The following is a 54,863-nucleotide window of genomic DNA, read 5'->3' on the forward strand; positions in this document are numbered from 1 at the left end:
TCGCCGAGCTTCTGGTGCTGGTCAACGCCGAGTCCCTCCCCACCGACCCGGCCACCGACACCGCCCCTGACCCGGTCGACGATCCCGTCCCCGACACCGTCCCCGACCAGGGCGACCAGGACGACCAGGACGACGACGCCAACCACCCCGAGGACCCCACCGAAACCGACGCCGACAACGGTGACACCAGCACCACCGACACCGACAGCGGTGACATCGAGGACACCGAGAACCCCGAGCACGACACCCGGCCGGCCACCCAGGAGACCGAAGCCACCGCAGACGCCGACAACGTCCTGGGCGCCGAGGGCGGCCGGAACGCGAGGAAGGCCGGGGAGACCGGCTGCGTCGAAGACACCGGGGATGTCCGAGACGGTCATGGCAGCCGGGATGGCCGCGACAGGCAGGACACCGACGCCCCTGGCGATGTGGACGACGCCGCTGACGCGGACGACGGGAGTGGCGCGGATGACGCATGCGGCGTTGACGTCGTTGACGCTGCCGGCCGGGGCGATGACCTGTGCGATCGCACGGAGACTACCGAGGCTGCAGAGCCCGGGCCCGCCGTTTCTGAGTCGGCCGCTTCCGAGCTCATCAAGCCAGTCGAGTCCGTCGGTCCTGCCGAGGCGGTCGAGCCCGCGCTTGGTGCGCCCGGCGAGGCCGAAGGGACGGATGCGGTCGCCCCCGGCGCCGGTGCTGGCCTCGGTGACGCCGCCGGATGCGGACAGGCGAAGAGCAACAAGCCGGAAAGCAAGCAGCCGGAGGGGACGCGGTCGGAGAAGGCGCGGTCGAGCGAGCCCCAGCAGAGCAAGCCACGACAGAGCGAGCCCCAATACAGCGAGTCGCAGCAGAGCGAGTCACGGTCGGGTAGGTCGCGCTGGGATGAGTGGCAACCGCCGGCTCCTCCTTCCGGGGACAGCTCTGCCTGTCACGCCCACGCCGGGCCTCGGCCCGCGGGGGGATCCCGGCATGGGCTGGGCACGCCTGAGTATCACCGCGACGAGCGAGCTGCAGGCCCGGGACCAGGACTGGATCCAGGGCCGGGAGCAGGCCCGGGGCAAGGGGCGGGGGCAGACCCGGGGTCAGGGCTGGGGGCGTTGCTGGGCAGGGCGCCGGGGCTGCTGCTGGCCACGGGGCAGGTGCTGCCCGTCTCCGGCGTGCACCGCCTGGCCCGCACCTCCGCCCTGGTACGCCTGGTCATGAACGCCGACGGACAGGTGCTCGACATGGGCCGAAAAGTCAGGCTGGCCACCCCGGCCCAACGCCGGGCGGTCTTCGCCCGCTACGCCACCTGCTGGATCGACGGCTGCCCCCTGCCCGCCACCATGTGCCAGATCGACCACGCCGACAACTGGAGCACCGGCGGCCTGACCGACCTGAAGCTCCTCGGCCCGGCCTGCCAGTTCCACAACCGCGACCGCTACCAGCACCCCGAGCGCTACACCCGCCACACAACCGGCAAAGACCGCTGGACCTTCACCTACCACCACCCCACCCGAGCCCGGAAGGTACGGGCATGACGACCAGGGCGACGAGAGGGCTGCTCATGCGCTGCCCACAAGGCTCATCGGGATCGAGGGAGCGGAGCGAAAAGGAGCGAGGACCGGAAGCGTTACGCCCAGCGGAGCGGGCTTCGCGAGGACCGGAGGTTCCTTCCGGCGCAGTCAACGGCCAGGCCAAGGTTCGCGGACACCCCACTAGAGACGGGCGATGAGCGCATAGCGTTCGCACCTGTGATCACCACGTGCTCATGCCACTCCGGCCGGGTTCACCGCACTCGATCGACCGGATCCGCCGACAGGCTCGACCGCGGTGACATGCCGGGCCGGGAGGCATGCCGGACACGGCGGCTGTATACAGTCCACGTGAGGTTGGACGAGCTCGATCGCGCCATCATCCGGGCCCTCGTCGAGGACGCCCGAGCGACGTACGCCGAAATAGGCGCTCAAGTGGGGCTGTCGGCTCCGGCCGTGAAGAGGCGGGTCGACCGGCTCGTCGCCAGCGGCGCGATCACCGGCTTCAGCGCCCGGGTGGAGCCGTCGGCCCTCGGCTGGACCACCGAGGCGTACGTCGAGCTGTACTGCCGGGGCAAGACCTCCCCCGCAGAGATCGGCATGGCCGTGTCCCGGAACCCGGAGGTCGTCTCCGCCTGCACGGTCACCGGCGAGGCCGACGCGCTGCTGCACATCCGCGCGACCGACGTACGGCACGTCGAGCGGGTGATCGAGCGCCTGGCGGCCGAGCCGTTCGTGGTGCGCACCAAGAGTTCGATCGTGCTGTCCAGGCTGATTAACGAATCGCCGTAGAACGGCCGAAGGACGCAACCGATCCTCACATGATCGCAACGCGGGCGCATTGGTTTGTGGCCTTCCGATTCCTACGCTGAAGTCCCGTTCACCCGGTTTCCCGCTTGGAGTCGACGATGACACTCGCGCCAGCCACCGAGACCACGGACAGTGGTCACAGGGGCACGGATCGGCATTTCCTGATGTGCCGGCCCGAGTTCTTCACGGTCTCGTATTCCATCAATCCCTGGATGCACCCCGAGAGGGCGACCGACACCGCGAAGGCGTTGCGGCAGTGGGAGAGCCTGCGGCAGGCGTACGAAGGCCTGGGCCACACCGTGAGCCTGATCGATCCGATCGAGGGCCTGCCGGACATGGTGTTCGCCGCGAACGGCGCCCTCGTCGTCGACGGACGCGTCTACGGGGCTAGGTTCGCCCATCCGGAGCGCGCCGCCGAGGGCCCGGCCTACCTGCGGTGGTTCACGGAGCGGGGATACGAGACACTGGAGGCGTCCTTCACCAACGAGGGCGAGGGCGACTACCTCACGCTCGACGAGATGATCCTGGCCGGGACGGGCTTCCGCACCGACGTGGCGGCGCACATGGAGGCGCAGGAGTTCCTCGGCCGGCCGGTCGTCACGCTGCGCCTGGTCGACCCGAGGTACTACCACCTCGACACCGCCCTGTTTCCGCTGGACGGCCGCAACGTGGCGTACTATCCGGAGGCGTTCAGCGAGGGCAGCAGGAAGGTGCTGCGGCGGCTGTTCCCCGACGCCGTGATCGCCACGTCCGCGGACGCGGAGGTGCTCGGCCTCAACGCGGTGAGCGACGGCCACAACGTCGTCGTCAACGCCGAGGCGACCGGGCTGATCCTGGAACTCAAGCGCCGTGGCTTCGAGGTCGTCCCGGTCGACCTCGGCGAGCTGCGCAAGGCCGGCGGCGGTCCCAAGTGCTGCACCCTCGAGATCCGGCCGAGCAGGGAGATTCGATGAAGACCGCGGAGCACATCAGGCTCGGCGAGAGCCACAGCGCGCACAACTATCACCCACTGCCCGTGGTGATCCACTCCGCCGAGGGCGCCTGGGTCACCGACGTGGAGGGCAAGCGGTATCTCGACTGCCTGGCCGGCTACTCCTCGCTGAACTTCGGCCATGGCAACCCGGCCATCCTCGCGGCGGCCCGCGAGCAGCTCGACCGGCTGACGCTGACCAGCCGGGCGTTCTACAACGACCGGTTCGCCGCGTTCGTGACCGGCCTTTCCGAGCTGTGCGGCAAGGACATGGTCCTGCCGATGAACACCGGCGCGGAGGCCGTCGAGACCGCGATCAAGGTCGCCCGCAAGTGGGGCTACGAGGTCAAGGGCGTCGCCCCGGACGAGGCCAACATCGTCGTGATGGAGGACAACTTCCACGGCCGCACCACCACGATCGTGGGCTTCTCCACCGACCCGGACGCCCGCGGCGGCTTCGGTCCCTTCCCGCCCGGCTTCCGCCTGGTGAAGTACGGCTCCGCCGAGGCGGTCAGGGAGGCGATCGACGAGAACACGGTGGCCGTGCTGCTGGAGCCCATCCAGGGCGAGGCCGGCGTGCTGGTCCCGCCGGACGGCTACCTGGCCGCGGTCCGGGAGATCTGCACCGACAACAACGTGCTGTTCGTCGCCGACGAGATCCAGTCGGGCCTCGGCCGCACCGGGGAGACGTTCGCCTGCGACCACGAGCGCGTCGTCCCCGACCTGTACGTCCTGGGCAAGGCCCTCGGCGGCGGGGTGGTCCCGGTCTCCGCCGTCGTCGCGAACGCCGACGTGATGGGCGTGATCGGGCCCGGCCAGCACGGTTCCACCTTCGGCGGCAACCCGCTGGCATGCGCGGTCGGTGAGGCGGTGATCGGGCTGCTGAAGACCGGCGATTACCAGGCCAGGGCCCGCGAGCTCGGGGCGTTCCTGCACGCGCGCCTCGCCGATCTCGGCCCCGGCGTGGTGGCGGTGCGCGGGCGCGGGCTGTGGGCGGGCGTCGACATCGACCCCTTGCTCGGCACCGGCCGGCAGATCAGCGAGGCGCTCCTGCGCCGCGGCGTGCTCGTCAAGGACACGCACGGCTCGACGATCCGCCTCGCGCCGCCCCTCGTCGTCTCCGCCGACGACCTGGACTGGGCGCTGGAGCAGCTCAGCGCGGTGCTGCGGGAGGCTCGGGCCTGATCCGCACCGCGTCCTGATCGCCGGTGTCGGTGAACCACGTCACCGTGGCCTCCCCGGGCGCCAGGTCGATGGCGGTCATCATGTTGGGGAACCAGGGTCCCTTGCTGATCCGCCACCGCAACGGCGCCCGGGGAAGGCCGCCGGCCCTCGCCAGCACCCCGCCGAGCACGCCCGCCAGCCCGAACGACGCCACGATATTGGCGAAGCGCAGCGTGCGGCTCAGTGGGTTGCGGATCGGCGAGCAGACGATCTGGTGGACGCGCCCGCCGCCCCGGCGCCGTACGGAGGCCATGTAGGAGTAGTGGACGTCGCCCGACAGCAGCAGGACGGTCGCGGGCGGCCTGCCCCGGCGGCCCGAGGCGACCTCCAGCACCACGTGCGCGAGTTCCTCGAACGAGCGGCGGAAGGCCCCCCAGTGCTCCAGGTCGAGAAACTGCCGCACCCGCTCGCCCCACCGCGCCGCCCGGCGGCCCCAGATGCCGTCGCAGACCGCCTCGTTCCAGCTCTCGACGTGGTGGATCCCGGCGGGCAGCAGGATCGGGAGCGAGGACCCGACGAGCAGGTGGTCGAAGTCACCGGTGGCGTGCTTGTCGAACCAGTCCCACTCCCCGGGGTCGAGCATCCGCCGGCGTCCCGGCTCCAGCACCCGGGCGCTGCGGCTGTCCAGCACGATGAGACGGCTGCCGCCCAGGTCCCTGTGGTAGCTCCAGCGCACCGAGTCGGGCTCCCGGTCGGCCCGTCGGGCGAAGGTGTCGAGCGCCTCGTCGCCGCCGCCCGCCCGCAGCGCGGCGAGCACGGGATCGGCCGCCCGCTCGGCCGGGGGCAGATTGCCCAGGTGCTGGTAGATGTAGTAAGAGCCGAGCGCGGAGACGATGCGCCGCTCCCACCAGGGCACCTGGGCCATCTGCTCGCGCCAGACGTTCGAGGTGTTCCAGTCGTCCCTGACGTCGTGGTCGTCGAAGATCATCGCGGTGGGGACCGTGGCCATCAGCCAGCGGACCGGAGGATCGGACCACGCCTGGCGGTACAGCTCGGCGTACTCCTCGAAGTCGACGACCTCCTGCGGGCCGTCGTCCCTGCGCCCGGCGATGAACTCCTTCATGTCCGGGGTGAGCTCGTCGGCGTACACCTGGTCGCCCAGCAGCAGGATCAGGTCGGGCCGCTCGTCCGGCGACTCCATCAGGCGCAGGCCGTACGCCCGCAGGACGTCAGGGCCGTGCGTGCGCACGTACGGTTCCTCGTGGGGCACGCTGGTGCGGCAGGAGCCGAAGACCAGCCGGTCGAGGCGGGTGAGCGGCCGGATCACGCTCGGCGGCAGGCCCTCGTCCGGCCACACCCGCCGGTCGTCGAGCTCGACCTCGTAGGCCACCGGGCCGTCGATGCCGACGTCCAGCAGGGCGTAGTGGTGACCGTGGACCGTGAAGGTGCGGTCCTCGGAGCAGGCGTCACCGGCCCGCACGCGGACCGTGCAGGGCTCGGAGGTCTCCACCCAGACGGTCGCGGCGTCCGCGTCCACGTGACGCAGGAGCGGGCCCAGCACAAGTTCCGGCACAACCCCTGTCTACTGCAAAAGCTTGGCAAAGCGCGACTTGTGCCCATCTGTCCACCATCGCTCACGGTCCGTGCGTCATCTGTGCGCCGGAACGGCGAAATCTTCCCCGGCGATCTCCTTATTGGCCTATATCGCGATCACCCGGTGCACGGTTTGATCCACTTGTCGATCCTTCCGGTCCGTCTTCCGCGCTCGTCAACGTCGACGGCGCGCGGGGTCCGGGGGGCGGCCCTCTTCCGACAGGAGCACGACAGCGATGACCATCACGGACTTCCCGACAACGGCGTCGGGGGTTCGGTCTCCGATCCCCGGCCTCCACGCCCCCTCACCGGGTGAGCGCGCCCTCGCCGCCGCCCGTTTCCAGCTCGCCGAGGCCTCCCGCTTCCTCGGCCTCGACGACGGCATGCACCGCATGCTCGCCACGCCCCGCCGCTCGCTCACGGTCTCGGTGCCCGTACGCCGTGAGGACGGCCGCCTGGAGGTGGTGCAGGGCCACCGCGTACAGCACAACCTGTCACGCGGACCGGCCAAGGGCGGCATCCGCTTCCACCCCGCCACCGACCTCGCCGAGGTCACCGCCCTCGCCATGTGGATGACGTGGAAGTGCGCCCTCGTCGGCATCCCGTACGGCGGGGCCAAGGGCGGCGTCGCGGTGGACCCGGCCACGCTGACCGGCCGTGAGCTCGAACGCGTCACCCGGCGCTACGTCAACGAGATCCTGCCGCTCATCGGCCCGGAGAAGGACATCCCCGCGCCCGACGTGGGCACCGACGAGCAGACCATGGCCTGGATCATGGACACCTACAGCGCGAACGCGGGCTATTCCGTCCCCGGCGTGGTGACCGGCAAGCCCACCGCGCTCGGCGGCTCGCTGGGCCGCGCGGGCGCGACCTCGCGCGGGGTGCGGATCGCCGCACTGCAGGCGCTGGCCCGGACACGCGGGGCGCGCTCCCCCGAGGGCGCCACCGTGGCGGTGCAGGGCTTCGGCAAGGTGGGCGCGCTGGCCGCGCAGTATCTCGCCGACGCCGGCTGCCGCGTCGTGGCCGTCTCCGACGCGGGCGGCGCGGTCGTCCGGTCCTCCGGCCTCGACGTCGCCGCGCTGCGCGCCCACGCCGCCGAGACCGGCTCGGTCCACGGCTATCGCGACGCCGACCCGCTCTCCCACGGCGACCTGCTGGAACTCGACGTGGACATGCTGGTGCCCGCCGCGCTCGAAGGCGTGATCACGGCGGACAACGCCCCGCGCGTACGGGCCCGCCTGGTCGTGGAGGGCGCCAACGGGCCCACCACGCCCGAGGCCGACCTGATCCTGGCCGGCAACGGGGTCACGGTGGTCCCCGACATCCTGGCCAACGCCGGCGGGGTCATCGTGTCCTACCTGGAGTGGGTGCAGAACACCCAGGCGTACTCGTGGAGCGCGGGCGAGGTCGACGTGAAGCTCCGCGACCTGATGGAGAACGCCTATCGGGCGGTCGCGGACCTGGCCGCGGAGCGCGACCTCACGCTCCGCCAGGCCGCCCACGCGATCGGCGTGGGGCGGGTGGCCGAGGCCCACCGGCTGCGCGGCCTGTACCCCTGAAAAGACGGCTGAGACGACCGCCTCCCGGGAATATGCGGCTTCCGGGAGGCGGTCAGGCCGTCGCCGCCGCGTTCGTGGCGGCCAGCACGATGTCCTCGCACAGCCCGTGGGTCACCAGGGCGTCGTCGGCCGTGAGGATCCGGCCCTCCCGGACCGCGGCGAGGAACTCCGCGACGATCTGCTCGATGCCGCGCTGCCGGGTCGCCGGGACCCAGTCCCCCCGCCTCGTGACGGTCTCGCCGTCGGCGTGGTCGACGACATCGCCGAGGTTGACCACGCGGCGCTTCCCTCCGCCGCCCATGACCTCGCACGTCTCCTCCGCCGCGCCGCTCGTGCGGCTCATGACGCCGACGGCGGTGAAGCCGTCGCCGCCGAGTGTCAGCATCACGTGTTCGAGCAGGCCGTCCCGCACCCCGGTCCTGATCGCGGTGCCGGTGACCGGCCCGGGAGCGAGGAAGCGGAGCGTGTCCGCCACGTGGACGAAGTCGTCGAAGATCACGGTCCGCGGGTCGCCGGGCAGGTCACGCCGGTTCTTCTGCATCACGACCACGTCGCGGGGCAGGTCGCGCAGGGCGGCGTACGCGGGGGCGTGCCTGCGGTTGAACCCCACCATCAGCGACCTGTCCCTCTCACGTGCCAGCCGTACGAGCCCGGCGGAGGCGGCGGCGTCGTAGGCGAGCGGCTTGTCCACATAGACGTGCACGCCCGCCTCGAGCAGCGCGGTCACGATCGGGACGTGGGCCTCCGTGGCCGCGTGCACGAAGGCCGCGTCGATCCCCGCCTCGACGAGGTCGTCGAGGGAGGTGAAGCGGGCGCCGATGCGGTAGGCGTCCCCGAGCCGGTCGAGAGCCTTCCTGTCGCGGGTGCACAGCAGCGGCTCGATGCCCGGCGTCGCGGCCAGCACCGGCAGGTACGCCTTCCGCGCGATGTCACCCAAACCGATGATTCCGACTCTCATGCCGGGGAGCCTATCGGCGCGTCGCCTCCACGGTCCGGCGGGCGGGCCAGGGAATCCGCGCCAGGTAGCCGGGCGCGCGGGTGACGATCACGTCCGGCGCCCCGGCCCGGGTCAGCGCCTGCCGCAACGTCTTGACGTAGGTCTGTATCGCCGCCTTGGCGGTCTCCGGCGGCTCGTCCGGCCAGAGGATGTCGATGAGACGGTGCATCGGCAGGACGTGCCCCTGCTCCAGGAGCAGCGCGGCGAGCAGCGTCTTCGGTTTGACTCCCCCCAGCGGGACCGGCACTTCGCCGACCGACACCTCGACCGGCCCCAGCAGCCGAAACTCCACCGCCACTCCTGTCACATCGATGCCACGGACGGAGCTCAGGATCTTCAAGCCAGCATGGCCAGTCGGCATCCCCGGCGCAAGGGTTGGATGTCATGATTCATCCTGGTCGTGGACCGCCCCGCACGGGCAGGCCCACTCCCCGGCTCCGGAGCTCCTCAGCGTGCCCGCCACCACGCCACCGTCTCCTTCACCCCGTCTTCGACCGGCGTCGGCGTGAACCCGAGGACCTTCTGCGAGGCGGAGGAGTCGAGCACGTACGGCCGGTCGAACTGGTAACGGGTCTCCCCCAGCTCACGCAGGAACGGCGATGCGAGGCCCCCGGCCTTCAGCATCCAGGCCGGCAGCCGCCGCAGGCGCGGCGCCGGCAGGCCGGCCGCCTCGCACACCCTCTCGGCGAACTCCCGCACCGTGAATGGCGGTGCGGTCGGGATGTGCCAGGCCCGGCCCCAAGCGCGCTCCTCCTCCGCGGCCGCCGCCAGCGCCCGCACCGCATCGGGCAGGTACGTGTAGCTGTGCGGGATGCCGGGGTCACTGATGACGGTGGCGGGCTTGCCCGCGAACAGGGGCTCCAGGAGCCGCGGCCCCAGGTAGGACTGGTCGGACGACCGAGGCCCGTAGTAGTCCGAGCCTCGCACCTCGGTCACCCGCGCCCTTCCCGCCTCGTGGGCGGCCCGCATCTCCTCCCACATCCGCGCCCGGACCCTGCCCTTCGTGCCCGTCGCGGCGAGCGGCAGGTCTTCGGTCATCGGCCCGTCCACCGGCCCGTACCCGTACAGGTTGCCCAGCGTCACCAGGACGGCTCCGGACGACTCCGCGGCGGCCAGCAGCGCGGCCGCGATCGGCGGCCAGTCCAGGGGCCACCGGTGATACCGCGGGTTGGCGCAGTTGTAGAGCGCGTCGGCCCCCTCGGTGAGCCGCCGCATGGCGTCGGCGTCGGCCGCGTCCGCCGCGACCGGCGATATTCCCCGGCGCTTCGGCCCCGAGCCCGAGCGGGTGACGAGGGTCACCTCGTGCCCCCGCTCCGCCAGCGTCTCGGCGAGCCCGCCGCCGACCTGTCCCGCTCCGACGATCACATGCCTGCTCATCACTTCTCCTTCACACTTGATCCGTCAGCAGCCGCAGCACGCCGTCAACGACGTACACGGCCGCGAACACGACACCGGCGGTGACGAGCCCGGAGGCCGCCAGCGCGGCCGCCCCCGCCCCGAACCACACGACCTCGAAGGCCGCCCGTGCGAGCCCGTGCAGCTGGTGCGGCGCCTTGCCGCCCGCCATGAACAACCCCCAGAGCGTCGCGAACACTGCGGGAGTGCCGAGCCCCAAGAGGATCTTGACGATGATGTTCGCCTCGCGGGTGAACCCCCAATAGGCCAGCGAGATCAGCACCCCCAGCTCCAGGAAGAACATCAGTGCGGAGATCAGTCCCTTGGCCGCGGTGAGCATCGGCACTCCTTGCGTTCGCCGTTCCGTTACGAGAGCAATGCTCTCTCAACGGAGAGGCGTTCGTCAAGAGCGGTGCTCTCTAATAACACCGGTGCTCTGATAGCCTGGCCGCATGAACGCGAGCCGTACCGCGCGTGAGCGGGTGAGAGCGGAACTGATCAAGGAGATCACGGACATCGCCCGGCGCCATCTGGCGACCGCGGGGGCCCCGGGTCTGTCCCTGCGGGCGGTGGCCCGCGAGATGGGGATGGTCTCCTCGGCGATCTATCGCTACTTCCCCAGCCGCGACGACCTGCTGACCGCGCTGATCATCGACGGGTACAACGCGATCGGGGAGGCCGTCGAGCGCGCCGACGCCGCCCGCCCGCAGGACGACTTCACCGGGCGCTGGCTCGCCGTCTGCCGCGCCGTACGCGAGTGGGCCCTGGCCCATCCTCACGAGTACGCCCTGCTGTACGGCTCACCCGTGCCGGGCTACGCCGCTCCGCAGGACACCGTCGCGCCGGCGGTGCGGGACACGGCCGTGTACGGGCGGATCGTCGCCGACGCCCACCGGGCGGGCAGGCTCACCCCTCCCCCGATCTGCCCGCCGCCGCCCGCGGTCCTGGCCGAGGACGCCGAGGTCGTACGGTCGCTGATGCCGGACGTGCCCGACGACGTGGTCATGCGGGCGCTCGTCGCGTGGACGGGCCTGTACGGAATGGTCAGCTTCGAGCTCTTCGGCCAGTTCAACAACACCATCACCCACCGCGCCGAGCTGTTCGACCACAACGTGACCTGCCTCGGCCGGTTGCTCGGCCTGCCCGAGTAGGCGTCCCCGGGCGAGGGCCGCCGGAGGTCGTGAATCCCAACTCGGTCAGAGGCATGTCCAGCGTGAAGCTGTCAGGGGCGAGTTCTCCATATATCGCGGCCCGCTCGCTGAGCCACAGCGCTGCGCCGTACGGCGCCGATCGGCGCGTCAAAGCTGGCGGGCGCGGAGGCGTCCTTCCAGCAGGAGGAGCAGCTCGCCGAGCAGGTCTCCCAGCTCCCGCTGCCGATCGGCGCCTATCGCCGCCAGGAGATCCCTCTCGTAACGCAACTGCCGCGGCAGGAGCCGGTCGGTGAGCGTGCGGCCCTGCTCGGTCAGTGCGAGGTGGAAGACCCGCCGATCACGGTCGTCGGGGCGGCGGCTCACCAGCCCGCGTTCCTCCAGAACCCGCAGCCGCTTGGTGACGGCCGCCCCCGAGGCGAAGGTCTCTCTGGCGATCCGGCCCGGGGTGAGCTCCCGGTCCAACCGGCGCAGCGCGGCGAGGAGATCGAACTCCGGCCGGGTGAGCCCGTACTCCCGCAGAGGCGCGTCGCCCGCCTGCTGGAGCAGCAGGACGCACCGGGTGAGGCGGCCGATCACGGCGATCGGCGCGGTGTCCAGGTCCGGGTGAACATGCCGCCACTGCCGTATCACCTGCGCGACGGCGTCCTCTGCGACGCCCTCCGGCGCCTCCTCGGCGATGTGCTCCACGCCCCGATTCCTCAGCCCTGGGTCTGTTCGCAGCCGACCTTATCGTCCCGGACCGGCGCGGCCAGCCTCGCCAGCAGGCGGTGGCCCTCCTGCTCGGCCCGGGCGACCTGCTCCTCCGGCAGCGCCCGCTGCCACCACTCGCCGGCCGCGACGTCGGCGGCCCGGCGCAGCTCCACCAGGGCGTCGACGAGCATGCCGCGCACCCGCGCGATCTCCCCCGGCTCACGCGTGCCGAGCGCCAGCAGACGCCGGGCCGCCGCCTGAGCGTCGGCCACGGGTCGCAGCGCCGCGTCGATCCGCCCGGCGCTTCGGCGGTTTGGTCACCAGCAGGCAGCCGAGCAGGCCCGCCGCGACGCTCACGGCCGTGTCCAGCCAGCGGTCGCTGATCAGCCCCCACGCGGGCTGATAACCGGGCAGCTCGGTGAGCAGGAGGGCCATCGGCGTCACGCACACCGCGCCCAGCCAGTAGTTGCGGGTCATCAGCGCCTCGGTGCAGAACTGGAGGGCCAGCGTGAGCAGGACCAGGGCGAGCGCGCCCGTACGGCCGACCGGCAGCAGCACCGTGAAGACGAGCAGGCCGGCCACGCTGCCGAGGGCGCGCTGCAGGGCCCGTTGCCACGACAGCGTGGCGTCGGCCGCGGGACACGGCGGGGAGGGACGCCTCCACCCGGGCCAGGAGGCGTTCGAGCGCGGGAGCCATGCACACCAGCCAGGCGAGCGCCACAGTGGTCGCGACCGGCAACGCCCGCAGCCGGGCTACCAGCGCCTTTGCCCTGGAAACCGCCTGCGGTCCGGCCACCCGCACCGCCCGGACCGGACCGGGGCCGGGTGAGCCCGCCCCGCCATCCATGGCCTCCGCCCGTCATCGCGCGCCGAAGAATTCATGCAGCACCTCGGCCACGACGAGCGGGGCCCCGTCGTTCTCCGGCCCCGAATGCCCGACCCCCGGCAGGTCGATGCTTCGCGCGTGCGGGAGCACCTCGGAGAGTCTCCGGAGTGCGAGGCGCAAATATGCCGCGCTCTTCGTGCCGCCGAGGAGCAGCACCCGCGCATCGAGCGCCGCGTAGTCCATGATCGTGTCGGCCATCTCCCTGATCACCTGCATGTCGAATCGCAGCGTCGGGATGAGCGCCTCGACCGGCACCTCATCGGGGGATCCGTCGCCCTGCAGGCGCGCGCCTATCGCCAGGAGCGGCACAAGGGCGAAGCGGGGGATCCTGGTGAACAACGACGACTCGGTGTCGAGGCCCTTCATCCCCGTGACCAGCGCGGACACCGTTCTTCCCGCAGCGATCTCGCGGTCGAAGCGCGTCAGCCAGTCCGTCGGCACCGAGCCGTCGATCGACAATGGAGGCTCGTACAGGGCGATCCGGTCAAGAGCGGGCGTGACCAGAGCCGTACGCAGGATGACGAGCGCGCCCGAGCTCAGGCCGAAGATCTGCGACGCGCCGGTCGCCGCGACGAGCGCCTGCAGGTCTTCGACCTCCCGCATAACGCCGAAGCCGGTGCCGTGAGGGCCGCTCAGCCCACGCCCGCGCCGGTCGGGCACATGGACGGTGAACGAGGTCGACAGAGCGGCGGCGAGCTTCGTGAAGTGCTGCGACGCCAGCATCCCGCCGTGTACGAGGATCAGCCCGGGTCCGCGGCCACTGCGGCGGTAGCCGATCACGGTTCCGTCGGCCGAGCGAACCTTTTCGTGTGCGGCGCGCGCCTTCATCGGGCACCCGCAGGCGGGACGAGCATGTACATCGCCCGCTTGCCCAGGACAGGCGTCATCATGATCCTCCGTTGATAGGTGAACAACGTTCACGTGTACATTGTTCACGTAGGCGGGGAAGGAATGTCAACCCCAGGAGGACGCGATGGGGCAGCGGCGCGCCGAGGTGCTGCAGGCGGCGATCGAGCTGCTCGACGAAGTAGGCCTGGACGCTCTCACCATGCGGCTGCTGGCGAGCCGGCTCGGGGTGCGAGCGAGTGCCCTGTATCGGCACTACCCCAGCAAGCAGGCCCTGCTGGACGCCATGGTCACGCACCTGGTCAGCCCGGCGGACGACGTCGTTCCGCTCTCCGACGCCCCTTGGGACGAGCTGTTGCGCGAGGTGGCGTCAGGCGTGCGCGAGGTCATGCTGGCCCACCGCGACGGCGCCCGCCTCATATCCGGCTTCCACCACCCGGGCGACGAGGCCGTCACCACCTTCAGGCGTCTCATCGCCGCGCTCATCGCCGCGGGAGTCCCCGCCGACACGGCCGCCATCGCCGTGGACACCGTCCTGGCCTACGTCAACGGCTACACCATCGAGGAACAGGCCCGCAAGACCGGAGTCGGCGACTGGCCCAGAGAGCGCCGGGACCGCGCCTTCCACGACGGGCTCGAAATGATCATCACTGGCGCCAGGGAAACTCTGTCGTCCTGACGCGGGCGGACGACGTGTCACTCATGAGACATGCGAAAGGCGGCAGTCGGGGGTCTCCCGGTTGCCGCCTTTCACATGATCACGACCGCCTTATGGGCTGGTCAAAACATACTCTTGCGATTTTATACAAGATCACGGGCAGTGGCGCAGGTCATGCGGCATCACTGCGACGAACTGAAAGATCACGGGGGCGTCGGGTCAGGCGCGGGTGGCGCGGTTGACGGCGGAGATGATGGCCTTGAGCGAGGCGGTCGTCGTGTTCGCGTCGATGCCGACGCCCCACAGGACCTGCGTGCCGTCCGGTCCGCCGACCTCGCACTCCACGTAAGACGCGGCCCTGGCGTCGGCGCCGGCGCTCATCGCGTGCTCGGTGTAGTCGAGGACCCGGACCGGCACCCCGATGTTCTCCAGCGCGTCGCAGAAGGCCGAGATGGGGCCGTTGCCCGCGCCCTCGATCTCCCGGATCTGGCCGTCGACCCGCACGTCGGCGTTGATCGCGTCCTTGTCGTCCACGGTGGAGGTGTGCCGGTGGGCCAGCAGGCCCAGCCGGCCCCACGGGCTGGCGGGGTTCGGCAGGTACTCGTCGGAGAACAGCTCCCACATCTCCGCGGCGGTGACCTCGCCGCCCTCGGCGTCCGTACGGGCCTGGATGACGCGGGAGAACTCGATCTGCAGGCGGCGCGGCAGGTCGAGCTGGTGGTCGGCCTTCATGATGTAGGCGACGCCGCCCTTGCCCGACTGGCTGTTGACGCGGATCACGGCCTCGTACGTGCGGCCGATGTCCTTGGGGTCGATCGGCAGGTACGGCACGGCCCAGGTGAACTCGTCGACCGGCACGCCTGCGGCGGCCGCGTCGCGCTCCAGGTGCTCGAGGCCCTTCTTGATGGCGTCCTGGTGGGAGCCGGAGAAGGCCGTGTAGACCAGCTCGCCGCCCCACGGGTGGCGGGGGTGCACGGGCAGCTGGTTGCAGTGCTCGACCACCCGCCGGATCTCGTCCATGTCCGAGAAGTCGATCTCCGGGTCGACGCCTTGGGAGAACAGGTTCATGCCCAGCGTGACCAGGCAGACGTTGCCGGTGCGCTCGCCGTTGCCGAACAGGCAGCCCTCGATGCGGTCGGCGCCGGCCATGTAGCCCAGCTCGGCGGCGGCGACGGCGGTGCCGCGGTCGTTGTGCGGGTGCAGCGACAGCACGATCGAGTCCCGGTACGCCAGGTTGCGGTGCATCCACTCGATCTGGTCGGCGTACACGTTGGGTGTGGCCATCTCGACCGTCGCCGGCAGGTTGACGATCACCTTGCGGTCGGGCGTGGGCCGCCACACGTCGTTGACGGCGTTGCAGACCTCGACGGCGTACTCCAGCTCCGTGCCGGTGAAGGACTCGGGCGAGTACTGGAAGTAGATTTGTGTGCCCTCCATCTCGGCCGCCAGCTTCTTGCACAGCTTGGCGCCCTCGACGGCGATCGCGGTGATGCCGTCCTTGTCCTGGCCGAAGACGACCCGGCGCTGCAGGGTCGAGGTGGAGTTGTACAGGTGGACGATCGCCTGGCGTGCGCCGCGCAGCGACTCGAAGGTCCGCTCGATCAGCTCGGGCCGGGCCTGCGTCAGCACCTGGACGACCACGTCGGAGGGGATGCGGTCCTCCTCGATGATCTTACGGATGAAGTCGTAGTCGGTCTGCGACGCGGCGGGGAAGCCGACCTCGATCTCCTTGTAGCCCATCCGCACCAGCAGGTCGAACATCTTCAGCTTGCGGTCGGCGTCCATCGGGTCGATCAGCGCCTGGTTGCCGTCACGCAGGTCGACGGCGCACCAGCGGGGCGCCTTGGTGATGACCTCGTCGGGCCAGGTGCGGTCGGTCAGCCGTACAGGCTCGAACGGCGTGTAGCGGTGGAACGGCATGGGGCTGGGCTGCTGCGTGTTCATGATGCTCCTCGTCGGACACGCGGCGACCCCGTCGTCTCAGTGAGAACACGAACGCACGTCACGGTCGTTCGTGAGGAGGGGGCGCCGATGGATGAACCAGGGCGGCCGACGCGCATGACTCTCGCACCGCGGCGAGGGAGCCGGCCTCTTACAGGCCCTCGCCGCGGCGGATAAGAAGGAGTCCGCGCAGCATGCCAAGCAGACTAGCAGACGCCCATTATCGGACGAGACACCCGATCACAATCCGAGACCGCTTGCCGGGTTAGGGTGAGCCGTGACGAAAGGAGGCCAGATGAAGGACGACGAGATCCTCAAGCGGATCAGCGACCTGGTCGACGAGGAGCATTCGCTGCGCGAACGGCTGGTCGCGGGCGAGCTGACCTCGGAGGAGGAGCACGACAGGATCACCTCGCTGGAAGAACAGCTCGACCGCTGCTGGGACCTGCTGCGCCAGCGCCGCGCCCGGCGCGACGCGGGCGAGGACCCCGACCACGCCTCCCCACGCCCCGTCAACGAGGTCGAGAACTACATCCAGTAGAGCCACGCCCGCCGGCGTTCCACGATGTGAAAATCAGTCGCATTCCTGACAGGGCGTGCGGAATTCTTGTCGGCATGCAGATGATGCGCGTCGCCCCCGTCGAGAACGACGCCGAGCAGGAGGAAGACGACCCGTCCGGACCGGCGGCCCGGTCCCCTCTGGCCGGTCTCCATGCCGTCGCACGATTCTGCGACCGTCCGGGTCCCGTGATGTCCTGGCGGCACTTCGCGGCGAGCGTCCGCGGCGGCTCCGAGGGCGAGCGAGCCGAGACGTGGGTGGCGCGCGACGACGGCCGGACCGTCGGCGACCAGACCGCCGGAGGCGACGTCGCCGGTGGTTACATCCTCTACTTCCCGCAGGACGACAACACCCACCTCGCCGTGCTCCGGCTGATGACGCATCCCGGCCGCCGACGTGAGGGGATCGGCGCCGCGCTGCTCGACCACGCGATCGGGCGGGCCCGCGGCGAGGGCAGGCGCGTGCTGATCGCCGAGGCCTCCGCCGACGGGCCGGCCACGGCGTTCGCCAAGGCCCGCGGCGAGGGCAGGCGCGTGCTGATCGCCGAGGCCTCCGCCGACGGGCCGGCCACGGCGTTCGCCAAGGCCCGCGGGTTCTCCCCCGCCTCCACCGAGACCCGGCTGGTGCTCGACCTGCGTACGGCGGACTGGTCCGGCCTCGAACTCCTCCGGGCCCGCGCCGTACGGCACGCCACGGGCTACTCGCTCGAACGGTGGGCCGGGCCGACCCCCGACGACCTGCTCGGCGACATGGCCCGCCTGTCGGAGGGCATGAACGACGAGCCGCTGGGCGACCTCGCGATGGAGGACCGGCGGTGGACCGCCGACCGGGTGCGCGCCCGGGAGGAGATGCTCGCACGGGCGGGCCAGCGGACGTACACGATGATCGCCCGGCACTCGGGCAGCGGACAGCCGGCGGGCTTCACCCAGCTCGTGGTGGACGCCGAGCGGCCGGAGGGATGGGCGCGCCAGAGCGCCACCACGGTCCTCGCCCCGCACCGCGGGCGGCGGCTCGGCCTGGTGCTGAAGCTCGCTAACATCACCTGGTTCCGCGCCTGCGAGCCGTCCGTGGAGCGTGTGATCACGTGGAACTCCGTGGCGAACCCCCACATGCTGGCGATCAACGAGGCGATGGGCTTCGAGGTGTTCGACACCTGGTATCAGTGGCAGCTCGACATCTGACCATGGGCGCGGGCCGGCGGTGACCGTCGCAGGGGCGAACCACTGCGGGCCTACGTGGTCTTCCGGGTGTAGACGACGCGGTCGACCAGCCGCTCGGGCCGGCCGGGCGGGGTGAAGTACAGGTCGAAGGTGTGCCGGTCGTCCGACCTGATGGTGATCACTGTGCGCATCGGTATGGTCTTCCCGGCGTACTCCGGGCCGAGCACGCCGGGGTCGGTGAACGTGCCGGGCAGCGACAGCACGTTGCCGGCCTTGGCGAGGGCGGGGCCGCGGTAGGTCATCGCGGTGGGGGTGACGCTGTCGAAGGTGGTCCACTCGTAGCGCCGGTCGATGGTGGAGAAGCCGAGGATCCCCAGCCGGTAGTAGGGGTGGCCGCCCAGGACGCCTTCGGCCTCCTCCTCCAGGAACCGGCCGCCCGTCTTGGCGATCCATCGCGTCTTGACCGTGATGTCGCGGGAGACGACCGGCTTGCCGTCGCCGCCGAGAAGATAGTTGTACTTGGTGGCCTTCCAGGTGCCGACCAGCGGGTCGAGCCGGCGGTGGAAAGGCCCCGGCTCGAGCGGGTCGGCGGATGCGCTCCGGGTCCGCGCGGCCGTCGCGGTGGCCGGCGTGCCGGTCAGGGCCAGTACGGCCACGGCCGAGACGACGGACAGGGACAGTTTCTTCAGCATGGGTGTCTCTCCGTGGGCTTGCGAGGGGCCGGCGGGCGAGATGGTGTGGCCGCGCCGACGTGAGCGATCTCGGACCGCGACCGGCCGAGCTCTCGTACACCGGGCCGGCCGCGGGACGTACGGGATCATGACATCCGGGGAAAATGGGCTGATAGTGTCCCCGTCATCGGCTAGATCTGCATTTCGCACGGTTCACGGGAGGGTCCCGGCGAGTGGGGCGAACCGCGGACGACCTTCCGCTCCGGCTGGCCAGGGCCATGTTGTGGGCCTCGTTCGGCATCCTCGTCTACATCCGTGCGTTCAGCGCGCTGGACGGCGGCGCCGATCTGCTCGGGGTGCTGCTCCCGATGGCGTCCTATCCGCCGCTCGTCGCGCTGTCGATGTGGTGCTGGAGCCCAGCCGCCCGATACCGGCTGTTCGCCGCCGTGGTGCTGCTCTACTTCCTGCCGTACCCGTTCGTCGGGCAGTCCTGGGACTGGATGCCGTGGACCGTGGCCGCCGCCGCGCTGTGCGCGCTCCCCACACGGATCGCCTGGCCGCTGTTCGTCCTCGGCGTGGCCGCGTCCGGCGCGTTGGTCCTCCTCCCCGGCTTCGACGCCTATCCCGGGTTGGAGTTTCAGACGGGCGTCGGCTACATGATCGTCACGGCGGACGACGGTCTCATCGTCTTCGGCCTGTCCAGGCTCGTCATGGCCGTCACGAGACTTCACCAGACCCGCGAGGAACTGGCCCGGACGGCCCTGTCGAGGGAACGGCTGCGGCTGGACGGAGAGCTGCGGCGCCTGCTCGGCGGGAAACTCCGGGCGATCGGGTTCCGGATGCGGACAGCGGCCCGGCAGGAGCCGGGCGAGGCGCGGCACTCCCTCCGGGAAGGGATCGAACTCGCGCGGCGCACCATGGCGGAGGTGCGTGCCACGGCCGGCGCCTACCGCGTCGACGCCCTCGAGAAGATCTCGGCGCCGATCGAGTCGCCGCGGCCGGCGCGACGGGTGCTGCTCGCGGTCCTGGTCATCCAATGCCTGCTCGTCCTGAAGAACCTGCTTTACGTTCGCCCCGGCGACTGGCCGGCCCTCGCCATCGCCGCCGTCCTGCTCGTCGTCATCGTGATCCTCCAGGTGCTTCCGGAGTCGCGGGCTGTGCTGGTCGCGCAGAGCCTGCTGATCCTGCTACCCCTGGCCGTCTTCCCCGATGCCTGGGACCGCCTGCTGAGCATCTTCACCGGCAAACTGCTGCTCAACGTACGGCCGCCGCGCTCCTGGGTGATCGTCGGGGTCGTCCTGGGCGGCCACCTCGCCTGGTTCCTGCACCGCATCGACCGCAATTACCTGTTCATCGACGACATCCCCGCCGCACTGGCCAACTTCGGCGGCCACATCATGATCATGTGGCTGGTCTACTGCCTCGGGCGGCTGAGCGGACTACTCACCGTGCTGGAGCGGACCCGGCACGAGCTCGCCGAGGCGGCGGTGCGCCGCGAACGGCTGCGGATCGCCGGTGACCTGCACGACATCCTGGGGTACAGCCTGTCGGCGGTCGCCCTCAAGGGCGAGGTCGCCGAACGTCTGCTCGGCACCGACCCCGCGAGGGCCAGAACCCAGATCACCGCACTGGGGTCACTGGTCGAACAGGCCCTCGAGGAGCTCGACTCCATCACCGGCGACCGGGTCGAGCTGCGGTTGAGCAGTGAGATCGACGCCGCCCGCGAGGTGCTGGCGAGCGCCGGGATCGACGCGGTGGTGCGCGTCGAGACGGGCCCGCTTCCCCCGGCGCTCGACACCTCGCTGGCCACCGTGCTGCGAGAAGGCGTCACCAACGTCCTGCGCCACAGTCGGGCCGGCACCTGCGAGATCACCGTGTCGGGCACGGCGGGCGGCGTACGGTTACGGCTGGTCAACGACGGCGCAACCCTACAGGAGGAAGCGGAGCCGACGGAACGGCGCGGCACCGGGCTCGACAGCATCGCGGCGCGGACCGGCGGGCGGGTGACGGCGGGACACCGCACCGGTGAGATCTTCGAGGTGCTCGCCGAGTTCCCCGCACCGGCCGAACCCGGTGGCGGGCCGTGCGGTTTCCCTCCGGTCTCGGGCACGCAGGCTCTCTCGGACGTGAGACCGCTGCCATGATCCTGTCCGTCCGATGCCGGTCGAGGCCATTCGTTCGAGAGCCGGGAGGGTGATGCGCGTGATTCGCGTCCTCATCGCGGAGGACATGCACATCCTCCGCGAAGCGCTGATCGAGCTGCTGTCGTTGCACGACGACATCGAGGTGGTGGCGGGGGTGGCCTCCGGCCTGGAGATCGTGCCCGCGGCGCTGGAGCACCGGCCCGAGGTGGCCGTGATCGACATCGACCTGCCGGGGCTGGACGGCGTGGCCGCGGCGGCCGAGTTGCGAAGGGCGCTGCCCGGATGCGCCGTCCTGATCCTGACGGCGCTGACCAAACCGGGCGTCCTGCGCAGGGCGCTGGGCGTCCAGGTCGCGGGCTTCGTTCCGAAGGACATCCGGCCGGCCGAACTCGCCGCGGCGATCAGGACCGTCGCGGCGGGGGGACGAGCGGTGGACCCGTCGCTGGCGCTGGTCGCGCTGGAAGCGCCGGAAAGCCCGCTCAGCCAGCGCGAGACGGAGGTGCTGCGCATGTCGGCCACGGGCGCGCAGCCCGCCGAGATCGCCGAGCGGCTCTTCCTGACCTACGGCACGGTGCGCAACTACCTCACCTCGGCGGTCGCCAAGCTGGGGGCCCGCAACCGGGTCGACGCCATCCGGATCGCCACCGAATCCGGCTGGATCTAGCCGGGGAGCTCCGCGACGACCAGGCACCGCGCCGCCGCGGAGCACGGGCAGCTGTGCAAAATGCACATCGGCCGGGTTACTGCGGCACTAACGGCTCCACCCGCCCTCCTGCCACGATCTCGGTGAACCAAGATCCACCGAACGGCGTCCGCCGCGTGCCGCGGCTGCGCCGTCTTGTGAGCAGGAGATGTCATGGGAAGAACGGGCAACCCAACGCCGCAACGGGCGGCGGCCCTCGCAGGCGCCGGGGCACGCTGATGGAACCCACCGAAGTCCTGCCGATCGTCGCGATCCTGTCGATCGTCACCGTCGAGTTCGGCGGGCACGCGCTGCTGCGTTTCGTCACCACCGACCGCGACAGGCTCGGAGCCCTCCGCGAGCGCTTCTTCCGCGCCGGCCACGCGCACGCGGGTGTGCTCCTGGTGCTCTCACTCGTCTATCTGTTGTACCTGCCCCGCGCGGGCTTCCCCGACGGCCTGGAATGGCTGTGCGGCGCCGCCCTGCTCGCCGGAGTGCTTGCCCAGTCGGGCGGGTTCTTCCTGCACCTCGGCATCGGCGAGGAGGGCCGGGGCTCGTACGGCACCGCGCTCACGCGGACCGGCGCCCTCCTCCTCGCGGCCGCGCTCATCGCTCTGGCGGCGGGACTCATCCGGGCCGTGTAGACCCCTCTGCGAGCGAACGGAGATGTGAATGATCCTGGTGACCGGCGCGACCGGGAACGTCGGCTCGGAACTGGTCGAGGCGCTGCTCGGGACGGGCCAACGGGTGCGGGCGCTCGTACGGAACCCGGGGGACGCCGCCCTGCCCCCTGGCGCGGAGCCCGCCGGCGGCGACCTCGACCGGCCGGAGAGCCTGACCGAGGCGTTCGACGGTGTCCGCCGTGTGTTCCTCCTGCCGGGCTACGAAGACATGCCCGGCCTGCTGGCCCGCGCCCGCCGGGCCGGGGTGGAGCGGATCGTGCTGCTGACGGGCGGCTCGGCCGCGCTGGAGGACATGACCAACGCCGTCTCCCGCTACATGACCCTCTCCGAGCGGGCCGTGCGGGCATCCGGGCTGCCCTGGACCGTCCTGAGGCCGAGGTCGTTCATGTCCAACGCCCTGCGCTGGCTCCCTCAGCTCGAGGCCGGCGACGTGGTGCGCGTGCCGTTCGCCGGCGTGCGCACCGCCGCCGTCGATCCCTTCGACATCGCCGCCGTCGCGGCCCGGGCGCTGCTGGACGACGGGCACGACGGCCTGATCCACGACGTGACCGGTCCGCAGGCGCTGCTGCCCGCCGACCAGGTCGCCGTCCTCGCCGGGGTGCTAGGCAGGGATCTGCGCTGCGAAGGCCTGACCGACGCCGAGGCCCGGGCCGAGATGGAGGCGCGGATGCCCGCGCGGTATGTCGACGCGTTCTTCCGGTTCTTCGCCGACGGCACGCTGGACGAGTCGCGAGTCCACCCCACTGTGCGCGAGGTGACCGGACGCCCACCCCGCACCTTCGAGCAATGGGCGAACGCCCACGCCGACGCCTTCCGCATCGCTCAGGACGCATCCACCTTGTGCGGTCGTCATTGATTCGGCGGCCGGGCTCGCTGTACGAATAGCGGAGTCAAGGTGATCCAAGACGCGACCGCCGCTCCGTCCCTCCTTCGGGGTTCATTCGGAGAACCGGCGCAAGTGGAGTGTGATGAACCGCTCGATCCGCGGCAGGGGGATCATCGTCAAGGCGCTGGCCGGGCTCGTTTCGGGCGCGATCGCCGGGGCCTCCATGAGCGCGGTCTACCAGACCTACGGAGCCCGGCGTGATCGCCGCCGGTTTCCTCCCCCTGGACGGATGGTCGACGTCGGCGGCCGCCGGATCCATCTGTGGACCGCGGGCACGGGCTCGCCGGCCGTCGTCATCGTGCCCGGACTGGGCGAGCCGGGTGTGAACTGGGCCGCGCTGTCACCCGAACTGGCGGTGGAGTCGTCGGTTGTGCTCTACGACCGGGCCGGACTCGGGTGGAGTGATCCGTCTCCGTGGGCGGGAACGGCGTTGGGAGCCGCCCGCGACCTGCGGCGCGCGCTGGACGAGGCGGGAATCGCTCCGCCGTACGTTCTGGTGGGGCATTCGGCCGGAGGGAACATCGTCCGGCTGTTCGCAGCCGAAAGGCCCGACGCCGTGGCGGCGGTCGTCCTCGTCGATTCCAGCCATCCCGAGCAGATCCGCTTGCTGCACCGGACGAGAGTCGCCATCACGCGAGAAATGCTGCGCTCGCGCCTTACGCCGCTGGGACTTCGGCGCCTGGCCTTCGACGCCGGGTGGAGCGACCGCGTCCGCCGCGAAGCCGAGGCCCGGCGCCTGCCGCCGAAGCTCCTCCCCGTCAGGATCGCCTTCGACCTCAGCGACCGGCAACGCCGCGCGGAGCTGCGGGAGGCGGCGGCCGCGATCACCGTCAACCCCGTGCAGGTCCGCCGCCGAGCACCGAGCCTGGGCGCGACCCCACTCACGGTCGTCTCTTCCACCCCGGACGAACCGCCGGGCACCGACGTGGAGACGCTCGCGGAACAGCGCCGCTTCTACTCCGTCTGGTCTCCGCTCCAGGCCGACCTGGTGCGGCTGTCCTCGAACGCCCAGCACGTCGTCGCGGAGCATGCGGGGCATCACATCCACCGGGACCGGCCCGAGCTGGTCGTCAAGGTGATACTCGACCACGTGCGGCGAGCCCGGATCGAGACCGGGCGCGACGGCTGAACGCCGGAGACGACGGAGGAAGCGGTCGGGCCGTGCGCAGTGCCGGGTCCGGACGGCCCCCACCGCTCCGGCGGCGCGGAGCCTCCGGCGCGGCCGAAGGCGTTCACACGTGCGATCGCTTCCTCCCCTCCAGGGTAAGCGCGGTGCCGCGGCCGGCGACAGGGCTCAGACGGACAACAGCCGGTGGACCTCCTCGTCCTGGAGCTCCCGCGCCGGGCCGGACCGGACCACCCGCCCGGCGTCGAGGATCACGAACCCCTCGGCCATCCGCAGCGCGAGGTCGAGGTACTGCTCCACCAGCAGGATCGCGAGACCGGTCGCGTGCAGGCGCTCGACGGCCTCCTCGATCTCCAGGATGATCGACGGCTGGATGCCCTCGGTCGGCTCGTCCAGGATCAGCAGTTTCGGCCGGGTCACCAGGGCCCTGGCCATCGCGAGCTGCTGCTGCTGGCCGCCGGACAGGAAACCCGCCGGCCGTTTGAGCAGCGGCTTGAGCCGGGGGAAGACCTCCAGCGCCTCCTCCAGCGCCGCCCGGTCGCGGTGCGCGGACGCCTCCAACGTGACCAGGAGGTTGTCCATCACGCTGAGCTGGGGGAAGGTGTCGTGCCCCTGGGACACGTAGCCCATGCCGAGCCGTACGCGCTGGTCGGGGCGCAGCCGGGTGACGTCCCTGCCCTCGAAGGTCACCCTTCCGCCGGTCGCCGGGAGCACGCCCATGACGGTGTCGAGCAGGGTCGTCTTGCCGACCCCGTTGCGGCCCATCACGCAGACGAGGCGGCCCGCGGGCACCTCAAGCGAGACGCCGAAGAGCACCCGGGCCCGGCCGTACCCCGACTCCAGTCCCTCAACGGACAGCATCCTCCGCACCCTCCCTCGCCCGTCCCAGATAGATCTCCTGCACGCGCGGGTCGGCCCGCACCTCCTCCACCGAGCCCTCCGTCAGCACCCTGCCCTCGTGGAGCACGGTGACCTGGGAGGCGTAGCGGCGCAGGAAGTCCATGTCGTGCTCGACCACGACCACGGTGTGCTCGCGGGCGACCTCGGTGAGCAGTTCGCCGGTGCGCTCGCGCTCGTCCTGCGCCATGCCGGCGACCGGTTCGTCGAGCAGCAGCAGCCGGGGCCGCTGGACGATCAGCATGCCGATCTCCAGCCACTGCCGCTGGCCATGGGACAGCACCCCGGCCCTGCTGCCCGCCAGGCCCGCCAGGCCGGTCGTCTCCAGCGCCGCCGCCACCTCCTCCGGCACCCCGCGCCCGCGGCGCAGCAGCGACCAGAGGGGACGGCGGAACGACGCGGCCAGGTCGAGGTTCTCCAGCACGGTGAGCTCCTCGAAGACCACCGAGGTCTGGAACGTCCGGCCCACGCCGAGCCGGACGATCTCGTGCTCCCTGCGGCCCACGAGGCTCTGCCCCTCGAACCGCACGGTGCCTCCGGTGGGCCTGGTCAGGCCCGTGATCACGTCGATGAGGGTCGTCTTCCCCGCGCCGTTGGGCCCGATCAGGAAGCGCAGCTCGCCCCGGCCGACGGTCAGGTCCACACCGTCGAGCGCCCGGAAGCCGCCGAAGGCGACCTCGAGACCCCGAATCTCCAGCAGCACGGTCTCTGACAGCGCCTCGCTCACGCCCGGGACTCCCTTCTCCGTACGAGGTTGGCGGCCAGGCCCGCGATGCCCTTGGGCGCCAGCGCCATGACGAGCACGAACAGGGCGCCCTGCAGGTACAGCCAGGCGTCCGGAAGCTCCTCGCTGAAGTACGTCCGGGCGTATCCCATGACGACCGCGCCGAGCACCGCGCCGGCCAGCGCGAACCGGCCGCCGACCGCCACCGCGACGACGAGTTCGAGCGAGGGGACGACGCCGAGCAGGGCCGGCGAGATGATGCCGACCACGGGCACGAACAGCGCCCCCGCGATCCCGGCCATGCCCGCCGACACGGCGAAGGTCAGTGTCTTCACGGTGGCCGGGTTGTAGCCGAGGAAACGCACCCGGTCCTCGCCGTCCCTGACCGCCAGCAGCAACCTGCCGAACCGGCTGCGGACGAGTTGCCGCGCGCCCAAATAGAGCGCTCCGAGCACGGCCGCCACGAGCAGATAGAGGCCCCGCTGGGTCTCGTCGGCCGCCACGTCGTGGCCGAAGAAGTCGAAGAAGTTGGTCAGGCCGTTCGTGCCGCCGGTCAGCCCCTGCTGCCCGACCAGCAGGATCACCATCGCGGCCGCCAGCGCCTGGGTGAGGATCGCGAAATACGCCCCGCGTACGCGCTGGCGGAACACCAGCGCGCCGAGCAGGAGCGCGACCGCGACCGGCAGCACGACGACCATGGCCAGCGCGAAGACCGGGTTGCCGAACGGCTTCCACAGCGCGGGCAGCTTCTCCACCCCGCTCCAGACCATGAAGTCGGGCAGGTCGCCCGCGGCGTCGTTGAGCTTGAGATACATGCCCATCGCGTAGCCGCCGAGGCCGAAGAACACCCCCTGTCCAAGCGTCAGCATGCCGCCCTGCCCCCAGGCGAGGCCGATGCCCAGCGCCACGATCGCGTAGCAGAGATACTTCGCCAGCAGGCCGAGACGGAACGGCTCCAGCAGCAGCGGCGCCACCACCAGGGCGAGCACGGCCACCGCCGCGAACACCCCCGCGAACACGGCCGTGCCCTGCCACCGGCGCCCGGCCCGTACGTCCGGCGTCGCGGTGGGCGTGCTCCCCGCGGGCGCCTCGACGGCCGTCATGTCAGCGCCCGCGATCGGACGAAGAACAGCCCCTGCGGCCGGATCTGCAGGAAGCCGATGATCGCCACGAAGACCACCACCTTGGCGAGGCTGGCGTCGCTCCAGAACTCGGCGTAGGAGTTCAGCAGGCCGAGCCCGATCGCCGCCAGCACCGCGCCGCGAAGCTGTCCCAGGCCGCCCGCGACGACCACGAGGAACGCGTCCACGATGTAGTACGTCCCGAGCGTGGGGCCGACCGGGCCGATCAGCGTGAGGGCGACCCCAGCGACCCCGGCGAGCCCCGAGCCGATGAAGAACGTCCGCTGGTCGACCCGCCCGGTGTCGATGCCGCTCGTGGCCGCGAGCCTCCTGTTCTGCATGACCGCCCGCATGCGCCGCCCCTGCCCGGTCCGGTTCATGTACGCCCAGATCGCGAGCACCGACAGCACCGCGAGCGCCATGATGAACAACCGGTTGTACGGCAGGATCCCGATGCCGCCGCGCAGCCAGGCGGGCGAGGCGACCTGCACGTTGGGCGCCCCGAACAGGTCCCGGGCCAGTTGCTGGAGCATCAGGCTGACGCCCCAGGTGAGCAGCAGCGTGTCCAGCGGGCGCCCGTAGAAGCGCCGGATCAGCGTGCGCTCCAGCACCAGGCCCATGAGCCCGGCGACCACGAACGCGGCCGGGAGCGCGACCAGGAAGCCCACGCCCTGGAGCAGGTACGCCGTGTAGGCCCCCGCCATGATGAACTCGCCGTGGGCCATGTTGATCACGCCCATCTGCCCGAACGTGAACGTCAGCCCGAGGGCGATGAGCAGCAGGACCGCTCCGATCGACAGCCCGATCGGAAGCTGGTTCAGCACCCCTTCCACGCCACCTCCCGGCGATGTCCCGTGCCGGGACGCGTCGCGCCCCGGTCACGGCCGTACACGTCAGCCGACACGGTCATGGCCCGGTTCACACCAGGCCGCCGGCCCAGGAGTACGTCTTGAGGTAGGGATCCGGCTTGATCGGTTCGCCGGACTTCCACACCTCCTTGATCTGGCCGTCCGGCTGGACGACCCCGATGCGCGCGGTCTTGTACACGTGCTGGTTGTCGCCGTCGATGGTGACCTTGCCCTCGGGCCGGTCCAGGCCGACCCCGCCGGCGGCCTTCTTGACGGCCTCCACGTCGGTGCTCCCGGCCTTCTTCACGGCCTCGGCCCACAGGTAGACGGCGTTGTATCCGGCCTCCATGGGATCGGAGGTCACCTTGTCGGCGCCGTACTTCGCCTTGAACGCGGCGACGAACTTCTCGTTCGCCGGGGTGTCGGTCGTCTGGTAGTAGTTCCAGGCCACGAGCTGCCCGGCGACGTTGTCGACCCCGATCCCCTTGACCTCCTCCTCGGCCACGGACACCGACATGACCGGCATCCGGTCGGCGCCGATCCCGGTGCTCTTGAGCTGCTTGAAGAACGCGACGTTGCTGTCGCCGTTCAGGGTGTTGAAGACCGCGTCCGGCTTCGCCTCGACGATCTTGTTGACCAGCGTGCTGTATTCGGTGTGCCCGAGCGGGGTGTACTCCTCGCCGAGGATCTCCATTCCGTTCGCCGCGGCGTACGCCTTGATGATTTTGTTCGCCGTCCTCGGGAAGACGTAGTCGCTGCCGACGAGGAAAAGCTTCTTCTTGCCCTGCTCCTTCAGATAGTCGAGCCCGGGAACGATCTGCTGGTTGGTCGTCGCGCCGGTGTAGAAGATGTACGGCGAGCTCTCGAGCCCCTCGTACTGCACCGGATACCACAGCAGCGCCTTGCGTTTCTCGAATACGGGGAGCATCGCCTTCCGGCTCGCCGACGTCCAGCCGCCGAAGACGGTGGCGACCTTGTCCTGTGCGATGAGCTTGGTGGCCTTCTCCGCGAACGTGGGCCAGTCGGACGCGCCGTCCTCCACGACGGGCTCGAGTTTTCTGCCCAGCACGCCGCCGGCCGCGTTGATCTCGTCGATCGCGAGCAGCTCCGCGTCCCTGACCGTGACCTCGCTGATGGCCATCGTGCCGCTGAGCGAGTGGAGAATCCCCACTTTTATGGTGTCCGAGCCTCCGGACGAGGCCGCCGTGTCATTTTCGGACGATTGGCCGGCACAGGCCGCGAGCGTCGCGGCCGCCAGCGCGACCGCCGCTCCAGTGCGCCATACTGAGTTCCGCAAATGCCTCTCCCTTGCCGCTACGGCCCCCGCGCCGATCCGTCTGCCGCAAAGGTGGGCGCGCGGTATTTCCCGCCGAAATCCCGGCGGTTAACAAGTCATTAGCGAAGGCTCACCGCCGTCCGGATACGCATACGAAATCAGCGGGTAACGCGGGGGAAACCGCGGGTACTTATCGTCCCGCCATGCGGCTAACTCCACACGAACAGGAACGGCTCCTCATCCACGTCGCCGCGGGCGTGGCCCGCGAGCGCAGGGAGCGCGGCCTTCGCCTCAACCATCCGGAGGCGACGGCCCTCATCGCGTCCTTCCTCCTGGAAGGCGCCCGCGACGGCCGCAGCGTCGCCGACCTGATGGACGCCGGCCGCAAGATCCTGCGGCGCGAGGACGTCATGGAGGGCGTGCCCGAGATGCTGGAGTCCGTGCAGATCGAGGCCACCTTCCCCGACGGCACCAAGCTCGTCACCGTCCACCACCCGATCACATGAGCGCGCCGGGCGAGATCCTGTGCGGCGACGGCGACGTGCCGCTGAACCCCGGCAGGGAGCGGATCACCCTGAGAGTCGTCAACACCGCCGACCGGCCGGTGCAGGTCGGGTCGCACTACCACTTCGCCGCCGCCAACCCCGGCCTCGAGTTCGACCGCGAGGCGGCCTGGGGCACCCGCCTCGACATCCCGGCGGGCACCGCGGTCAGGTTCGAGCCGGGGGTGGAGCGCGACGTCACGCTGGTCCCGATCGCCGGGAACCGCGTCATACCTGGCCTTCGTCCCGAATGGGCCGGACCGCTCGACGGGAGGGCCGATGTCTAGCGTCGAACGCGCCCGCTACGCCGCGCTGTACGGCCCGACCACGGGAGACCGGGTGCGCCTGGCCGACACCGGCCTGTACGTCGAGGTGACCGACGACCTGTCGATGGGCTCCGCCGGGGCGGGCGACGAGGCCGTGTTCGGCGGCGGGAAGGTCATCCGCGAGTCGATGGGGCAGTCCCGCGCCACGCGGGCCGAGGGCGCCGCCGACCTCGTCATCACGGGCGCGGTGATCCTCGACCACTGGGGCGTGGTCAAGGCCGACATCGGCGTGCGCGACGGCCGGATCACCGCCGTCGGCAAGGCCGGCAACCCCGACACCATGGACGGCGTCCACCCGGACCTCGTCATCGGCCCGTCCACCGAGATCCTCGCGGCCAACGGAAAGATCGTCACGGCGGGCGCGGTCGACTCACACGTCCACCTGATCTGCCCGCAGGTCCTCGACGAGGCGCTCGCCTCGGGCGTCACCACGGTCGTCGGCGGCGGCACAGGACCCGCCGAGGGCACGAAGGCCACCACGGTGACCGGCACCTGGTATCTCGGCCGGATGCTGGAGTCCCTCGACGCCTATCCGGTCAACGTGGCCCTGCTCGGCAAGGGCAACACGGTCAGCGAGGAGGGGCTGCTCGAACAGCTCAGGGCCGGGGCGTCGGGCTTCAAGCTGCACGAGGACTGGGGCACGACTCCGGCCGCCATCGACGCGTGCCTGCGGGTGTGCGACGCCACCGGGGTGCAGGTCGCCATCCACACCGACACGCTGAACGAGGCGGGATTCGTGGAGTCGACCCTGCGCGCCGTCGACGGCCGGGCGATCCACGCCTATCACACGGAGGGCGCCGGAGGCGGCCACGCCCCGGACATCATCACGGTGGCCTCCCACGCCAACGTGCTGCCGTCGTCCACCAATCCGACCCGGCCGCACACCGTCAACACCCACCACGAGCATCTGGACATGCTCATGGTGTGCCACCACCTCAACCCCGCCATCCCGGAGGACCTGGCGTTCGCCGAGTCACGCATCAGGCCGACGACGATGGCGGCCGAGGACGTGCTCCACGACATGGGCGCGATCTCGATGATCGGCTCGGACTCCCAGGCGATGGGCCGGGTCGGCGAGACGATCATCCGTACCTGGCAGACGGCGCACGTGATGAAGCGGCGCCGCGGCGCGTTGCCGGGCGACGGCTCGGCCGACAACCTCCGCGCCCGCCGGTACGTCGCCAAGTACACGATCAACCCGGCGATCGCGCACGGCCTGGACGCGGAGATCGGCTCGGTGGAGCCCGGCAAGCTCGCCGACCTCGTCCTGTGGAGCCCGGCCTTCTTCGGGGTGAAGCCCGACCTCGTCGTCAAGGGCGGCGTCATCGCGTACGCGCAGATGGGCGACGCGAACGCGTCGATCCCCACGCCGCAGCCCGTGCTCCCCCGCCCGATGTTCGGCGCGGTCCCGGCCACCGCGGCCGCGACCTCACTGCACTTCGTCGCGCCGCTCGCGCTGGAGGACGGCCTGGCGGGCCGCCTGGCCGTGGGCAGGCGGCTGGTTCCCGTGGCCGACGTACGCGCCCGGCGCAAGGACGCGATGCCGCTCAACGACGCCCTGCCGGACATCCGGGTGGACCCCGACACCTTCGCCGTACGCGTGGACGGTGAGCTGATCGAGCCCGCCCCGGCCGAGTCGCTGCCGATGGCGCAGCGCTACTTCCTCTTCTGACGGGCGAGGAGACGTGGGCGTGAGAGAAGCCCCCGGTTATGCGGGGTGCGGCGGGCATGAGGGGGGCGCGGGTATGAGAGGGGACGCCGGCATGAAGGGGGACGCGGCGCTGCTGCTGCTGGCCGACTCCCGGCTGCCGGCGGGCGGGCACGCCCATTCCGGCGGCGTGGAGGAGGCCGTGCGGCTGGGCACGGTCACCGGCACCGGCGACCTGGCGCGGTTCCTGCGCGGCAGGCTCGCCACCGCCGGCCTGGTCACCGCCGCCCTCGCCGCCGCCGCGTGCGAACTGGCCACCGCCGAAAACGACGCCGAAGACACCACCGACAACGCCGCCGAAACGGTCGCGGACACCACCCCCGGCAGCGCGCCCGGAACTCCCACCCGCAGCGGCAGTGCCGGGCGAGAACCCGGTGCCACCCGCGCCCCGGAGGCACCGCACACGGACGGCGCCGCGGACGGCGCCGCGCTGTGGCGGCGGCTGGACGCCGAGGCCGACGCCAGGGTCGCCTCGCCCGCCCAGCGGGAGGCCGCCCGCACCCAGGGGCGGCTCCTGCTGCGTACGGCTCGCCCGATGTGGCCCTCGGCCGCCCTGGACACGGTCGCGCGGGCCCTGCCGGAGGGCCCCCACCACCCCGTCGTGCTCGGCGCGGTGGCTGCCTCGGCGGGCTGCACTCCCCGTCAGGCCGCGCTGGCCGCCGCCTACACCTCGGTCACCGCCCCGGCCACGGCGGCCGTGCGGCTCCTCGGCCTCGATCCGGTCGCCGTCCACCGCCTGCTCGCCGGCCTCGCGCCCGCGCTCGAGGACGTGGCCCGCGCCGCCTGCGCGTCGCTGGACGACGCGGTCCCGGCGGACGAGGAATCGGACGAGCGCGAGCCGGGACAGCATGCGGGACGTCACTCGGGACACCATCCCGGGCACGACTCCGGACGGCAGCCCAGGCGGAACGCGGCGTGGCCGACTCGATGGCACGCGCTGCCCGGGCACGGCGCGCCCGCGCTCGACCTCCTCGCGGAGGGACACCTGACCAATCCGATGAAGCTCTTCGTCTCCTGAAATTCCCTCATCGGCCATCGCCGAAGAAAGACGAGGCTCCCACATGGGCGCTCACCACGACGACCTCCACGATCCGGCCGAGCCACACGGCCGGGCTCTGCGCCTCGGCATCGGCGGGCCGGTCGGCAGCGGCAAGACCGCCCTGGTGGCGGCGCTGTGCCGCGGCCTCGGGCCGTCCCTGCGGCTCGGGGTCGTGACCAACGACATCTACACCACCGAGGACGCCGACTTCCTGCGCCGCGCGGGGGTCATCGACCCCGAACGGATCCTCGCGGTGCAGACCGGCTGCTGCCCGCACACCGCCATCCGCGACGACATCGCGGCCAATCTGGACGCCGTCGAGACGCTGGAAGAGCGGTTCGGGCCGCTCGACCTCGTGATCGTCGAGAGCGGCGGCGACAACCTGACCGCGACGTTCAGCCGGGGCCTGGCCGACCGGCAGATCTTCGTGCTCGACGTGTCGGGCGGCGACAAGGTGCCCCGCAAGGGCGGGCCGGGGGTGACCTCGGCCGACCTGCTCGTCGTCAACAAGACCGACCTCGCGCCGATGGTCGGCGCCGACCTGACCGTGATGTCCCGCGACGCGGCGGCCGTGCGGGACGGCAAGCCGGTGCTGTTCACGTCGATCCGGGAGGACAAGGGCGCGCACAGCGTGGCGGAGTGGGTGACGCACATGGTCGACGCCTGGCGGCGCGAGCACAGGCGACCGCACCACCACGCCGCCCCGGCGTCCTGACCGCCATGACGGCCGTCACCGCGCGTGCGCTGATCAGGACGGAGGCCGCGGGCGGAGGCCGGACCCGCCTCGAAACGCTCCGGTCCGACCCGCCGCTGACGCTGCGGCAGACCGGCCCGAGGCGGGTCCACCTCGTCTCGACGGGCGCAGGCCCGCTGCGCGGCGACCAGCTCGAACTCGGCGTGGACGTCGCTCCAGGCACCTCGCTGGAGGTCCGCTCGGTGGCCGCCACGCTGGTGCTGCCCGGTCTCGCGGACGCCCCCTCGGCCATGGTCGTGCGGGCACGGGTCGGCGCGGGCGCCACCCTGTGCTTCTCCCCCGAGCCGACCGTCCTCGCCGCCGGATGCGCCCACCGCCTCGTCGTACGGCTCTCGCTCGCCGAGGACGCCACGGTCTTCTGGAGGGAGGAGCTCGTGTTCGGGCGGCACGGCGAACGGCCGGGGCGCGGCCACGCGCGCTTCGACGCGACCGTGGCCGGACGGCCCCTGCTCCGCCAGGACCTCCTGGTCGGCGAGGAGCCGGTGGACGGCAGCCCGGCCGTCTACGGGGACGCGCGGTGCGTCGGCTCCACCCTCCTCGCGGGACCCGCCTGGGCTCCGCGCACCGTGCCCGACGACAAGCGCGAGCGGCGGGTCGTGCTGGGGGACGGCTGGGCCGCGCTGCCGCTGGCCGGTCCCGGCGTGCAGGTGTGCGCGCTCGGCGCGGACGCGGTCCAGCTCAGGGAGCGGCTGCGGCGCGGCGAGGAGGCCGCGGCCGCCGTCCCGTCACCGGCCCCGACCGGCCTGGACGGGCTCCTGGGCACGCCAGGGGCTGAAACCGGCCGCCCCTGGCCGTAGCCTGGTGATCGTGTCGCACCCCACGCAGCATCCCGGCGGGCCGAGGCGAGGCACCAGCGTGGCCGGCGTCCTGCGGGCCGCCGGCGTGTTCGTCGCGGGGTTCGCGCTGGCGGTGACCGCGCTGCTTCCCTGGGCGGGACTCACCGCCGAGTTCGGCATTCTCGACGCGTCGCTCACGCACGCCGTGCGGGGAGTGGACGCCGGTCCCGGCTGGTTCGTGCTCGGCGCCGGGATCACGGCGATGCTGCTCGGCGTGCTCGGCGCGGCGCGAAGCTGGCTGTTCACCGGGCTGGCGATCCTGCCCGGCGCGGTGGCCGCCTTCGCGCTGGCCATGTTCCTCGCCGACCCCCGCGACCTCGTGGGCCGGCTCGACTTCCAGGTCTCCGGGCTGCTGCGGGTGCACCCGACGATCCAGTACGGCTGGTTCGCCGGCCTGGTGGCCTCGGTCGCGCTGGCCGTCCTGGCCGCCGCCGCGCTGCTGCGCCGCCGCTGAGGCCCGTCAGTCGTAGAAGCCGAGACGCCGCAGCTGCTTGGGGTCGCGCTGCCACTCTTTGGCGATCTTCACCCGGAGGTCGAGGTAGACCCGGGTGCCGAGCAACGCCTCGATCTGCTGCCGTGCGCGGGTGCCCACGTCCTTGAGTCGCGCGCCACCCGGGCCGATCACGATGGCCTTCTGCGAGGGCCGCTCGACGAACATGTGGGCGTACACGTCGAGGAGGTCGTCGCGGCCCTCCCGGGGGTGCATCTCCTCGACGACCACCGCGATCGAATGGGGCAGCTCGTCGCGTACGCCCTCCAGCGCGGCCTCCCGGATCAGCTCGGCGACCAGCACCTGCTCCGGCTCGTCGGTCAGCTCCCCGCCGGCGTACAGCGGAGGCGACTCCGGCAGCCGCTTGACGAGCACGTCGGCGATGACGTCGAGCTGCTCGCCGCCCTGCGCGGACACCGGGACGATCTCGGCGAACTCGGCCAGCGCGGACACCGCGAGAAGCTGGTGCGCGACCTGCTCGCGGGTGGCCAGGTCGCACTTGGTGACGATGGCGACCACCGGGGTCTTCTTGACGGCGGCGAGCTTGTCGACGATGAACCGGTCGCCCTTGCCGATCGGCTCGTTGGCCGGGACGCAGAACCCGATGACGTCGACCTCGGTGAGCGTGGACAGCACCAGGCTGTCCAGCCGCTCCCCGAGCAGCGTACGGGGACGATGGAAGCCGGGGGTGTCGACGATCACCAGCTGGGCGTCCGGCCGGTGGACGATGCCGCGGATGGCCCGCCGCGTGGTCTGCGGCTTGGACGAGGTGATCGCCACCTTGGTGCCGACGAGGGCGTTCATCAGCGTCGACTTGCCGACGTTGGGCCTGCCGACGAAGCAGGCGAAGCCCGCACGGAAACCGCTGGGTTCGGCGTTCAGGTCCACGTCAGATGTACCGGCCCTTCAGCGATCCGTCGGGGGCGGCGAGGAACAGCGTGCCGTTGCCCATGTCCTCGACGACGGCCAGGTCCTGCTCCGCCGCTTCGTCGGAGGCGGTGACGACCGCCGCCGCCTCCAGCGACTTCGCCCCGCTGGACACGGCCATGGCCACGGCCGCCTGAAGGGCCGAGAGCCGGAGCGAGGGCAGGTCCACCGTGGTCGCGGCGTACGTCCGGCCGGTCTCGTCGCGCACCGCCGCGCCCTCGGGGGTGCCGCCACGCGCCCGCGCCGACCTGGCCAGCGTAATGATCTTGTTGTCCTCGGGGTCCAGCGTCTCTGTCACGCGTCAAGCGTACCGACCTCGCGCACGAGCAACCGTGTCAGTTCGGCCGTACGAGCCGGGTCGGGCGGGGTCAGGCCCGCGTGCACGAGCGCGATCAGCGTGTGGCCGGAACGGGCGACGACCAGGTGCATGCGGTAGGGGTAGCCGCCGACCCGGCCGGTCAGCGCGCGGGCGGCCGCGTCCGCGCCCCCGATGCCGGGCAGCGGCGTCCGCGCCGCCGTCAGGCGGTCGTACGGCGTGCCGCCGTCGGCCCTCGCGCAGTGGGAGAGGGCGTCGCGGAGCGCGGCGAGGTGCCCGGCCGCCTCACCGCCGTCGTAGACGGCGACACCGATCCCGGCGAGTTCGCCGGCGTGCGCGGCCTGGTAGGTGGCGGCGGTCGAGCCGCTGAGCCCCTCGCGCGGCGGTCTGCCCGCCGCCGCGTCGAACAGCAGGCGGCACGCGCGGGAGCGAGGACGGAACGGCGGACGCCAGGGCGCCCGCGCGTGGCTGAAGAACCCCTCGGGGAGTCCGTCCATCCTGCCGAGCACCGTCCGCTGCCGGACCGCGTCTCCCCCCTTGCCGGGGGCCCTGACGGCGGCTCTGGCGGCGGCGTACGTGACGCCGCCCGTGCCGCAGGCGCCGGTGGCCAGCACCAGGCAGCCCGCGACGGCCGCGTGGACGATCCGCATACCCGCCTCCCCGCTTTGCCGGGGTTTTCCTTCCCCGGACCGCGAGCGGGTAATCACATTGTGTAATCAATACGGGGCTCTCACCCCCAGTGGGGTGAGAGCCCCGCACCGATCACGGATCCCCCCATGAGAGGCTCCGGTGCGCCGCGAACCCCCTCCCGGCGCGCCGGACTCCCCAACGAGGCGCCCCGAACCCCTTCTGAGCGCCTGGGACAACAGTGGCGGAGCACGCTTGCAGATCGGTTGAAAGCCGCTTGCAGCGCAGCGCGGTGAGCCGTCACTCGTGGTCGGCGCCGGCGGCCACGACCTCGTCGTCGGTGGCCGGCTCCTCGCGGCGCACGACGACCGTGCTGATCCGGTTGCGGCGTCCCGCCAGGTTCTCCGCCGTCAGGCGCAGGCCGCCGACCACCGCTTCCGAGCCCGCGATCGGCACCCGGCCCAGGGCGTGCGCCAGCAGGCCGCCGACCGTGTCGACGTCCTCGGCCTCGATCTCGGTGTCGAACAGTTCGCCGAGTTCGTCGATCGGCAGCCGCGCGGTCACCCGCACCGCCCCGTCGTCCAGCCATTCGACCCGCGGGGCCTCCTGGTCGTACTCGTCGGCGATCTCTCCGACGATCTCCTCGATGACGTCCTCGATGGTGACGAGGCCGGCGGTGCCGCCGTACTCGTCGATGACGATGGCGAGGTGGATCTGCCGCGCCTGCATCTCGCGCAGCAGTTCGTCGATGGGCTTGCTCTCCGGCACGTACGTCGCGGGGCGCATGAGCTCGTCCACCCGCACGCCGCCGTCGCCGGTGTCCTGGATGCGGCGGACGATGTCCTTGAGATACGCGATGCCCACCACGTCGTCCTCGTTCTCCCCCACCACGGGGATGCGGGAGAACCCGCTGCGCAGGGCCAGCGACAGCGCCTGGTTCAGCGTCTTGCCGCGCTCGATGAAGATTATGTCGGTGCGCGGCACCATGACCTCGCGCACGAGCGTGTCACCCAGCTCGAAGACCGAGTGGATCATCTCCCGCTCGTCGGGCTCGATGACCCTGCGCTGCTCGGCCAGGTCGACGAGGTCACGCAGCTCGGCTTCCGAGGTGAACGGGCCCTCGCGGAAGCCCTTGCCGGGGGTGAGCGCGTTGCCCAGCAGGATCAGCAGCTCGGGCAGCGGCCCGAAGATCCGGGTCAGGCCGTACACGATGGGCGCGCTCGCCAGCGAGACCGGCTCGGCGTGCTGGCGGCCGAGCGTACGCGGCATGACCCCGACGATGACGTAGCTCACCAGGATCATCACCACGGCCGCCACGGCGTACGCCTGTCCGCGGTCGCCGAGCCAGTCGATGAACAGCAGCGTCGTGATCACCGTCGCGACGAGCTCGCAGCTCAGGCGCAGCAGGAGCACCAGGTTGAGGTAGCGCGGGGGGTCGGCGACGATCGCCTGCAGCCGCACCGCGCCGCGCCGGCCCTCCTTGACGAACTCCTCCGCGCGCACCCGGGAGATGCGGGTCAGCGCCGTCTCCGCGCTCGCCAGCAGGCCGCCGGCCACGATCAGGAAGACGGCGGAAAGCAGCCAGCCGTTGCTCACGGCTTACGCCGCACCTCCCGCCAGGCGCCGAGCAGTTCGTCCTGCAGTCCGAACATCTCGGCGTGCTCCTCGGGCTCGGCGTGGTCGTAGCCGAGCAGGTGCAGGATGCCGTGCGTGCACAGCAGCTCCAGCTCGTCCTGCGCGCTGTGCCCGGCCTCGGCGGCCTGCTTGGCCGCCACCTGGGGGCACAGCACCACGTCGCCGAGCAGCGCCGGGTCGGGGGACGCGTCCTCGTCCCGGCCGCCGACGTTGGGCCGCAGCTCGTCCATGGGGAAGGCCAGCACGTCGGTCGGGCCCGGCTCGCCCATCCACTGCTCGTGCAGCTCGGCCATCGCCGCCTCGTCGATCACCAGGATCGACAGCTCGGCCAGCGGGTTGATCCCCATCCGGCCGAGGACGTGTCCGGCCAGCTCGACCAGCGCCGACTCGTCGACCTCGACGCCGGACTCGTTGGCCACCTCGATGCTCACGGGGTCTCCTCACCCGTCATGGTCGCGCTCACCGCCGGTTGTTCCGCGGCCGCTTGTTGATCGCGCGGGGCTCCGAGGCCATCGCCGCGTCGTATCGGCCGTAGGCGTCGACGATGTCGCTCACCAGCTTGTGCCGTACGACGTCGGCGCTGGTCAGCCTGCTGAAATGGATGTCCTCGATGCCCTCGAGGATGTGCTGCACGACCTTCAGCCCGCTGTCCTGGCCGCCGGGCAGGTCGATCTGGGTCACGTCACCGGTGACCACGATCTTCGAATTGAACCCGAGCCTGGTCAGGAACATCTTCATCTGCTCGGGCGAGGTGTTCTGCGCCTCGTCCAGGATGATGAAGGCGTCGTTGAGCGTCCGGCCGCGCATGTAGGCGAGCGGCGCGACCTCGATCGTCCCGGCCGACATCAGGCGGGGAATCGAATCGGGGTCGAGCATGTCGTGCAGCGCGTCGTACAGCGGCCGCAGGTACGGGTCGATCTTCTCGTAGAGCGTGCCCGGCAGGAAACCGAGCCGCTCCCCCGCCTCGACGGCGGGACGGGTGAGGATGATCCGGTTGACCCGCTTGTTCTGCAGGGCCTTCACGGCCTTCGCCATCGCCAGGTACGTCTTGCCGGTGCCGGCGGGCCCGATACCGAAGACGATGGTGTGCCTGTCGATCGCGTCGACGTACCGCTTCTGGTTGATCGTCTTCGGGCGGATGGTCCGGCCCCGCGCGGACAGGATGTCCAGGGACAGGACCTCGGCCGGACGTTCGGTGGCCTGCCGCAGCATGTGGATGCTGCGCTCGACCGCGTCGGGGGACAACTCGGCACCCGAGCCGACCAGCTCCACCAGCTCCTCGAAGAGGCGTACGACGACGCCGCTCTCCTCGGGACTGCCGGTGATCGTGATCTCGTTGCCCCGCACGTGTATGTCGGCGCTGAAGGCGCCCTCGATGACCCGCAGCAGTTCGTCACCCGACCCGAGGAGGCTGACCATCGGCTGCCCCTCGGGGATGACTACCTTGGCCTGGGTCTTGTTGATTTGCTGTGACTCGGACATGGGCGGCCCTTGCGGCCCTGATCGCCTCCCTAGTTCCCTCCCCACTTTAGCCGCTCAGCCGGGGGGCCAGGTGAGGTCCCGGCCGCCGAGCACGTGCGCGTGGACATGGAAGACGGTCTGCCCCGCGCCGGGGCCGGTGTTGAACACGATGCGGTAGCCGGTCTCGGCCACGCCCTCCTGTACGGCGACCGCGTGGCACGCCTTGAGCAGGTCGTCGGCGAGGCCGTCGTCGGCCGCGGCCAGCGCGGCGGCGTTCTCGTGATGGGCCTTGGGCACGACGAGGACGTGGGTGGGGGCCTGCGGATTGATGTCACGGAAGGCCAGCGCCCGCCCGGCTTCCAGGACGATGTCCGCCGGGATCTCCTTGGCCACGACCTTGCAGAAGAGGCAGTCGCTCACGCGAGAAGCCTAGTGCCCCTCCCCCCGATCTTCGCCCCGTGGCGAATCATGTCGGTCGCGGCACCGGCCGTTGACGGTAGTTGATGACTGCAATGATCCCCCCGGCTAGTGTGAGTGTGCGAGACTGCACGAACACAACCCCCCTAGTGTCGGGCGAGGACACCGCTGGGCCATGCCCCCTCATGATTCGGAAGAACGTAAACCCCCCGGGGATGACGAGCGTCCTATCGATGTGACCACCGAGACCCTCGTGGCCGACAGGTCGTTGGGGACGGTGCCCGTCGGATGGGATGCCGACATGGCCGTGACGGCGCTCTACAGCGCTCACTATCGGTCACTGGTGCGTCTCGCCGTGCTGCTGGTCCGTGACGTGGCCAGCGCGGAAGAAGTCGTTCAGGACGCGTTCGTCGCCCTCCATGGCGCCTGGCGCAGGCTGAGAGACACCGACAAGGCACTGGCCTATCTTCGCCAATCGGTCGTGAATCGATCGCGTTCCGTGCTGCGGCACCGCGCGGTCGTCGAGAAGTACGCGCCGAAGGGGCTGCCGGACGCGCCGAGCGCGGAGAACGGCGCGATCGGCGAACTGGAACGCTCGGCCGTCATCGAGGCGCTCCGCGGCTTACCGACCCGCCAGCGCGAGGCGCTGGTGCTGCGATATTACGGCGACCTGTCGGAGGCCGAGATCGCGCACGCGATGGGTATCAGCAAGGGCGCGGTGAAGAGTCACACGGCCCGCGGCATGGCCGCACTACGGATGGCACTGGAGCAGTTCTCATGACCTTCCCTCCCGACGACGAGTACGGCGAGTTGCTCCGCCGTACCCTGCGCGCGGAGGCGGACTCGGTCGTGCCGTCTCCCGATGGACTCGAGATCATTCGCAGGCGGATCGACCATCGCGGCCTGCGCGGCCTGCGTGGCCTGCTGTGGTGGCGCATAGGAGCGGCCGCCGCCGGTGCCGTGCTCACGGCGGGCGCGGTCGTCGCCCTCGTTCCCGACCTGCGTGAGCAGGTGGGGCAGCAGACCGGCATCCTCGACGTCCGCAACGAGCACAAGGACGAGCCGACGACCTCGTCCGTGAGCCGGCCCCCCAACGTGGCGCCGTCCCGGCCCGAGGTGGTCGTGCCCATCGCTCCGAGCCCGTCGCGCGCGCGGCCGGCCCCGTCCCCGACGCACAGGGCGGGCGTGACCACCCGGCCGTCGCCGTCGCCGTCCGATCCCTGCGTCACGCCGGCCTCCGAACCCGGGGTGATCGAGCCCGACACGCCCCTCCCGCCGACGTGCTCGCCGACCTCGGTGACGCAGCCGCCCGCGGTGACGCCCACGGCCTCGCCGCGCCCTCCGACGGCCCGGCCCACCACGGCCCGGCCCACCACGGCGGCGCCTACGGCGACCACCCAGGCCCCGACGCCCACGGAGACGTTCACACCCAACTCGGCGACCGAGTCGCCCGCCTCCTGACGGGCGCTCGGCCGGTCACCAGCGGCCGCAGCGCGACAGCAGGACGGCGGCCGCGGCCACGCCCGCCGTCGACGTGCGCAGCACCGTCGGCCCCAGCAGGGCCGGCACGGCTCCCGCGGCCCGGAACGCGGCGATCTCCTCCTCGGTGACGCCGCCCTCCGGGCCCACGATCATCACGATGTCGCCCGGCTCCTGCGGCAGGGCCAGGCGGCTCAGCGGCTCGGCGGCCTCCTCGTGCAGCACGACCGCGAGCGCCGCGGCGGAGACGAGCGAGCCGACCGCCGCCGTCGTCGCCTGCTCGGTCACCTCGGGCAGATGGAAACGCCGGGCCTGCTTGGCCGCCTCGCGGGCGGTGCCGCGCCAGCGGGCGAGGGCCTTGGCTGCCCGGTCGCCCTTCCACTGTGTGACGCAGCGGGCGGCGGCCCAGGGAACGATCACGTCCACCCCGGCCTCGGTCATCATCTCGACCGCGAGTTCGCCCCGGTCGCCCTTGGGCAGGCCCTGCACGACCACCAGCCTCGGCCGGGGCGGCGGAACCTCGAACCGGCGCAGCACCTCGACGGTCAGCGAGTCCTTGCCGGCCGTCGAGACGGTGCATTCGGCCACCCGCCCGGCGCCGTCGGTCACGTCGATCCGCTCCCCGGGCCGCAGGCGGCGCACGGCCGCGGCGTGCCGCCCCTCCGGCCCGTCGAGGACGAACGTGTCCGCCGGCCGCCCGGCCGCGTCCGACAGGAACACGGGAACAGTCATCCGATCAGCTCAGCGGCCGTTGAAGGCGTCTCGCAGGCGGGAGAAGAAGCCCTGCTGGCCCGGGGAGAACTTGCCGGGCGGCCGCTCCTCCCCGCGCAGCTTCGCCAGCTCGCGCAGCAGTTCCTCCTGCTGGGGGTCGAGCTTGGCCGGTGTCTCGACGTTCACGTGGATCAGCAGGTCGCCCCTGCCGGTCTCGTTCAGCCGCTGGACGCCCTTGCCGTACATGGGGATGACCTGACCGGCCTGGGTGCCGGGCCGCACGTCGATCTGCTCGTCGCCGTCGAGGGTCTCGACCGTCAGCGACGTGCCGAGCGCGGCGGCGGTCATCGGAATGTGGACGGTGCAGTGCAGGTCGTCGCCGCGCCGCTCGAAAATCTTGTGCGGCCGCTCGACGATCTCCAGGAACAGGTCTCCGGGGGGGCCGCCGCCGGGGCCGACCTCGCCCTCGCCGGCGAGCTGGATGTGCGTGCCGTCCTCGACCCCGGCCGGGATCCTCACCTTGATCGTGCGCCGGGTCCTGACCCGCCCCTCGCCCGAGCACTCCATGCAGGGGTGCCGGATGACGCTGCCGTACCCGCCGCACTGGGGGCAGGGACGGGAGGTCATGACCTGTCCGAGGAACGAACGGGTCACCTGCGAGACCTCACCGCGCCCGTGGCACATGTCGCAGGTGTCGGGGTGGGTGCCGGACGCCGCCCCCGAGCCCTGGCAGACGTCACAGAGCACGGCCGTGTCGACCGTGATCTCGCGGGTCGTGCCGAAGGCCGACTCCGACAGGTCGAGTTCGACCCGGATGGTGGCGTTGCGGCCCCGGCGGGCACGCGAGCGGGGCCCGCGCGTCGCGCCCGCCGAGCCGAAGAAGGCGTCCATGATGTCGCTGAACGGGAAGCCCGCGCCGAAGCCGGCGGCCCCGGCCCCGGCCCCCGCGCCGCCGAACGGGTCGGCACCCATGTCGTACATGCGGCGCTTGCCCGCGTCGGACAGCACCTCGTACGCCTGGTTGATCTCCTTGAACCGCTCTTGGGTCTCCGGGTCGGGATTGACGTCCGGATGCAGCTCACGGGCAAGACGGCGATACGCCTTCTTGATTTCTTCCTGGCTGGCGTCGCGCCGTACGCCAAGGGTCGCGTAGTAGTCGTTGGACACTTATGACCCCGCCAGGATCTGGCCGACGTACCGCGCCACCGCGCGTACCGCACCCATCGTCACCGGATAGTCCATTCGTGTCGGGCCCAGCACTCCGAGCCGGGCCAATTCTTGGTCGCCCGAACCGTACCCGGCGGCCACGATGGAGGTGCCACGCAGCCCGCTGTAGGGGTTCTCGGATCCGATTCGGACGGTGATGTCGGACAGCCCGCCGGTTTCGCCCAGCAGGCGGATGAGGACGACCTGCTCTTCCAGCGCCTCCAGCACGCCACGCAGGCCGGCGCTGAAGTCGGCCACCGCCAGATTGGCCGTTCCGGCGAAGGCGATCTTCTCCTCGTGCCGCTCCACGAGCGTCTCAAGCAGCACGGAAAGGATCGTGGCCGCCGCCGGCCTGTCCTCGGGCGGCAGCCGCTCGGGGATGTCGGCCACGGTATCCGGCACCTGCGACAGCCCGCACCCGTCCAGGCACGAGTTGAGCACGGCGCGCAGGTTGGCGATGCGGTCGTCGCCGACGGCCTCGGGCAGGTCGACCACCCGCTGCTCGATGCGCCCCGTGTTCGTGATCAGCACCAGCATGACCCGGCGCTCCGCGAGCGGGACGATCTCCACATGGCGTACCGACGACCTGGTGAGCGAGGGGTACTGGACCACCGCGACCTGACGGGTCAGCTGCGCGAGCAGCCGCACCGTGCGCATGACGATCTCGTCGAGGTCCACCGCCCCGGCGAGGAAGGTCTCGATGGCCCTGCGCTCCGCGCTCGACAACGGCTTGATCTGCGACAGCCGGTCGACGAACAGGCGGTATCCCTTGTCGGTCGGCACCCTGCCGGCACTGGTGTGCGGCTGGGTGATGTATCCCTGCTCCTCCAGCGCCGCCATGTCGTTGCGGATCGTCGCCGGGGAGACGCCAAGATTGTGCCTGTCCGCCAGGGCCTTGGACCCCACCGGCTCGTTGGTGGACACGTAGTCCTCGACGATGGCGCGCAGAACGGCGAGCTTGCGGTCGTCGAGCAATGTGTCACCTCCCTGTGCCTGGAAACACCGACTCTGGCACTCTGTGTTCCCGAGTGCCAAGTGTACGGCTACCACCCCACGTGGTGCGATAACGCAGTGGGTGCCAAGACAGCGCAGGGCACCGGGACAGCGCAGGGCACCGGGACAGCGCAGGGCACCGGGACAAGCGGGCTGCAAATCGACGGCAAGTGGCATGGTCGATTCTTCACTTCATGTACGAGAATCAGAACCCCGCTCCGGCCGACGTCACCATGCGGGTCCCCCGCCCCGCGCCCGCCGCGCCGCCCGGCGCGACCCTGCGGATGCCGCACCCCGTTCCCCCGCCGTACGGCGGCTCCCGGCCCATCCGGCCCCGCCTGCTGTGGGTCTTTCTCTCCTGGGCGCTCTTCCTCGTCCTGCTGGTGGCGGGGGTGGGCGGTTTCGCCGGCGGCCTGTTCTCCACGATCGGCGACATCGCGCCCACCACGACCTTCTCCGGCGGGGAGGCGGTGAGCGTCGCGCTCGACCCCGCGGACAAGCCCGCCATCTACGCGGCGGTCGACCAGCCCACCGACGTCAGCTGCCGGCTCGGCGACGGCGCCGACCCGCGGCTACGGCTGACCCGGCCGGCCGCCTCGCAGACGGTCGCGCTGAACGGCACCACCTGGGAGCTTTTGTTCGAGGCCGACGTCCCGCAGGCGGGCACTTACCAGGTCGCCTGCGACGGCGACGGGGTGAGGTTCGGCGTCGGCAAGCAGCTCACCGGCGACATCGGCAAACTGGTGGGCGGTGCGCTCGCGCTGCTGGCGCTGCCCGTCGTCGGATTCCTGGCCGCGGTGATCGTGACGATCGTCGTGCTGGTGCGCCGTTCCGGAGCCCGCCGCCGCATGGCGTGATTTGCTAGCGTTCCCCGCATGTACGGGCGGGACGTGCTTTCCGGAGACTGGCGGCGGCCACGGCGGGGGCGGATCCCCGAGGTCCCGGCCGAGCCCGACCTCGTGGTCGAGGACGCCGAGGGCCGCTTCTGCGGCGCCGTGGTGGCCTGCGACAAGGAGGCCGTGACGCTGGAGGACCGGTTCGGCCGGCGGCGGGTGTTCCCGCTGACCCCCGCCGGGTTCCTCCTCGACGGCGAACCGGTCACGCTGGTGCGCCCCCAAGCCGGCCCGAAGGGGCCGCTGCGGAGCGCCTCGGGATCGATCGCGGTCGAGGGCCTGCGCGCGCAGGTCGCCAGGGAGAGCCGCATCTACGTCGAGGGCGTGCACGACGCCTCGCTGGTCGAGAAGATCTGGGGGCACGACCTGCGGGTGGAGGGGGTCGTCGTCGAGTTCCTGGAGGGCGTCGACGACCTCCCCGCGATCGTCGAGGAGTTCGCCCCCGGGCCGGGCAGGCGGCTCGGCGTGCTCGTGGACCACCTGGTGCCCGGTTCCAAGGAGAGCCGCATCGCCGCCCGGGTCTCCGGTGACGAGGTGCTCGTGGTCGGCCATCCGTTCGTGGACATCTGGCAGGCCGTGAAGCCCCGGGTGCTCGACATCCCGGCCTGGCCGGACGTGCCGCGCGGCGTGCCCTGGAAGGAAGGCGTGATCGCGGCGCTCGGCTGGCGGATGGACCCCCAGGAGGCGTGGCGGCACATCCTCGGCCGGGTGACGACCTACGCCGACCTGGAGCCCGAGCTGCTCGGCCGGGTGGAGGAGCTCATCGACTTCGTGACGGCCTCGTGAAGGCCCCCGCCCTGCCGTTCTGACCTCGCACGACGGGCCGGACACCGTCCGGCCTCGAATCGACCCGAGCATGAGAGGCGATCATGAGCGAGCGGAGCGAGATCCCCGGTCAGCCGTACGCCTCCCGGCCCGGCCCGAGGCAGGGCAGCGACGACGCGAGGGTTGCGTCGCGGGCACACCTGTTCGGGCTGGCCAACCTGGTCTCCTGGCCACTGGGCATGGTCGGGATACTGCTGGTCTACTACACCCGCGGGCGCCGGTCCCCCTACGTGCGCCACCAGGCGGCGCAGGCGCTGAACTTCTGGCTCACCCTGTCAATGGTGATCATCTGCTTGATCGTGAACTGGCTGACGCTGTTCGTCGGCTCCCTGCTCGGCATCTTCGTGGTGTTCCTGATCGTCTGGGTGTACGGCCTCGTGATGGGCGCCGTCGGGGCGATCGCCGCCCGGAGCGGGAAGAGTTTCCGGTATCCCCTCACCGCGGCCGTCTTCTGACCGTCCTACGGGGTCAGGTCGCGGACGACGGCGTCGGCGAGCAGCCTGCCGCGCAGCGTGAGCACGGCCTGGCCCGCCTTGAACGCCTCCACTTCGAGCAGCCCGTCAGCCAGCGCCCGCGCGCAGGCCGTACGTGCCTGGGGGGCGAGGCCGGCGAGCGGGAATCCCGAGGCGAGGCGCAGCTCCAGCATGATCCGTTCGACGGCCCTGTCCTCCGCCGCCAGCACCTCCCTGGCGTGCGCGGGCGATGTCCCGGCCGCCAGGCGGGCGGCGTACGCCGCGGGATGCTTGACGTTCCACCAGCGGGTGCCGCCGACGTGGCTGTGCGCCCCCGGCCCGGCCCCCCACCAGTCACCGCCGGTCCAGTAGAGCAGGTTGTGGCGGCAGCGCGCCTCGTCGCCCGCCGCCCAGTTGGAGATCTCGTACCAGCTCAGGCCGGCGGCGGTCAGCAGTTCCTCGGCGATCAGGTAGCGGTCGGCCGCCACGTCGTCGTCCGGCATCGGCAGCTCGCCGCGCCTGATCCGGGCGGCGAGCCGGGTGCCGTCCTCGACGATCAGGGAGTACGCCGAGACGTGGTCGGGCCCGGCCGCCAGCGCGGCCGCCAGGCTGGCCCGCCAGTCGTCGTCGCTCTCCCCCGGCGTGCCGTAGATGAGGTCGAGGTTGACGTGCTCGAACCCGGCCGCGCGAGCCTCGCGTACGGCCTCGGCGGGCCGGCCGGGGGTGTGCCGCCGGTCGAGGACGGCGAGGACGTGCTCGCCCGCGCTCTGCATGCCGAAGCTCACCCGGGTGAACCCGCCCGCCCGCAGTTCCTTGAGATAGGCCGGGTCGACGGACTCGGGATTGGCCTCGGTCGTCACCTCGGCGTCCGGCCGCAGGCCGAACTCCTCGCCGATGGCGTCGAGGATCCGTACGAGGTCGGCGGCGGGCAGCAGGGTCGGCGTGCCGCCGCCGAAGAAGACGGTCTCCACGGGCGGCGCGGCGTCTCCCAGCACGCGCCGGGCCAGCCGTATTTCCTCGACCGCGGTCGCGGCGTAGTCACGCTGCGCGGCGCCGGGGCCGAGCTCCGCGGACGTGTAGGTGTTGAAGTCGCAGTAGCCGCAGCGCGTCGCGCAGAACGGCACATGGACGTAGAAGCCGAACGGACGGGAACCGAGCCCGTCGAGGGCCCCGGACGGCAGTTCGCCGCTCGCGGGGACGGGATCTCCGTCGGGAAGCACTGAAGGCACGCTCTCCAGTCTGCCGTCACTCGCGCCCTGCCATCGACGCCCTGATCATCGGGTCTACGGTCGCGGCAATTCAGGCGGATTTGTCACGAGCAAGGCCGCCACCAGGACGCACGGCCCCTGGGGATCCTTCCACCGGCGATTTACCCGCTTTCGCGCGACCGAGTGGAGCAGAGTGACGCTATCCACCTTTGTCACACTCGCCCCATATCGCGCGATATGTCGTGCCGGATTATTCTAATGCGCGCCCACGCGGCCGCCGCACAACGCCATGACAAATCATCGCCCTCTTGAGGCCAGTCGCCGTGCACGCCGCGGAGTGGAACACCCGGTGATCCCCCCAGCACCCGGGGGAAGTGTTCCGATCTTTCCCGCGGAAACTCAAGGCTGCGCCAGTCGCTTTTATTCGCCGATCGGGAGGGGATCAACCCGGCCGAGTGCGTCGATCTTCAATTCATGGGCAGGGGCGTCGCGAACACGCTGCTCGAACCCTCGGCCCACGAGCGTTTCCGGTCTCGGACACGGCCGGAGCCGCAGTACACGCACAGATCGCGACAAGCGGCTTCAGACGCAGGTTTATCGGGGGTAACCATGTGTGACAGCGACCGGGCGGACGACGAGGCGAGGGAGCTGACGCGGCGCCGGTTCATCCAGTTCTCCAGCCTGGCGGGCACTGGCGTGCTCGCGAGCATAGGCATACTTTCCGATGCCGAGCACGCGCTGGCCGCGCCTTCATCGCAACTCGGCAAAGGGCCTGATCCCAAGGAGTGCGGCAAGACCACCGACTCGGACTCCCTCTGGCGGCTCAGCCAGAAGTGTCACAGCAACAACACCTGCCGGCAGAACCATGCCGACTACGTGGTGATGGGCGGCACCAAGAGCAAGAAGAAGTACATCAACTATATTCTCGTTCCCACTCAGCGGATCAGCGGGATCGAGTGTTCCTGGATCTGCGGCAGCAGTGCACCGAATTATTGGAGTGCCGCGGACTACTATGCCACCCAGCCTCCCACCGTGGTGCCCACGCCGGTGGGATTGGGCATCAACTCGAAGCAGGCCAGAGGTTTCAACCAGCTGCACATCCATATGGCACGGGCGCGAAGGGAGTCCTTGCAGGACCTCGTCGCCCAGGACCACCTGGCCGTTAGAACCGTGGCGCACTGGATGTACTCGCGCGTTTCGATCCGGGGTCTCAGCCAGAATCTCGGGATCATTCCGCACACCTACCGAGTGCTCATCTGGCCGGGATTCCACCACGACAATCTCTTCGCCATGCTCAGGACCATGCTGAAGCACGCCCTCGGGCATGGGGGAACCACCGCCAAGGCCCAGGCGCTCATGCAGTATCAAACGCTGATCGTGATACCTCGGCCCGCCGGAGGCTATTACATCGTCAACAGCGACAAGAGTGTGCGGGACCCGAACAACCCTAATCTGGTCGGAACCGACACCTGCGACCCGTTGCTTCTCATGCATCCTTGAGCCGTCACCGCTCGCCCGGCGATCCAGCCCTGCCGCCATCGGATGCGCGGCCGGGCGCACCCGTGGGCAGCGAAAGCGATCCATCGATCATTGCGGCACCATTGGCTCATGGCCAACCTGGTTGTGGAGATCCACGTTCCGCTGCATGACAGCGAGTCTCTTCCGGAGACCGCCTACGCCTTCCCTTGGATCGACGAAATCGACGAGTTTCTGTTCGGGATAGAGGAGCAAGGGCAGGCGGAGGTCTTCGACGACAGCGAGGAGTTCGGCGATGTGTACGTCTTCTTCATCACCGGTGCGGATGAAGACACGCTCTTGAGCGTCGCTTCGCGTGCAGCGGCCCTGGACGGGGTGCCCCACGGCGCGTTCGCCATGGTCACTGATGATGAGGCCGGCGAGTTCGGCTCAGGGCGCCGGGTGAACCTCCCTCTGCTCTGATGCGCCCGGTGCGCGGGGCTTCCCGCCGAAGGTCCCTGCCGCGCCACGCGCCCCCACATCGGGGCTGGGGGGCCGGGATCCCCGAGATGACACGTAATCCGATCAAGGCCAAGGCGGGCTACGGCGACCTGGAGGGAGCCGGGCTGACGGGCAGCCAGGGTGGTCACGGCGTGCGGCCGAGGTAGGCGAGCAGTCGCCGGTGCGCGGGCGCCTCCGCGGGCGCGGCGACCTCGGGGCCGAAGACACCGGGCAGCCGGTAGTCGTCGATGCCGCCCATGCCGTGCATCACCGCCAGCAGTTCCTCGCAGAGCCGCTCGTCCACCCGGTCCTCCTGGCCGGTGGCGACGGCGAGGTCGACGCCGTGGACGAGGATCTCGGTGAAGTGGATCACCGCGGCCATCGGCCCGGGCAGCGCGCCGAGCGAGATGCGCACCGTGCGGCCGAGTGCTCCTTCTCTGTGCCACGCATCCCGGTCGGCGTCCGCGGCGGCGGCGAAGGCCGCCTGCGGGTCGTCGCCGAGCCACTCGGCCTCGTGATCGGCTCCCGCGTCGGCGCCGGTGAGCTCCGCGGCGAAGATGCGCACGCCGCCCACGGTGTGATTGAGCACGGCGCGCACGTCCCACCCCGAACACGGCGTGGCCGCATCCCATTGGTGGCTTCCGATGCCCTTCACGATGCCCGCCGTCATGGCGATGGCGCGGTCGATCTGCCCGACGATGTCGCTCATGTCCTACCTTTTCTAACCTAACGGCCGTTAACTTACGGTCACAAGCTAACATACGTAAACATGAGCATCGAGGGACAGCGGGCGCGCAACAGGCGAGGAGAGGGAGGCCGTCTCCGGGAGGAGATCGTCACGGCGGCGACCGCCCTGCTGGAGAAGACCGGCAGCGAGGACGCGATCACCCTGCGCGGGGTGGCACGGCAGGCCGGGATAGCCGCGCCGTCGATCTACGCGCACTTCGCGGACCGGGACGCCGTCGTGGACGCCGTTGTCGCACGGGCGTTCGCCGAACTCGACGCCGCGCTGGCCGCCGCCGTCGAGGGCGTGGACGATCCGGCGGCCCGATTGCGCGCCCTGTGCGTGGCCTATCTCGCCTTCGCCGAGGAGCGGCCCCACCGCTACCGGGTGGCCTTCGAGCGGCGCCGGAGCGGCCCGGCGAAGACCCGGACGATGGAGGATCTCTCAGGCGGGCAGGCGTTCGGCCGGCTCGTCACCGCCGTCGCCGAGGCCGGCGGTGACGGCTCCCCGGAACTGGACGCCACCGCGTTGTGGGTGGCTCTGCACGGCTACGCCGTGCTCAGCGTCGGCGTCCCGGCCTTCCCCTGGCCCGCCAGGCAGCGGATGCTGGACCGGCTCCTCGCCCGGTTCGCCTGATCAGGAAGGGCACTCCTCCGTCTGTCCTCTGCGGTCGAACTCGGCCCGCGGGATCAGCGCGTCGACGAGTTTTCCCTTCCTGTCGTCGTACTCCTTGACGAGCACCGTGCCCGGCTTGCGCCTGAGCTTGTCCGCGTCGCCGGGCTGAAACTCGGCGTGCGACGTCGAATAGCTGTTGTCGTTCGTCCAGCCATATGCCCAGTAGGTGACGGTGGGATCGAGCGACGGCAATTCCCGATCGGCCCGCCAGCCGTCGCCGGGAGCGTCGAGCCGGAAGGACGCCGTCTCACCCGCCACCCGGGGAGCCAGATAGGAGGCGTCGACGATGGACGGATCGGCCGGCTCCGTCGCATCGGGGTCGTACGTCGCCGGGGTGGGGTCTTCCGGGTACCGCTCGTGATAGACGGTCACGCCGTCCGGCTGCCGCCCGCACCAGGCCAGGACGATGACGAGGTGCCCGGCCCGGTCCACGCTGAGACCGGTGATCCCGTTGGTGGGAACCGTGCAGCCGGTCGCCCCGAAGGCGATCGATCCGACCACGAGCAGACCCGCGAGGCGTCTCATGCGGCCACGGTAGATCGCTCCGCGGCCGGAACCGAGGGCCGCGGGCAGTTCGTGATCAGCTCGCGACCGCGTCGGTCCGGCTTCCGAGCACGCGCTCGGCGACCCGGTCCCACTTGTCGCTGTGGCCGGGCAGGGCGAGGATCCGCAGCAGCAGGTTGCGGTCGCCGTGGTAAGCCAGGAACGACTCGGCGATCGTCACGCCGTCCGAGGGCCGGTCGAGCACCTCGATCTCGTCGCCCGCGCCGAGCTCGCCCTGCTCGATCACCCGGAAGTACGCCCCGGTGCGGTTCGCCTCGGTGAAGCGCTTGACCCAGCCGCGCTCGTCCAGCCAGTTGCGGAACACGACGCAGGGGACGCGGGGGGCGGTGACCTCCAGGACGGCCGTGCCGACCCGCCACCGCTCCCCGAGGACCGCGCCGGTCACGTCGGCGCCGGAGGTTGTGAGGTTCTCCCCGAACTGGCCGTCGCGCAGCTCGCGGCCCATGCGGGGCTCCCACCAGTCGTAGTCCTCCCGCGCGTAGGCGTACACCGCCTGGTCGGGGTGGCCGTGGTTGGCGACGTCGGCGCGCTCGTCGCCCGCCAGGCCGTTCTCGCGTACGGCGAGCCGGCCGTCCGCCTTCCGCTTGTCGATCGCCGTGCGCCGCAGGTTGCCGGCCCACTCGGCGTCGACGGCCCGGCCCACGTTCACAGAGAGGATCCGCATGCCCAAACGTTAACGGATGGTCATGTTTCCCGGCGATCCTATTAAGTTCTGTTCAAGTCGGACGGAGCTACTTCTTGTTCTTGTCCGGCGTCTCGGACGAGAGGGCCGCGACGAAGGCCTCCTGGGGGACCTCCACCCGGCCGACCATCTTCATCCGCTTCTTGCCTTCCTTCTGCTTCTCCAGCAGCTTGCGCTTACGGCTGATGTCACCGCCGTAGCACTTGGCCAGGACGTCCTTGCGGATGGCGCGGATGTTCTCCCGGGCGATGACGCGGGCGCCGATGGCGGCCTGGATGGGCACCTCGAACTGCTGCCTCGGGATGAGCTCCTTGAGCTTCTTGGCCATCTCCACCCCGTAGGCGTACGCCTTGTCGCGGTGGACGATTGCGCTGAACGCGTCGACGGTCTCGCCCTGCAGCAGGATGTCCACCTTGACCAGGTCGGCCGCCTGCTCGCCCGACGGCTCGTAGTCGAGCGAGGCGTACCCCCGGGTCTTCGACTTGAGCTGGTCGAAGAAGTCGAAGATGATCTCGCCGAGCGGGAGCGTGTAGCGGATCTCGACCCGGTCCTCCGACAGGTAGTCCATGCCCTGGAGCTGGCCGCGGCGGCCCTGGCACAGCTCCATGATCGCTCCGATGAACTCGGCCGGCGCGAGCACCGTGGCCTTCACCACCGGCTCGTAGATCTCGCCGATCTTGCCGGCCGGGAACTCCGAGGGGTTGGTGACGACGTGCTCGTTGCCGTCCTCCATGATCACCCGGTAGATGACGTTGGGAGACGTCGAGATCAGCGACAGGTTGAACTCGCGCTCCAGCCGCTCCCGCACGATCTCCATGTGCAGCAGCCCGAGGAAGCCGCAGCGGAAGCCGAAGCCGAGCGCGGCCGAGGTCTCCGGCTCGTAAACGAGAGCGGCGTCGTTCAGGCGGAGCTTGTCGAGGGCCTCGCGTAGCTCGGGGTAGTCGTCGCCGTCGATCGGATAGAGCCCCGAGTAGACCATCGGCTTGGGGTGCTCGTAGCCGCCCAGCGCCTCCGCGGCGGGCTTGGCCGCGTTGGTGACCGTGTCACCGACCCGCGACTGGCGCACGTCCTTCACACCGGTGATCAGGTAACCCACCTCGCCGACGCCGAGCCCCTTGTCGGACGGCATGGGCTCCGGCGAGATGACGCCGATCTCCAGCAGCTCGTGCTGGGCACCGGTGGACATCATCAGCACACGCTCGCGCTTGGACAGGTGTCCGTCGACCACCCTGACGTACGTCACGACGCCCCGGTAGGTGTCGTACACCGAGTCGAAGATCAGCGCCCGGGCGGGGACGTCGGCCTTGCCGACGGGCGCCGGGATGTGCTCCACGACATGGTCGAGCAGCTCCTTGACACCCACGCCGGTCTTGCCGGACACGCGCATCACGTCGCCGGGGTCGCAGCCGATCAGGCCCGCGATCTCCTCGGCGTACTTGTCGGGCTGCGCGGCGGGCAGGTCGATCTTGTTGAGCACCGGGATGATGTGGAGGTCGGCGTTCATGGCCAGGTAGAGGTTGGCCAGCGTCTGCGCCTCGATGCCCTGGGCGGCGTCCACGAGCAGGATCGCGCCCTCGCACGCCTCGAGCGACCGGGACACCTCATAGGTGAAGTCCACGTGGCCCGGCGTGTCGATCATGTTGAGGACGTGGCCGTTCCACGGAAGCCGCACGGCCTGCGACTTGATGGTGATGCCCCGCTCCCGCTCGATGTCCATGCGGTCGAGGTACTGCGCACGCATCGACCTGTCGTCCACCACGCCGGTGATCTGCAGCATGCGGTCGGCGAGGGTCGACTTGCCATGGTCGATGTGCGCGATGATGCAGAAGTTGCGGATCAACGCGGGGTCGGTCTGGCCAGGCTGAGTGCGCACCGGGGTCCGTTTCGACAAGATGTGGTCATACAGGTTTCGAGTGACTGCTGGTCGATCGGGCCGCTCTCGTCTCGCTCGGCGGGCCCTTTCGAGGCTGGCGAACCAGCCACCCTCCATGGTGGCATGTCCGGATGCTTGCCTTGACCACCAGACGTGTCCTGCGAGTAGTCGCCGCCGTCGTCGCCATACCGCTCGCGCTCGGCCTCGCAGCCGCGGCCGCGTTGCGCCTGCAGTACGCCGGAACGCCCGCCGGGTGGGCCAGGACCACCGGCCACGACGCCCTGTGGATGGGCCACGCCTGGGTGGACGGCCGCCGCACCGAGGCCGACGTGCGGGCCCTCGCCGTACGGCTTCGCGCGGGCGGGATCAGGGACGTGTACGTCCACAGCGGGCCGTTCAAGTACGACGGGACGTTACCGCCCGATCGCTACGCCAATGCCGGAAATTTCCTGAAATGGTGGCGGAAGAACGTGCCCGGCGTCCGGGTGTCGGCCTGGCTCGGCCAGACGGTGAACGACAACGGCAAGCCTCATCTGAGCCTGGCCGACCCGGCGACGCGGGCCCGCGTCGTGGCGGGCGCCCGCGATCTGGTC

General features: G+C 70.9%; 60 protein-coding genes and 1 pseudogene (1 of these 61 running past the window's edge). 30 read left to right on the forward strand and 31 right to left on the reverse strand.

All coding sequences use genetic code 11. The annotated features are described in order from the left end of the window. The 4 genes and pseudogenes from AB0O28_RS32660 to rocD all read left to right on the forward strand — a co-directional run. Positions 1-1,520, forward strand: a pseudogene (locus AB0O28_RS32660) (hypothetical protein); the annotation flags it as partial. Positions 1,521-1,865: 345 nt separating this feature from the next. Then, positions 1,866-2,306 (forward strand): Lrp/AsnC family transcriptional regulator, encoded by a 441-nt coding sequence (locus tag AB0O28_RS32665; RefSeq protein ID WP_363646423.1) that lies wholly within the window; start codon positions 1,866-1,868, stop codon positions 2,304-2,306. A gap of 116 nt (positions 2,307-2,422) precedes the next feature. Further along, positions 2,423-3,277 (forward strand): dimethylargininase, encoded by an 855-nt coding sequence (gene ddaH / locus AB0O28_RS32670; RefSeq protein ID WP_363646424.1) that lies wholly within the window; start codon positions 2,423-2,425, stop codon positions 3,275-3,277. After that, entirely contained in the window at positions 3,274-4,479 is a 1,206-nt protein-coding gene (rocD, locus tag AB0O28_RS32675) for an ornithine--oxo-acid transaminase (RefSeq protein WP_363646425.1), read from the forward strand. Before ddaH ends, rocD begins: the two co-directional genes overlap by 4 nt. Here the strand turns inward: rocD and AB0O28_RS32680 are convergent. Beyond that, positions 4,448-6,031 carry an alkaline phosphatase D family protein gene (locus AB0O28_RS32680; RefSeq protein ID WP_363646426.1) on the reverse strand — a complete coding sequence of 528 codons (1,584 nt, stop codon included), beginning with the start codon at positions 6,029-6,031 and terminating at the stop codon, positions 4,448-4,450. The genes rocD and AB0O28_RS32680 overlap by 32 nt on opposite strands. 256 nt (positions 6,032-6,287) lie before the next feature. Here AB0O28_RS32680 and AB0O28_RS32685 point away from each other — a divergent pair, with 256 nt between their 5' ends. Further along, the gene (locus tag AB0O28_RS32685) at positions 6,288-7,610 is read left to right on the forward strand and encodes a Glu/Leu/Phe/Val dehydrogenase (RefSeq protein ID WP_363646427.1); all 1,323 of its coding nucleotides are present in this window, start codon (positions 6,288-6,290) and stop codon (positions 7,608-7,610) included. A 52-nt stretch (positions 7,611-7,662) separates the two neighbouring features. Here the strand turns inward: AB0O28_RS32685 and AB0O28_RS32690 are convergent, their stop codons facing one another. From AB0O28_RS32690 to AB0O28_RS32705, 4 genes are all read right to left on the reverse strand, one after another. Next, the gene (locus AB0O28_RS32690) at positions 7,663-8,568 is read right to left on the reverse strand and encodes a Gfo/Idh/MocA family oxidoreductase (RefSeq protein WP_363646428.1); all 906 of its coding nucleotides are present in this window, start codon (positions 8,566-8,568) and stop codon (positions 7,663-7,665) included. Positions 8,569-8,578: 10 nt separating this feature from the next. Then, entirely contained in the window at positions 8,579-8,899 is a 321-nt protein-coding gene (locus tag AB0O28_RS32695) for a winged helix-turn-helix domain-containing protein (protein WP_363646429.1), read from the reverse strand. Between the two features lie 155 nt (positions 8,900-9,054). Then, complete coding sequence (locus tag AB0O28_RS32700) at positions 9,055-9,984, reverse strand: NAD-dependent epimerase/dehydratase family protein (RefSeq protein WP_363646430.1); 930 nt, start codon at positions 9,982-9,984, stop codon at positions 9,055-9,057. Positions 9,985-9,994: 10 nt separating this feature from the next. Next, complete coding sequence (locus tag AB0O28_RS32705) at positions 9,995-10,342, reverse strand: YrdB family protein (protein WP_363646431.1); 348 nt, start codon at positions 10,340-10,342, stop codon at positions 9,995-9,997. 112 nt (positions 10,343-10,454) lie between these two features. Here AB0O28_RS32705 and AB0O28_RS32710 point away from each other — a divergent pair, with 112 nt between their 5' ends. Further along, positions 10,455-11,153, forward strand: a complete 699-nt coding sequence (locus AB0O28_RS32710) for a TetR/AcrR family transcriptional regulator (protein ID WP_363646432.1) — start codon at positions 10,455-10,457, stop codon at positions 11,151-11,153. A gap of 147 nt (positions 11,154-11,300) precedes the next feature. Here AB0O28_RS32710 and AB0O28_RS32715 read toward each other — a convergent pair whose 3' ends face one another. The 4 genes from AB0O28_RS32715 to AB0O28_RS32730 all read right to left on the reverse strand — a co-directional run bounded on the left by AB0O28_RS32715 (position 11,301) and on the right by AB0O28_RS32730 (position 13,650). Beyond that, complete coding sequence (locus AB0O28_RS32715) at positions 11,301-11,840, reverse strand: MarR family transcriptional regulator (RefSeq protein WP_363646433.1); 540 nt, start codon at positions 11,838-11,840, stop codon at positions 11,301-11,303. 11 nt (positions 11,841-11,851) lie between these two features. After that, positions 11,852-12,115, reverse strand: coding sequence for a hypothetical protein (locus tag AB0O28_RS32720; protein WP_363646434.1), 264 nt, complete (start codon positions 12,113-12,115; stop codon positions 11,852-11,854). Continuing rightward, on the reverse strand, positions 12,063-12,425 hold the full coding sequence (locus AB0O28_RS32725) for an FUSC family protein (RefSeq protein WP_363646435.1): 363 nt from the start codon (positions 12,423-12,425) through the stop codon (positions 12,063-12,065). Before AB0O28_RS32725 ends, AB0O28_RS32720 begins: the two co-directional genes overlap by 53 nt. Before the next feature lie 277 nt (positions 12,426-12,702). Continuing rightward, positions 12,703-13,650: an alpha/beta hydrolase gene (locus AB0O28_RS32730; RefSeq protein WP_363646436.1), complete on the reverse strand. Its 948-nt coding sequence runs from the start codon at positions 13,648-13,650 to the stop codon at positions 12,703-12,705. Between the two features lie 52 nt (positions 13,651-13,702). Between AB0O28_RS32730 and AB0O28_RS32735 the strand changes: the two genes are divergently transcribed. Continuing rightward, the gene (locus AB0O28_RS32735) at positions 13,703-14,254 is read left to right on the forward strand and encodes a TetR/AcrR family transcriptional regulator C-terminal domain-containing protein (RefSeq protein ID WP_363646437.1); all 552 of its coding nucleotides are present in this window, start codon (positions 13,703-13,705) and stop codon (positions 14,252-14,254) included. Positions 14,255-14,452: 198 nt separating this feature from the next. Here AB0O28_RS32735 and leuA read toward each other — a convergent pair whose 3' ends face one another. After that, positions 14,453-16,180, reverse strand: a complete 1,728-nt coding sequence (gene leuA, locus AB0O28_RS32740; protein ID WP_363646544.1) for a 2-isopropylmalate synthase — start codon at positions 16,178-16,180, stop codon at positions 14,453-14,455. Positions 16,181-16,469: 289 nt separating this feature from the next. Here leuA and AB0O28_RS32745 point away from each other — a divergent pair, with 289 nt between their 5' ends. Then, positions 16,470-16,715 carry a DUF2630 family protein gene (locus AB0O28_RS32745; RefSeq protein WP_363646438.1) on the forward strand — a complete coding sequence of 82 codons (246 nt, stop codon included), beginning with the start codon at positions 16,470-16,472 and terminating at the stop codon, positions 16,713-16,715. 74 nt (positions 16,716-16,789) lie between these two features. Then, positions 16,790-17,914, forward strand: coding sequence for a GNAT family N-acetyltransferase (locus AB0O28_RS32750; protein ID WP_363646439.1), 1,125 nt, complete (start codon positions 16,790-16,792; stop codon positions 17,912-17,914). 50 nt (positions 17,915-17,964) lie between these two features. Here the strand turns inward: AB0O28_RS32750 and AB0O28_RS32755 are convergent, their stop codons facing one another. Continuing rightward, entirely contained in the window at positions 17,965-18,585 is a 621-nt protein-coding gene (locus AB0O28_RS32755; protein ID WP_363646440.1) for a DUF1579 family protein, read from the reverse strand. Positions 18,586-18,797: 212 nt separating this feature from the next. Between AB0O28_RS32755 and AB0O28_RS32760 the strand changes: the two genes are divergently transcribed. The 5 genes from AB0O28_RS32760 to AB0O28_RS32780 all read left to right on the forward strand — a co-directional run bounded on the left by AB0O28_RS32760 (position 18,798) and on the right by AB0O28_RS32780 (position 24,088). Further along, positions 18,798-20,708, forward strand: coding sequence for a histidine kinase (locus tag AB0O28_RS32760; RefSeq protein WP_363646441.1), 1,911 nt, complete (start codon positions 18,798-18,800; stop codon positions 20,706-20,708). Between the two features lie 58 nt (positions 20,709-20,766). Then, entirely contained in the window at positions 20,767-21,372 is a 606-nt protein-coding gene (locus AB0O28_RS32765; RefSeq protein ID WP_363646442.1) for a response regulator transcription factor, read from the forward strand. A gap of 257 nt (positions 21,373-21,629) precedes the next feature. Beyond that, the gene (locus tag AB0O28_RS32770) at positions 21,630-22,034 is read left to right on the forward strand and encodes a hypothetical protein (protein ID WP_363646443.1); all 405 of its coding nucleotides are present in this window, start codon (positions 21,630-21,632) and stop codon (positions 22,032-22,034) included. Positions 22,035-22,062: 28 nt separating this feature from the next. Further along, entirely contained in the window at positions 22,063-22,929 is an 867-nt protein-coding gene (locus AB0O28_RS32775) for an NAD(P)H-binding protein (protein ID WP_363646444.1), read from the forward strand. A 112-nt stretch (positions 22,930-23,041) separates the two neighbouring features. Further along, positions 23,042-24,088: an alpha/beta hydrolase gene (locus tag AB0O28_RS32780; RefSeq protein WP_363646445.1), complete on the forward strand. Its 1,047-nt coding sequence runs from the start codon at positions 23,042-23,044 to the stop codon at positions 24,086-24,088. A gap of 165 nt (positions 24,089-24,253) precedes the next feature. Here AB0O28_RS32780 and urtE read toward each other — a convergent pair whose 3' ends face one another. From urtE to urtA, 5 genes are all read right to left on the reverse strand, one after another. Continuing rightward, entirely contained in the window at positions 24,254-24,946 is a 693-nt protein-coding gene (urtE, locus tag AB0O28_RS32785; RefSeq protein ID WP_363646446.1) for an urea ABC transporter ATP-binding subunit UrtE, read from the reverse strand. After that, positions 24,933-25,709 carry an urea ABC transporter ATP-binding protein UrtD gene (urtD, locus tag AB0O28_RS32790; RefSeq protein WP_363646447.1) on the reverse strand — a complete coding sequence of 259 codons (777 nt, stop codon included), beginning with the start codon at positions 25,707-25,709 and terminating at the stop codon, positions 24,933-24,935. Before urtD ends, urtE begins: the two co-directional genes overlap by 14 nt. Further along, positions 25,706-26,809 (reverse strand): urea ABC transporter permease subunit UrtC, encoded by a 1,104-nt coding sequence (urtC, locus tag AB0O28_RS32795; RefSeq protein WP_363646448.1) that lies wholly within the window; start codon positions 26,807-26,809, stop codon positions 25,706-25,708. Before urtC ends, urtD begins: the two co-directional genes overlap by 4 nt. Further along, positions 26,806-27,660 (reverse strand): urea ABC transporter permease subunit UrtB, encoded by an 855-nt coding sequence (gene urtB, locus AB0O28_RS32800; RefSeq protein ID WP_363646449.1) that lies wholly within the window; start codon positions 27,658-27,660, stop codon positions 26,806-26,808. Before urtB ends, urtC begins: the two co-directional genes overlap by 4 nt. Before the next feature lie 85 nt (positions 27,661-27,745). Next, positions 27,746-28,933, reverse strand: a complete 1,188-nt coding sequence (gene urtA / locus AB0O28_RS32805) for an urea ABC transporter substrate-binding protein (protein WP_363646545.1) — start codon at positions 28,931-28,933, stop codon at positions 27,746-27,748. Between the two features lie 221 nt (positions 28,934-29,154). Here urtA and AB0O28_RS32810 point away from each other — a divergent pair, with 221 nt between their 5' ends. From AB0O28_RS32810 to AB0O28_RS32840, 7 genes are all read left to right on the forward strand, one after another. Beyond that, the gene (locus AB0O28_RS32810; protein WP_363646450.1) at positions 29,155-29,457 is read left to right on the forward strand and encodes an urease subunit gamma; all 303 of its coding nucleotides are present in this window, start codon (positions 29,155-29,157) and stop codon (positions 29,455-29,457) included. Further along, on the forward strand, positions 29,454-29,780 hold the full coding sequence (locus AB0O28_RS32815; protein WP_363646451.1) for an urease subunit beta: 327 nt from the start codon (positions 29,454-29,456) through the stop codon (positions 29,778-29,780). The genes AB0O28_RS32810 and AB0O28_RS32815 overlap by 4 nt, the downstream gene beginning before the upstream one ends. Further along, a complete protein-coding gene (locus tag AB0O28_RS32820; protein WP_363646452.1) occupies positions 29,773-31,491 on the forward strand; it encodes an urease subunit alpha in 1,719 nt (572 codons plus the stop codon). The genes AB0O28_RS32815 and AB0O28_RS32820 overlap by 8 nt, the downstream gene beginning before the upstream one ends. Positions 31,492-31,582: 91 nt before the next feature. Further along, positions 31,583-32,545, forward strand: coding sequence for an urease accessory UreF family protein (locus AB0O28_RS32825; RefSeq protein WP_363646453.1), 963 nt, complete (start codon positions 31,583-31,585; stop codon positions 32,543-32,545). Positions 32,546-32,588: 43 nt separating this feature from the next. Then, entirely contained in the window at positions 32,589-33,281 is a 693-nt protein-coding gene (gene ureG / locus AB0O28_RS32830; protein WP_363646454.1) for an urease accessory protein UreG, read from the forward strand. A 5-nt stretch (positions 33,282-33,286) separates the two neighbouring features. Then, positions 33,287-34,117 carry an urease accessory protein UreD gene (locus tag AB0O28_RS32835; RefSeq protein ID WP_363646455.1) on the forward strand — a complete coding sequence of 277 codons (831 nt, stop codon included), beginning with the start codon at positions 33,287-33,289 and terminating at the stop codon, positions 34,115-34,117. Between the two features lie 10 nt (positions 34,118-34,127). Then, positions 34,128-34,610 (forward strand): hypothetical protein, encoded by a 483-nt coding sequence (locus AB0O28_RS32840; RefSeq protein ID WP_363646456.1) that lies wholly within the window; start codon positions 34,128-34,130, stop codon positions 34,608-34,610. Between the two features lie 6 nt (positions 34,611-34,616). Here AB0O28_RS32840 and era read toward each other — a convergent pair whose 3' ends face one another. From era to AB0O28_RS32875, 7 genes are all read right to left on the reverse strand, one after another. Continuing rightward, a complete protein-coding gene (era, locus tag AB0O28_RS32845) occupies positions 34,617-35,534 on the reverse strand; it encodes a GTPase Era (RefSeq protein WP_363646457.1) in 918 nt (305 codons plus the stop codon). A gap of 1 nt (position 35,535) precedes the next feature. After that, positions 35,536-35,871, reverse strand: a complete 336-nt coding sequence (locus tag AB0O28_RS32850; protein WP_363646458.1) for a cytidine deaminase — start codon at positions 35,869-35,871, stop codon at positions 35,536-35,538. Then, the gene (locus tag AB0O28_RS32855) at positions 35,868-36,539 is read right to left on the reverse strand and encodes a hypothetical protein (RefSeq protein ID WP_363646459.1); all 672 of its coding nucleotides are present in this window, start codon (positions 36,537-36,539) and stop codon (positions 35,868-35,870) included. Before AB0O28_RS32855 ends, AB0O28_RS32850 begins: the two co-directional genes overlap by 4 nt. 277 nt (positions 36,540-36,816) lie before the next feature. Beyond that, the gene (locus AB0O28_RS32860; RefSeq protein ID WP_363646460.1) at positions 36,817-38,112 is read right to left on the reverse strand and encodes a hemolysin family protein; all 1,296 of its coding nucleotides are present in this window, start codon (positions 38,110-38,112) and stop codon (positions 36,817-36,819) included. Beyond that, positions 38,109-38,582, reverse strand: a complete 474-nt coding sequence (ybeY, locus tag AB0O28_RS32865; RefSeq protein ID WP_079312172.1) for an rRNA maturation RNase YbeY — start codon at positions 38,580-38,582, stop codon at positions 38,109-38,111. The genes AB0O28_RS32860 and ybeY overlap by 4 nt, the downstream gene beginning before the upstream one ends. 28 nt (positions 38,583-38,610) lie before the next feature. Further along, on the reverse strand, positions 38,611-39,633 hold the full coding sequence (locus AB0O28_RS32870) for a PhoH family protein (protein WP_363646461.1): 1,023 nt from the start codon (positions 39,631-39,633) through the stop codon (positions 38,611-38,613). A 54-nt stretch (positions 39,634-39,687) separates the two neighbouring features. Next, entirely contained in the window at positions 39,688-40,032 is a 345-nt protein-coding gene (locus tag AB0O28_RS32875; protein ID WP_363646462.1) for a histidine triad nucleotide-binding protein, read from the reverse strand. Positions 40,033-40,330: 298 nt separating this feature from the next. Between AB0O28_RS32875 and AB0O28_RS32880 the strand changes: the two genes are divergently transcribed. Together AB0O28_RS32880 and AB0O28_RS32885 are read left to right on the forward strand one after the other, a co-directional pair. Then, a complete protein-coding gene (locus tag AB0O28_RS32880) occupies positions 40,331-40,810 on the forward strand; it encodes a SigE family RNA polymerase sigma factor (RefSeq protein WP_111697223.1) in 480 nt (159 codons plus the stop codon). After that, positions 40,807-41,490, forward strand: a complete 684-nt coding sequence (locus AB0O28_RS32885; RefSeq protein ID WP_363646463.1) for a hypothetical protein — start codon at positions 40,807-40,809, stop codon at positions 41,488-41,490. Before AB0O28_RS32880 ends, AB0O28_RS32885 begins: the two co-directional genes overlap by 4 nt. A gap of 15 nt (positions 41,491-41,505) precedes the next feature. Here AB0O28_RS32885 and AB0O28_RS32890 read toward each other — a convergent pair whose 3' ends face one another. The 3 genes from AB0O28_RS32890 to hrcA are packed head-to-tail and all read right to left on the reverse strand — an operon-like array spanning position 41,506 to position 44,400. Next, positions 41,506-42,240 (reverse strand): 16S rRNA (uracil(1498)-N(3))-methyltransferase, encoded by a 735-nt coding sequence (locus AB0O28_RS32890; RefSeq protein ID WP_363646464.1) that lies wholly within the window; start codon positions 42,238-42,240, stop codon positions 41,506-41,508. Positions 42,241-42,249: 9 nt separating this feature from the next. Continuing rightward, positions 42,250-43,386 (reverse strand): molecular chaperone DnaJ, encoded by a 1,137-nt coding sequence (dnaJ, locus tag AB0O28_RS32895; RefSeq protein WP_363646465.1) that lies wholly within the window; start codon positions 43,384-43,386, stop codon positions 42,250-42,252. Next, complete coding sequence (gene hrcA / locus AB0O28_RS32900) at positions 43,387-44,400, reverse strand: heat-inducible transcriptional repressor HrcA (RefSeq protein WP_363646466.1); 1,014 nt, start codon at positions 44,398-44,400, stop codon at positions 43,387-43,389. Between the two features lie 212 nt (positions 44,401-44,612). Between hrcA and AB0O28_RS32905 the strand changes: the two genes are divergently transcribed. The 3 genes from AB0O28_RS32905 (at position 44,613) to AB0O28_RS32915 (ending at position 46,591) form a co-directional block, all read left to right on the forward strand. Then, the gene (locus tag AB0O28_RS32905; RefSeq protein ID WP_363646467.1) at positions 44,613-45,275 is read left to right on the forward strand and encodes a hypothetical protein; all 663 of its coding nucleotides are present in this window, start codon (positions 44,613-44,615) and stop codon (positions 45,273-45,275) included. Positions 45,276-45,293: 18 nt separating this feature from the next. Beyond that, the gene (locus tag AB0O28_RS32910; RefSeq protein ID WP_363646468.1) at positions 45,294-46,097 is read left to right on the forward strand and encodes a DUF3097 domain-containing protein; all 804 of its coding nucleotides are present in this window, start codon (positions 45,294-45,296) and stop codon (positions 46,095-46,097) included. Between the two features lie 83 nt (positions 46,098-46,180). Then, positions 46,181-46,591 (forward strand): DUF4870 domain-containing protein, encoded by a 411-nt coding sequence (locus AB0O28_RS32915; RefSeq protein ID WP_363646469.1) that lies wholly within the window; start codon positions 46,181-46,183, stop codon positions 46,589-46,591. A gap of 5 nt (positions 46,592-46,596) precedes the next feature. Here AB0O28_RS32915 and hemW read toward each other — a convergent pair whose 3' ends face one another. After that, entirely contained in the window at positions 46,597-47,817 is a 1,221-nt protein-coding gene (hemW, locus tag AB0O28_RS32920; RefSeq protein ID WP_363646470.1) for a radical SAM family heme chaperone HemW, read from the reverse strand. 588 nt (positions 47,818-48,405) lie between these two features. On the opposite strand from hemW, the gene AB0O28_RS32925 reads away from it, so the two are divergent. Both AB0O28_RS32925 and AB0O28_RS32930 read left to right on the forward strand, forming a co-directional pair. Beyond that, positions 48,406-49,296, forward strand: coding sequence for a CDP-diacylglycerol diphosphatase (locus AB0O28_RS32925; protein WP_363646471.1), 891 nt, complete (start codon positions 48,406-48,408; stop codon positions 49,294-49,296). A 108-nt stretch (positions 49,297-49,404) separates the two neighbouring features. After that, positions 49,405-49,734 (forward strand): hypothetical protein, encoded by a 330-nt coding sequence (locus AB0O28_RS32930; protein WP_363646472.1) that lies wholly within the window; start codon positions 49,405-49,407, stop codon positions 49,732-49,734. A gap of 163 nt (positions 49,735-49,897) precedes the next feature. Here AB0O28_RS32930 and AB0O28_RS32935 read toward each other — a convergent pair whose 3' ends face one another. Further along, positions 49,898-50,461 carry a TIGR03086 family metal-binding protein gene (locus tag AB0O28_RS32935; protein WP_363646473.1) on the reverse strand — a complete coding sequence of 188 codons (564 nt, stop codon included), beginning with the start codon at positions 50,459-50,461 and terminating at the stop codon, positions 49,898-49,900. Positions 50,462-50,521: 60 nt separating this feature from the next. Between AB0O28_RS32935 and AB0O28_RS32940 the strand changes: the two genes are divergently transcribed. After that, entirely contained in the window at positions 50,522-51,112 is a 591-nt protein-coding gene (locus AB0O28_RS32940) for a TetR/AcrR family transcriptional regulator (RefSeq protein ID WP_363646474.1), read from the forward strand. Here AB0O28_RS32940 and AB0O28_RS32945 read toward each other — a convergent pair whose 3' ends face one another. The 3 genes from AB0O28_RS32945 to lepA all read right to left on the reverse strand — a co-directional run bounded on the left by AB0O28_RS32945 (position 51,113) and on the right by lepA (position 54,270). Continuing rightward, a complete protein-coding gene (locus tag AB0O28_RS32945; protein WP_363646475.1) occupies positions 51,113-51,676 on the reverse strand; it encodes a hypothetical protein in 564 nt (187 codons plus the stop codon). Positions 51,677-51,731: 55 nt separating this feature from the next. Beyond that, on the reverse strand, positions 51,732-52,379 hold the full coding sequence (locus tag AB0O28_RS32950) for an MOSC domain-containing protein (RefSeq protein ID WP_363646476.1): 648 nt from the start codon (positions 52,377-52,379) through the stop codon (positions 51,732-51,734). 67 nt (positions 52,380-52,446) lie between these two features. After that, on the reverse strand, positions 52,447-54,270 hold the full coding sequence (gene lepA, locus AB0O28_RS32955) for a translation elongation factor 4 (RefSeq protein ID WP_363646477.1): 1,824 nt from the start codon (positions 54,268-54,270) through the stop codon (positions 52,447-52,449). Between the two features lie 131 nt (positions 54,271-54,401). Between lepA and AB0O28_RS32960 the strand changes: the two genes are divergently transcribed. After that, positions 54,402-54,863, forward strand: the beginning of a protein-coding gene (locus AB0O28_RS32960; RefSeq protein ID WP_363646478.1) for a hypothetical protein. 660 nt of this gene lie beyond the right edge of the window; only the first 462 of its 1,122 coding nucleotides appear in the window; its start codon is at positions 54,402-54,404; its stop codon lies beyond the right edge, outside the window.

This window comes from Microbispora sp. NPDC088329 (genome assembly GCF_040685655.1).
Classification (GTDB): domain Bacteria; phylum Actinomycetota; class Actinomycetes; order Streptosporangiales; family Streptosporangiaceae; genus Microbispora.

What these genes read in the sequence shown, in the direction of transcription:
- ddaH (WP_363646424.1), top strand. Translation starts at nt 2,423, where the DNA reads ATGACACTCGCGCCAGCCACCGAGACCACGGACAGTGGTCACAGGGGC.
- rocD (WP_363646425.1), top strand. Translation starts at nt 3,274, where the DNA reads ATGAAGACCGCGGAGCACATCAGGCTCGGCGAGAGCCACAGCGCGCAC.
- AB0O28_RS32685 (WP_363646427.1), top strand. Translation starts at nt 6,288, where the DNA reads ATGACCATCACGGACTTCCCGACAACGGCGTCGGGGGTTCGGTCTCCG.
- AB0O28_RS32690 (WP_363646428.1), bottom strand. Translation starts at nt 8,568, where the DNA reads ATGAGAGTCGGAATCATCGGTTTGGGTGACATCGCGCGGAAGGCGTAC.
- AB0O28_RS32700 (WP_363646430.1), bottom strand. Translation starts at nt 9,984, where the DNA reads ATGAGCAGGCATGTGATCGTCGGAGCGGGACAGGTCGGCGGCGGGCTC.
- AB0O28_RS32705 (WP_363646431.1), bottom strand. Translation starts at nt 10,342, where the DNA reads ATGCTCACCGCGGCCAAGGGACTGATCTCCGCACTGATGTTCTTCCTG.
- AB0O28_RS32710 (WP_363646432.1), top strand. Translation starts at nt 10,455, where the DNA reads ATGAACGCGAGCCGTACCGCGCGTGAGCGGGTGAGAGCGGAACTGATC.
- AB0O28_RS32735 (WP_363646437.1), top strand. Translation starts at nt 13,703, where the DNA reads ATGGGGCAGCGGCGCGCCGAGGTGCTGCAGGCGGCGATCGAGCTGCTC.
- AB0O28_RS32745 (WP_363646438.1), top strand. Translation starts at nt 16,470, where the DNA reads ATGAAGGACGACGAGATCCTCAAGCGGATCAGCGACCTGGTCGACGAG.
- AB0O28_RS32750 (WP_363646439.1), top strand. Translation starts at nt 16,790, where the DNA reads ATGCAGATGATGCGCGTCGCCCCCGTCGAGAACGACGCCGAGCAGGAG.
- AB0O28_RS32755 (WP_363646440.1), bottom strand. Translation starts at nt 18,585, where the DNA reads ATGCTGAAGAAACTGTCCCTGTCCGTCGTCTCGGCCGTGGCCGTACTG.
- AB0O28_RS32770 (WP_363646443.1), top strand. Translation starts at nt 21,630, where the DNA reads ATGGAACCCACCGAAGTCCTGCCGATCGTCGCGATCCTGTCGATCGTC.
- AB0O28_RS32775 (WP_363646444.1), top strand. Translation starts at nt 22,063, where the DNA reads ATGATCCTGGTGACCGGCGCGACCGGGAACGTCGGCTCGGAACTGGTC.
- AB0O28_RS32780 (WP_363646445.1), top strand. Translation starts at nt 23,042, where the DNA reads ATGAACCGCTCGATCCGCGGCAGGGGGATCATCGTCAAGGCGCTGGCC.
- urtE (WP_363646446.1), bottom strand. Translation starts at nt 24,946, where the DNA reads ATGCTGTCCGTTGAGGGACTGGAGTCGGGGTACGGCCGGGCCCGGGTG.
- urtC (WP_363646448.1), bottom strand. Translation starts at nt 26,809, where the DNA reads ATGACGGCCGTCGAGGCGCCCGCGGGGAGCACGCCCACCGCGACGCCG.
- AB0O28_RS32810 (WP_363646450.1), top strand. Translation starts at nt 29,155, where the DNA reads ATGCGGCTAACTCCACACGAACAGGAACGGCTCCTCATCCACGTCGCC.
- AB0O28_RS32815 (WP_363646451.1), top strand. Translation starts at nt 29,454, where the DNA reads ATGAGCGCGCCGGGCGAGATCCTGTGCGGCGACGGCGACGTGCCGCTG.
- AB0O28_RS32820 (WP_363646452.1), top strand. Translation starts at nt 29,773, where the DNA reads ATGTCTAGCGTCGAACGCGCCCGCTACGCCGCGCTGTACGGCCCGACC.
- AB0O28_RS32825 (WP_363646453.1), top strand. Translation starts at nt 31,583, where the DNA reads ATGAAGGGGGACGCGGCGCTGCTGCTGCTGGCCGACTCCCGGCTGCCG.
- ureG (WP_363646454.1), top strand. Translation starts at nt 32,589, where the DNA reads ATGGGCGCTCACCACGACGACCTCCACGATCCGGCCGAGCCACACGGC.
- AB0O28_RS32835 (WP_363646455.1), top strand. Translation starts at nt 33,287, where the DNA reads ATGACGGCCGTCACCGCGCGTGCGCTGATCAGGACGGAGGCCGCGGGC.
- AB0O28_RS32855 (WP_363646459.1), bottom strand. Translation starts at nt 36,539, where the DNA reads ATGCGGATCGTCCACGCGGCCGTCGCGGGCTGCCTGGTGCTGGCCACC.
- AB0O28_RS32870 (WP_363646461.1), bottom strand. Translation starts at nt 39,633, where the DNA reads ATGTCCGAGTCACAGCAAATCAACAAGACCCAGGCCAAGGTAGTCATC.
- AB0O28_RS32880 (WP_111697223.1), top strand. Translation starts at nt 40,331, where the DNA reads ATGGCCGTGACGGCGCTCTACAGCGCTCACTATCGGTCACTGGTGCGT.
- AB0O28_RS32885 (WP_363646463.1), top strand. Translation starts at nt 40,807, where the DNA reads ATGACCTTCCCTCCCGACGACGAGTACGGCGAGTTGCTCCGCCGTACC.
- AB0O28_RS32890 (WP_363646464.1), bottom strand. Translation starts at nt 42,240, where the DNA reads ATGACTGTTCCCGTGTTCCTGTCGGACGCGGCCGGGCGGCCGGCGGAC.
- AB0O28_RS32905 (WP_363646467.1), top strand. Translation starts at nt 44,613, where the DNA reads ATGTACGAGAATCAGAACCCCGCTCCGGCCGACGTCACCATGCGGGTC.
- AB0O28_RS32910 (WP_363646468.1), top strand. Translation starts at nt 45,294, where the DNA reads ATGTACGGGCGGGACGTGCTTTCCGGAGACTGGCGGCGGCCACGGCGG.
- AB0O28_RS32915 (WP_363646469.1), top strand. Translation starts at nt 46,181, where the DNA reads ATGAGCGAGCGGAGCGAGATCCCCGGTCAGCCGTACGCCTCCCGGCCC.
- AB0O28_RS32925 (WP_363646471.1), top strand. Translation starts at nt 48,406, where the DNA reads ATGTGTGACAGCGACCGGGCGGACGACGAGGCGAGGGAGCTGACGCGG.
- AB0O28_RS32930 (WP_363646472.1), top strand. Translation starts at nt 49,405, where the DNA reads ATGGCCAACCTGGTTGTGGAGATCCACGTTCCGCTGCATGACAGCGAG.
- AB0O28_RS32935 (WP_363646473.1), bottom strand. Translation starts at nt 50,461, where the DNA reads ATGAGCGACATCGTCGGGCAGATCGACCGCGCCATCGCCATGACGGCG.
- AB0O28_RS32940 (WP_363646474.1), top strand. Translation starts at nt 50,522, where the DNA reads ATGAGCATCGAGGGACAGCGGGCGCGCAACAGGCGAGGAGAGGGAGGC.
- AB0O28_RS32945 (WP_363646475.1), bottom strand. Translation starts at nt 51,676, where the DNA reads ATGAGACGCCTCGCGGGTCTGCTCGTGGTCGGATCGATCGCCTTCGGG.
- AB0O28_RS32950 (WP_363646476.1), bottom strand. Translation starts at nt 52,379, where the DNA reads ATGCGGATCCTCTCTGTGAACGTGGGCCGGGCCGTCGACGCCGAGTGG.